41 protein-coding genes and 1 tRNA gene are annotated in these 42,089 nt (G+C 65.4%); 17 read left to right on the forward strand and 25 right to left on the reverse strand.

All coding sequences use genetic code 11. The annotated features are described in order from the left end of the window. Positions 1–212 (reverse strand): microaggregate-binding protein 1 (gene mbp1, locus AC5Y5O_RS28745; protein WP_500028389.1); only part of this gene is annotated, 212 nt, incomplete at its 3' end. Between the two features lie 443 nt (positions 213–655). On the opposite strand from mbp1, the gene AC5Y5O_RS28750 reads away from it, so the two are divergent. Together AC5Y5O_RS28750 and AC5Y5O_RS28755 are read left to right on the forward strand one after the other, a co-directional pair. After that, positions 656–2,449 carry a thiamine pyrophosphate-requiring protein gene (locus tag AC5Y5O_RS28750; protein ID WP_500028390.1) on the forward strand — a complete coding sequence of 598 codons (1,794 nt, stop codon included), beginning with the start codon at positions 656–658 and terminating at the stop codon, positions 2,447–2,449. Between the two features lie 10 nt (positions 2,450–2,459). Then, positions 2,460–2,882: an anti-sigma factor antagonist gene (locus AC5Y5O_RS28755; protein ID WP_500028392.1), complete on the forward strand. Its 423-nt coding sequence runs from the start codon at positions 2,460–2,462 to the stop codon at positions 2,880–2,882. A gap of 181 nt (positions 2,883–3,063) precedes the next feature. On the opposite strand, the gene AC5Y5O_RS28760 is transcribed toward AC5Y5O_RS28755, so the two are convergent. Next, the gene (locus AC5Y5O_RS28760; protein WP_500028394.1) at positions 3,064–3,624 is read right to left on the reverse strand and encodes a hemerythrin domain-containing protein; all 561 of its coding nucleotides are present in this window, start codon (positions 3,622–3,624) and stop codon (positions 3,064–3,066) included. 200 nt (positions 3,625–3,824) lie between these two features. On the opposite strand from AC5Y5O_RS28760, the gene AC5Y5O_RS28765 reads away from it, so the two are divergent. Beyond that, complete coding sequence (locus tag AC5Y5O_RS28765) at positions 3,825–4,895, forward strand: sensor domain-containing protein (protein ID WP_500028450.1); 1,071 nt, start codon at positions 3,825–3,827, stop codon at positions 4,893–4,895. 37 nt (positions 4,896–4,932) lie between these two features. Further along, positions 4,933–5,904 carry an aldo/keto reductase gene (locus AC5Y5O_RS28770; RefSeq protein WP_500028396.1) on the forward strand — a complete coding sequence of 324 codons (972 nt, stop codon included), beginning with the start codon at positions 4,933–4,935 and terminating at the stop codon, positions 5,902–5,904. Between the two features lies 1 nt (position 5,905). On the opposite strand, the gene AC5Y5O_RS28775 is transcribed toward AC5Y5O_RS28770, so the two are convergent. The 4 genes from AC5Y5O_RS28775 to AC5Y5O_RS28790 form a co-directional block, all read right to left on the reverse strand. Continuing rightward, complete coding sequence (locus AC5Y5O_RS28775) at positions 5,906–6,673, reverse strand: SDR family oxidoreductase (RefSeq protein WP_500028452.1); 768 nt, start codon at positions 6,671–6,673, stop codon at positions 5,906–5,908. Positions 6,674–6,885: 212 nt separating this feature from the next. Continuing rightward, positions 6,886–8,637, reverse strand: a complete 1,752-nt coding sequence (locus AC5Y5O_RS28780) for a sensor domain-containing diguanylate cyclase (RefSeq protein WP_243393793.1) — start codon at positions 8,635–8,637, stop codon at positions 6,886–6,888. A 132-nt stretch (positions 8,638–8,769) separates the two neighbouring features. Beyond that, the gene (gene glgX / locus AC5Y5O_RS28785; RefSeq protein ID WP_096285479.1) at positions 8,770–10,923 is read right to left on the reverse strand and encodes a glycogen debranching protein GlgX; all 2,154 of its coding nucleotides are present in this window, start codon (positions 10,921–10,923) and stop codon (positions 8,770–8,772) included. A gap of 90 nt (positions 10,924–11,013) precedes the next feature. Further along, positions 11,014–12,195 carry a zinc-dependent alcohol dehydrogenase gene (locus tag AC5Y5O_RS28790; RefSeq protein WP_096285477.1) on the reverse strand — a complete coding sequence of 394 codons (1,182 nt, stop codon included), beginning with the start codon at positions 12,193–12,195 and terminating at the stop codon, positions 11,014–11,016. A gap of 77 nt (positions 12,196–12,272) precedes the next feature. Here AC5Y5O_RS28790 and AC5Y5O_RS28795 point away from each other — a divergent pair, with 77 nt between their 5' ends. Then, the gene (locus AC5Y5O_RS28795) at positions 12,273–13,430 is read left to right on the forward strand and encodes an NAD(P)/FAD-dependent oxidoreductase (RefSeq protein ID WP_500028401.1); all 1,158 of its coding nucleotides are present in this window, start codon (positions 12,273–12,275) and stop codon (positions 13,428–13,430) included. On the opposite strand, the gene AC5Y5O_RS28800 is transcribed toward AC5Y5O_RS28795, so the two are convergent. Beyond that, complete coding sequence (locus AC5Y5O_RS28800; protein WP_500028403.1) at positions 13,427–14,134, reverse strand: GAF and ANTAR domain-containing protein; 708 nt, start codon at positions 14,132–14,134, stop codon at positions 13,427–13,429. The two genes, AC5Y5O_RS28795 and AC5Y5O_RS28800, sit on opposite strands and share 4 nt — an antisense overlap. Before the next feature lie 298 nt (positions 14,135–14,432). Between AC5Y5O_RS28800 and AC5Y5O_RS28805 the strand changes: the two genes are divergently transcribed. Next, the gene (locus tag AC5Y5O_RS28805) at positions 14,433–14,741 is read left to right on the forward strand and encodes a hypothetical protein (RefSeq protein WP_096290917.1); all 309 of its coding nucleotides are present in this window, start codon (positions 14,433–14,435) and stop codon (positions 14,739–14,741) included. A gap of 138 nt (positions 14,742–14,879) precedes the next feature. On the opposite strand, the gene AC5Y5O_RS28810 is transcribed toward AC5Y5O_RS28805, so the two are convergent. After that, complete coding sequence (locus AC5Y5O_RS28810) at positions 14,880–15,239, reverse strand: MerR family transcriptional regulator (protein WP_500028405.1); 360 nt, start codon at positions 15,237–15,239, stop codon at positions 14,880–14,882. Positions 15,240–15,381: 142 nt separating this feature from the next. Between AC5Y5O_RS28810 and AC5Y5O_RS28815 the strand changes: the two genes are divergently transcribed. Both AC5Y5O_RS28815 and AC5Y5O_RS28820 read left to right on the forward strand, forming a co-directional pair. After that, positions 15,382–15,819 (forward strand): Hsp20/alpha crystallin family protein, encoded by a 438-nt coding sequence (locus AC5Y5O_RS28815; protein ID WP_096285466.1) that lies wholly within the window; start codon positions 15,382–15,384, stop codon positions 15,817–15,819. 245 nt (positions 15,820–16,064) lie between these two features. Then, the gene (locus tag AC5Y5O_RS28820; RefSeq protein WP_500028407.1) at positions 16,065–16,742 is read left to right on the forward strand and encodes a PAS and ANTAR domain-containing protein; all 678 of its coding nucleotides are present in this window, start codon (positions 16,065–16,067) and stop codon (positions 16,740–16,742) included. A gap of 37 nt (positions 16,743–16,779) precedes the next feature. On the opposite strand, the gene AC5Y5O_RS28825 is transcribed toward AC5Y5O_RS28820, so the two are convergent. The 7 genes from AC5Y5O_RS28825 to AC5Y5O_RS28855 all read right to left on the reverse strand — a co-directional run bounded on the left by AC5Y5O_RS28825 (position 16,780) and on the right by AC5Y5O_RS28855 (position 21,491). Beyond that, complete coding sequence (locus AC5Y5O_RS28825) at positions 16,780–17,007, reverse strand: deoxyribodipyrimidine photolyase (protein ID WP_096290915.1); 228 nt, start codon at positions 17,005–17,007, stop codon at positions 16,780–16,782. A gap of 134 nt (positions 17,008–17,141) precedes the next feature. Next, positions 17,142–17,570: a pyridoxamine 5'-phosphate oxidase family protein gene (locus tag AC5Y5O_RS28830; RefSeq protein WP_500028408.1), complete on the reverse strand. Its 429-nt coding sequence runs from the start codon at positions 17,568–17,570 to the stop codon at positions 17,142–17,144. 48 nt (positions 17,571–17,618) lie between these two features. Next, positions 17,619–17,759, reverse strand: coding sequence for an MFS transporter small subunit (locus AC5Y5O_RS28835; RefSeq protein ID WP_500028409.1), 141 nt, complete (start codon positions 17,757–17,759; stop codon positions 17,619–17,621). Continuing rightward, positions 17,756–19,138, reverse strand: a complete 1,383-nt coding sequence (locus tag AC5Y5O_RS28840; RefSeq protein ID WP_500028410.1) for an OFA family MFS transporter — start codon at positions 19,136–19,138, stop codon at positions 17,756–17,758. The genes AC5Y5O_RS28835 and AC5Y5O_RS28840 overlap by 4 nt, the downstream gene beginning before the upstream one ends. Before the next feature lie 219 nt (positions 19,139–19,357). Next, positions 19,358–20,014, reverse strand: a complete 657-nt coding sequence (locus AC5Y5O_RS28845) for a class I SAM-dependent methyltransferase (RefSeq protein WP_500028412.1) — start codon at positions 20,012–20,014, stop codon at positions 19,358–19,360. A gap of 81 nt (positions 20,015–20,095) precedes the next feature. After that, a complete protein-coding gene (locus tag AC5Y5O_RS28850) occupies positions 20,096–21,142 on the reverse strand; it encodes an alpha/beta fold hydrolase (protein WP_500028416.1) in 1,047 nt (348 codons plus the stop codon). A gap of 115 nt (positions 21,143–21,257) precedes the next feature. Beyond that, complete coding sequence (locus tag AC5Y5O_RS28855) at positions 21,258–21,491, reverse strand: hypothetical protein (protein ID WP_500028419.1); 234 nt, start codon at positions 21,489–21,491, stop codon at positions 21,258–21,260. Between the two features lie 128 nt (positions 21,492–21,619). On the opposite strand from AC5Y5O_RS28855, the gene AC5Y5O_RS28860 reads away from it, so the two are divergent. The 3 genes from AC5Y5O_RS28860 to AC5Y5O_RS28870 all read left to right on the forward strand — a co-directional run bounded on the left by AC5Y5O_RS28860 (position 21,620) and on the right by AC5Y5O_RS28870 (position 24,471). Continuing rightward, positions 21,620–22,108, forward strand: a complete 489-nt coding sequence (locus tag AC5Y5O_RS28860) for a glutathione peroxidase (RefSeq protein WP_500028423.1) — start codon at positions 21,620–21,622, stop codon at positions 22,106–22,108. A 205-nt stretch (positions 22,109–22,313) separates the two neighbouring features. Then, complete coding sequence (locus AC5Y5O_RS28865; protein WP_500028425.1) at positions 22,314–23,246, forward strand: LLM class F420-dependent oxidoreductase; 933 nt, start codon at positions 22,314–22,316, stop codon at positions 23,244–23,246. A 292-nt stretch (positions 23,247–23,538) separates the two neighbouring features. After that, positions 23,539–24,471, forward strand: a complete 933-nt coding sequence (locus tag AC5Y5O_RS28870) for a LysR family transcriptional regulator (RefSeq protein ID WP_500028427.1) — start codon at positions 23,539–23,541, stop codon at positions 24,469–24,471. A gap of 48 nt (positions 24,472–24,519) precedes the next feature. On the opposite strand, the gene espB is transcribed toward AC5Y5O_RS28870, so the two are convergent. The 4 genes from espB to AC5Y5O_RS28890 all read right to left on the reverse strand — a co-directional run bounded on the left by espB (position 24,520) and on the right by AC5Y5O_RS28890 (position 27,673). Next, positions 24,520–26,022, reverse strand: coding sequence for an EspB family ESX-1 secretion system-associated protein (gene espB / locus AC5Y5O_RS28875; RefSeq protein ID WP_500028430.1), 1,503 nt, complete (start codon positions 26,020–26,022; stop codon positions 24,520–24,522). Between the two features lie 285 nt (positions 26,023–26,307). After that, positions 26,308–26,381: transfer RNA gene (locus AC5Y5O_RS28880), tRNA-Met, on the reverse strand. A 75-nt stretch (positions 26,382–26,456) separates the two neighbouring features. Further along, the gene (locus AC5Y5O_RS28885; protein WP_096285436.1) at positions 26,457–26,984 is read right to left on the reverse strand and encodes a cupin domain-containing protein; all 528 of its coding nucleotides are present in this window, start codon (positions 26,982–26,984) and stop codon (positions 26,457–26,459) included. 38 nt (positions 26,985–27,022) lie between these two features. Further along, on the reverse strand, positions 27,023–27,673 hold the full coding sequence (locus tag AC5Y5O_RS28890; protein WP_096285435.1) for an HD domain-containing protein: 651 nt from the start codon (positions 27,671–27,673) through the stop codon (positions 27,023–27,025). 125 nt (positions 27,674–27,798) lie between these two features. Between AC5Y5O_RS28890 and AC5Y5O_RS28895 the strand changes: the two genes are divergently transcribed. Further along, a complete protein-coding gene (locus tag AC5Y5O_RS28895) occupies positions 27,799–28,743 on the forward strand; it encodes a GlxA family transcriptional regulator (RefSeq protein ID WP_500028460.1) in 945 nt (314 codons plus the stop codon). A 6-nt stretch (positions 28,744–28,749) separates the two neighbouring features. On the opposite strand, the gene AC5Y5O_RS28900 is transcribed toward AC5Y5O_RS28895, so the two are convergent. Both AC5Y5O_RS28900 and AC5Y5O_RS28905 read right to left on the reverse strand, forming a co-directional pair. Further along, the gene (locus tag AC5Y5O_RS28900; RefSeq protein WP_096285433.1) at positions 28,750–31,731 is read right to left on the reverse strand and encodes a UPF0182 family protein; all 2,982 of its coding nucleotides are present in this window, start codon (positions 31,729–31,731) and stop codon (positions 28,750–28,752) included. A gap of 58 nt (positions 31,732–31,789) precedes the next feature. Continuing rightward, positions 31,790–32,812, reverse strand: a complete 1,023-nt coding sequence (locus AC5Y5O_RS28905; protein ID WP_096285427.1) for a YlbL family protein — start codon at positions 32,810–32,812, stop codon at positions 31,790–31,792. Between the two features lie 78 nt (positions 32,813–32,890). Here AC5Y5O_RS28905 and AC5Y5O_RS28910 point away from each other — a divergent pair, with 78 nt between their 5' ends. Next, a complete protein-coding gene (locus AC5Y5O_RS28910; protein ID WP_500028436.1) occupies positions 32,891–34,276 on the forward strand; it encodes a zinc-dependent metalloprotease in 1,386 nt (461 codons plus the stop codon). A 12-nt stretch (positions 34,277–34,288) separates the two neighbouring features. Here AC5Y5O_RS28910 and pstS read toward each other — a convergent pair whose 3' ends face one another. Further along, positions 34,289–35,392, reverse strand: a complete 1,104-nt coding sequence (pstS, locus tag AC5Y5O_RS28915; protein WP_500028439.1) for a phosphate ABC transporter substrate-binding protein PstS — start codon at positions 35,390–35,392, stop codon at positions 34,289–34,291. Positions 35,393–35,644: 252 nt separating this feature from the next. Between pstS and AC5Y5O_RS28920 the strand changes: the two genes are divergently transcribed. The 4 genes from AC5Y5O_RS28920 to AC5Y5O_RS28935 all read left to right on the forward strand — a co-directional run bounded on the left by AC5Y5O_RS28920 (position 35,645) and on the right by AC5Y5O_RS28935 (position 39,173). Continuing rightward, the gene (locus tag AC5Y5O_RS28920; protein ID WP_500028441.1) at positions 35,645–36,397 is read left to right on the forward strand and encodes a C39 family peptidase; all 753 of its coding nucleotides are present in this window, start codon (positions 35,645–35,647) and stop codon (positions 36,395–36,397) included. Positions 36,398–36,571: 174 nt separating this feature from the next. Further along, entirely contained in the window at positions 36,572–36,787 is a 216-nt protein-coding gene (locus AC5Y5O_RS28925; protein WP_133160823.1) for a hypothetical protein, read from the forward strand. Between the two features lie 86 nt (positions 36,788–36,873). Then, positions 36,874–37,725 carry a cyclodehydratase gene (locus AC5Y5O_RS28930; RefSeq protein WP_096285415.1) on the forward strand — a complete coding sequence of 284 codons (852 nt, stop codon included), beginning with the start codon at positions 36,874–36,876 and terminating at the stop codon, positions 37,723–37,725. Between the two features lie 104 nt (positions 37,726–37,829). Then, positions 37,830–39,173: a macrolide-binding ATPase MABP-1 gene (locus tag AC5Y5O_RS28935; RefSeq protein WP_096285414.1), complete on the forward strand. Its 1,344-nt coding sequence runs from the start codon at positions 37,830–37,832 to the stop codon at positions 39,171–39,173. Here the strand turns inward: AC5Y5O_RS28935 and AC5Y5O_RS28940 are convergent. The 3 genes from AC5Y5O_RS28940 to AC5Y5O_RS28950 form a co-directional block, all read right to left on the reverse strand. Beyond that, positions 39,170–39,439 (reverse strand): WhiB family transcriptional regulator, encoded by a 270-nt coding sequence (locus AC5Y5O_RS28940; RefSeq protein ID WP_096285413.1) that lies wholly within the window; start codon positions 39,437–39,439, stop codon positions 39,170–39,172. The genes AC5Y5O_RS28935 and AC5Y5O_RS28940 overlap by 4 nt on opposite strands. A 141-nt stretch (positions 39,440–39,580) precedes the next feature. Next, positions 39,581–39,730 carry a hypothetical protein gene (locus AC5Y5O_RS28945; protein WP_165796287.1) on the reverse strand — a complete coding sequence of 50 codons (150 nt, stop codon included), beginning with the start codon at positions 39,728–39,730 and terminating at the stop codon, positions 39,581–39,583. 131 nt (positions 39,731–39,861) lie between these two features. Next, a complete protein-coding gene (locus AC5Y5O_RS28950) occupies positions 39,862–41,973 on the reverse strand; it encodes an ATP-dependent DNA helicase UvrD2 (RefSeq protein WP_500028448.1) in 2,112 nt (703 codons plus the stop codon). Positions 41,974–42,089 lie beyond the last annotated feature (116 nt).

Below are 42,089 nucleotides of genomic sequence, written 5' to 3' on the forward strand. Positions count from 1 at the left end.
TCGGCGGCCTTGGCGCCGCCACGTGCGGCATCGGCTTCGGCTTCCTTCTTTGCCGCGTCGCGCTGAGCATCGGCCTTGTCCTGCTGGGCCTTGCCCTCTTCTACGACGTCGTCGCGACCCACCAGGGTCCCGCCGACCTCTTTGGCCTTGCCCTTGATGCCCTCGACGGCTCCCTTGATGCCTTCTTCTGGACCACTGTTCTGATCGCCCATAGCTCGATCCTCCCTGGTGTTGGTGAGCTTGCGCTCGCTTCATCGCGAACCGATTGACCAACTCGTCTGGACTGGCGCAAGCGGCGTGACCACACAAGCCATCTGCCATTTCGATCAATTCGTCCGCACGTTACGACTTCCCACCACGTCGCCCGCCAAACGGCCGCCGCGCAATCCGATCAGTCTCGCCTGGTCAACGGGCCGATGGGAGCCGGCCCAATTCGTCAGTTTGGACAGATGCTTCCCGGGTACCGCCGCGGGTGGCGGCCGCCAAGGATGTGAGCCGACCGGATAGCTAGCCCTCCTCGGAGGAATACCTTCGACCATCCCGGGTATCACGCAACGGGTGGTATGCGATTTCGACGCTCACTCGCCATTGCGGTACCGGCCTAAGGCGTCCAGACGACTCAATGTCGAGCCGCAGTGGCTGAGGAGGAAATCTAATGTCCAAGATGCAAGTTGGTGACTACCTGCTCGAGCGGCTGCGCGCGTGGGATGTGGAACATGTCTTCGGATATCCGGGGGACGGGATCAACGGAATCCTCGCCGCATGGGGGCGTGCCGAAAACCAGCCGAAGTTCATTCAGGCGCGCCACGAGGAGATGAGCGCCTTCGAGGCGGTCGGCTACGCGAAGTTCACCGGACGGGTCGGAGTGTGTATCGGTACATCGGGGCCCGGCGCGATCCATCTTCTCAATGGCCTCTATGACGCGAAGCTCGACCACGTACCGGTAGTGGCCATCGTCGGACAGACCAACCGCAGCGCCATGGGCGGCTCCTACCAGCAAGAGGTCGACCTACTCAGCCTGTTCAAAGATGTCGCCAGCGATTACGTCCAAATGATCACCGTGCCAGAACAATTGCCCAATGTGCTCGATCGCGCCATCCGGATCGCCATGACCGAACGCGCCCCGACCGCGGTGATCATCCCGGCCGACGTACAGGAGCTGCCGTACTCGGCACCCACCCACGCCTTCAAAATGGTGCCGTCGAGCTTGGGTATCGAGTGGCCGGCGACCTCCCCCGACGATGCCGCGATCGCGCGGGCGGCCGCAATCCTCAACGAGGGCAACAGAGTTGCCATGCTGGTCGGCACCGGCGCGCGTGGGGCACGTGACGAGCTGACCGAAGTCGCCGACCTGTTGGGGGCCGGCGCGGCCAAAGCTTTGTTGGGCAAGGACGTGCTTCCTGACGAATTGCCCTGGGTAACTGGGTCTATCGGCTTGCTTGGCACGCGGCCGAGCTACGAGCTGATGCGCGACTGCGACACCCTACTGACCGTGGGGTCCAGCTTCCCTTACAGCCAGTTCCTGCCGGAATTCGGTCAATGCCGCGCCGTGCAGATCGACGTCGACGGCAAGTTGATCGGAATGCGTTACCCCTATGAGGTCAATGTGGTCGCCGACGCCAAGGTCGCCCTGCAGGCGCTGATCCCACGCTTGATCCGTAAAGAGGACAGGTCGTGGCGGGCGAACATCGAGAAGAACGTGGCGCGATGGTGGGAAACCATGCACAAAGAGGCAATGGTCAGCGCCGATCCGATCAACCCCTTGCGACTGTTCGCCGAACTCTCCCCGCAGCTGCCCGACGACGCCATAGTGACCGCGGACTCCGGATCGGCCGCCAACTGGTACGCGCGAAATCTCAAGTTCCACGGCAATATTCGTGGGTCACTGTCGGGCACCCTCGCCACCATGGGCCCAGCCGTTCCGTACGCGATCGGTGCGAAATTCGCTCATCCTCAGCGACCTGTGATCGCGTTCGCCGGAGACGGTGCGATGCAGATGAACGGCATGGCCGAACTGATCACGATCAAGCGTTACTGGCAGGAGTGGGATGATCCTCGCCTGATCGTGGCGATCCTGCACAATAACGATCTCAACCAGGTGACGTGGGAAATGCGGGCCATGGGCGGAGCGCCGAAATTCGTGGAATCCCAGGCACTTCCCGATGTCGACTATGCCGCGTTCGCCGCCGGCTTGGGTCTGCGCGCAGTGGCCGTCAAGGACCCCGAGGAGCTCGCCGACGCTTGGCGTGACGCATTGGCCGCTGACCGTCCCACTGTGCTCGACGTCCACACCGACCCAGACATGCCGCCGATACCGCCGCATGCGACGTGGGAACAGTTCAAGGCGACCGCCGCCGCGGTGCTGGCCGGCGACGAAAACAGGCGGGGATTCATCACGGAGGGCCTGATAACCAAGGCCCAGGAATTCCTGCCGCACAAGAACAGCTAAACCGCCGGCCATGAATGCAGAGATCGCCGGACCGTTCACCACCCCGTTGGTACTGAGCACCCAGCTGAGGTCCGAACTCGGCGACACGCGCAGCAGACTGCGGGCGGTGGCCCAACGCAGTCGTTCCGCGGTGATCATCCACGCGGGCGGCGAGGTCGACGCGTTCAACGAGGAAACGTGGCGGCGACTGATCGGAGAGACCGCCAACGCGGCGCCCTCGCCCGGCTCGTTCGTCATAGACCTCAACGGGTTGGGGTTCATGAGCTGCTGCGCATTCCGTGCGCTGGCTGATGAGGCGCGACGATGCAACGATCGCCGCATCGCTTTGCGCCTCGTCAGCGGGGAGCCGCGGTTGAAACGCTTCGTCGACGTGTGCGGGTTCGACGGCCTGCTTCCGATCCATCCGACGGCGAGTGCCGCGTTAGCTTACTGACGGCATACCTGCTGCTTCCCGGGCGCTGCGCAGGTCATAGACGAATGCGGTAGGCCTCCGCAAACGTTCGAAGCGCACGGCCTGGTGGATCAGCTCGTCGGGAGTCGATCCTTCGCATGACAGGAAGTAGCCCAGGGACGTCATGCCCCTGGGCGTACCCTGCCTACTGAGCCGAAACGGGTCAGCCCTTACCGATGATGGCGTCGCGAGCCCGATCCAGCATGGCCGCGAACGGGCCGGCGACCAGATTGGCCACTTGCGACTCGACCCCCGCGTGCGGCCGGGTGGGCGCGATCGCCTCGGCAAGCTTGGCGGCGCGGCCCATGGTTTCAAGCTCGTGACTGCTCAATTCCTGGCCCAGCCGGGCGAACTCGTCCTTCTCCTCGTGTTCGGCATGCTCGAGTACGGCGTCGCGCAGCCCAGTCAGCAGCTGGGTGAATTCCTCACTGTCGACATCGAGCTTCTCCAACTGCTGCAGGACGATCTTGGCTTCGTGCTCTTCCTCCAGCCGCTGCCCCACCACCGCTTCGCCATTGGCAATCTTTCGCTTGGCGCGCGGATGAACGATTTCTTCCTCGACGGTTTCATGCACAGCGAGCAGTCGCCGCAGCTCGACGAAATTCTGCTCACGTGTCTCGCCCTTCGCCGCAAGCGTTTTGGCGAAGAGAGACTTGATCTGCTCGTGCTGACTGGAAAGAAAGTCGACCACGTCAGTGGGCGTCATGATGGCACTGTCAGCCATAGCGATATCCTCCCGAATTAGTCCGGTTGTCACGCGCGGGCTGTTTCGCGCGCTCCAGTCGGCTACCCACCGACCCAATCACCAAACGTGCTGACCGGTCAGGCCAGGTTGCCAACGCTTTCACGCGCAGTTTCAATAAGCGCACCGGTTGGTGTGGCGCCGCAGCTGACGACAGAACTACCGATGGCCTAGGTCCCGGTATTACAGTCTGGGCAGGATCCCAGACCAAGGAGGCCGCGACGAACCCTCAGGATCCGTTCGGACACAATCCCTTTAGCCCGGAGTCCCTCACCTACGATCCGCTGGGCCGCGTTCCGTACGGCCCGCCGCCGGTCGGACCGCCGATCTTCTCGCCGCCACCTTCGCCGCCGCAGCGCCCGCCCGTCAACACCTTCGCGACGTTATCGCTGGTGTTCGCATTTGTGTTCGCCCCCCTCGGAGCGCTTCTCGGGCATCTCGGCCTCGCGCAGATCCGCCGCACCGGTGAGCTCGGACGTGACCGGGCACTCTTTGGGTTGTCCCTGTCATATGCGTTCATCACGCTGACCGTCGTCGCGTTGATCGGGTGGGTCACGTTGTCCACGCTGTCCGGCTCGCGCCCCCAACAAACCGCGGCGCCGGCAATCCCGGCCACCCCCGGCACCACCGCCGAGCCACCGCCGGCACCCAAGGTGGCGCCGGATGACGTCATCAGGCTGCTGCCCAAGCTGGATGCCCTGAAAAGCCTGACCAACGACCAGAACCTGGAGGCCGGCCAAACCTGGGATCGGCCGAGTAAAAGCGATACAGATGCGACGATCGATCGTCCGCAGTGCTGGGGCGCCGTGATGCCCGGCGCCCCGGAGGCCTACGACCTCAAGGCCATGCTGCGATATCGCGCGGAGGCGTTCGCCGATACGCAAACCCTGTTGAAGTCGATCCAGGTGATCCAGGCGGTCATGGCGTTTCGCGATTCGCCGACCGCGCAAACACAGGGCACGAAGCTGGTCGACGGCTGGCGCGATTGCGGCGGAGCACCGGTGACGCTGACCGCCCGCGGCGGCCCGACGTACACGTTGTCGCTGAGCCCGCCCGCCGATGCCGGCAACGGCATCACCACGATGGATCTGGCACCCAAGGGCCTGAAGGTGCGATTCGTCCGGGCGGCGGCGGCCAAAGCCAACGTCGTGGTCGACCTGTATGTCGTCAGCCTCGGCACCACCGATGCCAGCGGCCCTCGCCAAACGGCCGTGAGCATCGTCAACTACGTCCTCAACAAGATCCCCGACTGACCATCACATGTGCTCGCCGGCCCAGTACGGTGAGCACATGAAGTATCTCGACGTCGACGGAGTAGGCCGGGTCAGCCGGATCGGGCTGGGTACCTGGCAATTCGGCTCGCGCGAGTGGGGTTACGGGGACGAGTACGCCGCCGGCGCCGCCCGCGACATCGTGCAGCGCTCGCTGGCGATGGGGGTGACGCTGTTCGATACCGCCGAGGTCTACGGCCTGGGCAAGAGCGAGCGGATTCTCGGCGAGGCGCTCGGCGACAAACGTGCCGAGGTCGCGGTGGCCAGCAAGATCATGCCGGTCGCACCCTTCCCGGCTGTGATCAAGCAGCGCGAGCGGGCCAGCGCGCGGCGGCTGCAACTGGACCGCATCCCGCTTTACCAGATCCACCAGTCCAACCCTGTGGTCCCCGACTCGGTGATCATGCCCGGCATGCGCGACCTCATCGACAGCGGTGACATCGGCGCGGCCGGCGTCTCGAACTATTCGCTGGAGCGCTGGCAAAAAGCCGACGCCGCGCTGGGCCGCCCGGTCATCAGCAATCAAGTCCACTTCTCGCTCGCCTTCCCCAAGGCGCTCAAGAAGCTGGTGCCGTTCGCCGAACGAGAGAACCGCGTCGTGATCGCTTACAGCCCACTGGAACAAGGGCTGCTGGGCGGCAAGTACAGCGTCGACAATCGTCCCGGCGGCGTCCGTGCGATCAATTCGCTATTCGGTACCGAAAACCTGCGGCGCCTCGAGCCATTGCTGCAGTTGTTGCGCGACGTCGCGAAGGAAGTCGACGCCAAGCCGGCCCAGGTCGCGCTGGCCTGGCTGATCAGCTATCCGGGCGTGGTCGCCATTCCGGGCGCATCCAGCGTCGAACAGCTCGAGTTCAACGTGGCCGCGGGCGACATCGAGCTGCCCGTCGCGTCTCGCGACGCACTCACCGAGGCGGCCCTGGCGTTCCAGCCGGTGTCGCCGGTTCGCTTCGTCACCGACCTGGTGCGGGAAAAACTCACCGGTCGCTGAGCTAGGACTGATTGGCCTCGGCGAAAGCGGCGGGGCTCGACGGCGCGCCACGGGCGACGACCAGCGGCATCGACGTCGACGCATTGGTGCGAAGGATCGTGTGGACCACGTCGATCAGGTCCTCGACGGGCATCAACTTGCCCGGCATGCAGCCGCGCGAAACCCAGAGCGGGTAGGCCTGCATGGTCAGGTCCATATCCCAGCCGGCGTTCATCCCGGTCGCCGCCTCACCCTCGCCGCCGGCGCACTCCCCCACGATCAGGTTGGTGAAGCCGACGTCGGGGTGTTCGGATCGCCACGCCTCGACGAGTCGTTCCAGCGCCGCCTTGCTGACGCCGTAGGCGCCGAGCCCAGGCCACGGCGGACCGTACGGGCCCGCGTCGGAGGACAGGTACACCACCTTGCCCGCCGAATCGGTCAGGTGGGTCATCGCCGCCGCGGTCACCAGCGACGCCCCGACCACGTTGGTGTCGAAAATCCGGCGCCATGTCTCGGCGTCGGTGTCGACCATGCGGACCAGTGGGCTGATGGCCGGGGTGTACACGATGTTGTCGATGCCGCCGAAAGTGTCGGCTACCGCACCGATGGCCGACCGGCACGAGGCCTGGTCGGTGATGTCGCACTCGACGGCGATCGCCCCCGGCCCGGCCTCCTTCGCAGCGGTCTCGAGGCGCTCACGCCGGCGGGCCAGCAACGCGACCCGATCGCCGCGTTGGGCAAGCCCGATTCCGATACAGCGCCCCAGGCCACTCGACGCGCCGACCACCACTGTCCGTGACATATTTGCCCTCTCCTGTAACGAGCCCGCTGCAGGCACAGCGTATCCACCACGGGTGGAACACGTAACCGCCGGGTAGAATTCGAGCCTCAGGCTTGCGGTATCCGCAAGAGAGTCATCAGGGCGCGTCATGCTTCCGCGGCGGACAGGGCCTGCGGCACACGCCCATGAGGTCGAAGGCCACCTTGCGCGACCAATGCTGCTTAACTCTGCTGGACGGTGTTCCTGGCCCCCAGCTTGGCCTTGTACATGGCCCCGTCCGCACGGGAGGTGACCGCGTCGACGGACTCGCCGGGAAATGCAATCGTGGCGCCGATACTGAGGGTCGCGCGGAACGTCTTGCCGGACGCGTGGATGGGTTCGGCGGCACCACAACGAATTTTCTCGGCGATCCGGGTGAGCTCGTCGGCGCTGCGCACACCGGGCAGCAGGACGAGAATCTCGTCACCTCCCGTCCGGCCGACGGTGTCGCCCCGGCGGACGCTCTTCTGGATCCGTGTTGCCAAAGTGGCGAGCACGAGGTCGCCAACGCCGTGTCCCCAGGTGTCGTTTATTTCTTTGAAATGGTCGACGTCGCAGTAAAGAACCCCCACGCTGATTCCTTCGGGCTGTGTCTGCTCCAGTGCCGCGGCGAGTCGGCCCATGGCTTCGGCCCGGTTCGCCAGGCCGGTGAGCGGGTCGAACCGGGCCAGCCGTTCCAGCCGCTGCTCGGCCTCGACCTGCTCGTCGATGATGCGCATCGCGGCGATCAGACCGTCGGTGTTGCCCTCGGCGTCGACGTACGGTTTTCCGTGGCCTTCGACCCAGTGGTACACGCCGTCGGTGGAGTGCACGCGGAAGCGTTGCAGGACCGCTTCACCGGCCGCGACCCTGCTCAGCGCGGCACTGACGGCCTCGACGTCCTGAGGATGGATGTAGCGGTCCAGATCCGGGCCGGTCCAGGCTTGCGGCGGCAGGCCCAGCGCGGCCTCGACGGACGGCGAGACCCACGCAAGCTCGCTGCCGCGCAGGTGTACGACGATGTCCACCGCATTGTCCGCGAGGATGCGATAGCGCATCTCGGCCTCGGCGCGTTCCTTACTCTCCTGCTCCTTCTCTATCAGCAGTTTCTGCTCGCGCTGGATGAAGAAGAACGTAATCGCCCCGACGGTGGCGGTGCCCAGCAAAATCGAGAAGGTCCAGACCGTCTGCTCACCGAATCCGAGCCACAGAAAGATCGGCCGCGCCACCGCGACCACGACCGGAAAACCGCCGAGGATCGTCGCCAGCCGCAGCAGTGACGCCTTGTCGGGCCGGGCGAGCAGCCAAGCGAGCGGAAACCGGTCAGGGCGCGCCAGCACGATCGCGGCGACGAGCAGCAACAGCCCGAGCGCCGTCATCAGCGCCTGGCCGGTCGTCGGCGAGGTCCCCACCAGCGCCAGGGCGTCGAACAGGTAGGCCCCGACCGTGACGAACGGGATGGCCCCGCCGGCGGCGATGAACGCGGGCCAGACCACCGGAGCCCTGCCCTCCACCCGCATCAGCCCGGCCGCGGTCGCCAGGAGCACGGACGACGTCGCAGTCTGTACGCTTGGCCGGCCCGGCCAGGTCCATCCTGACGCGCGCACCGCGTCGCCGAACCACACCTCGTCCAGGCCGGCGGACCCGTGAGTCCCGTACTCGACCAGCGTGGTCAGGGCTAAAACCCCCACTACCAGGGCCAGGACACGGCCGGCAAACACCCGGCCCCGCGATGGGTCACCCGACTGCGCCCAAATCGCCGTTCCCAGCGCCACCAGCCAGACGCCGGTCCACGGCATCATCTGCGGCCAGTTCGGGTGGATGCGGGTCAACCGGTCGACACCGGCCGCCCAGCCGGCCCATGACAGAACCGCGATGACGAACACCATCGACAACGCGACTCGACGGCACCAGGCCACGTCGTTCAGGCATGCGTCGGGGTCTGATCTCTGCACGAGCTGCCCCTTCCCATGCGGCGGCGCAACCGCCATTTTGCACGGGAAGGCATACGCGTGTCTGGGGCTTAAGGTCACAGATCATCGGCCGAAAGTCACCGATAACGCGCCCTGGTCCGACGGCGGCCGCATTCAGCCGCCGTCGGACAACACCTGCAGCACTACCGCGCTGTGGGCATCCACGGTCAGCTTGCCGCCCCCGGGCACCTCGTCGGCAGGAGTGGTCTCCTCAGGTCCGGTGAACACCACCACCTGCCAAGAGGCGCCGAATTCCTTCGGCGGGAGGGTGAACTCGAGCGGCTCGTAGTGGGCGTTGAAACACAGCAGGAACGAGTCGTCGATCACCCGCTGACCGCGCGTATCGCGGTCGGGAATGCCGTGCCCGTTGAGAAACACCGCGACGGATTTCGCGAAGCTCGCACCCCAGTCCTCGTCGGTCATTTCGTCGCCGTCGGGGGCGAACCAGGCAATGTCGGGCAGCCCGTCCTGGCCGCGGCGGCCGACCGGCTTGCCCGAGAAGAATCGCCGCCGGCGGAACACCGGATGTTGGGCCCGCAGCGCCGAAACGGTGCGGGTGAACTCCAGCAGGCCGGTGTCGGCATTGTCCCAGTCGACCCAGGTGAGCTCGCTGTCTTGGCAGTAGCCGTTGTTGTTGCCGTTTTGCGTGCGGCCCAGCTCGTCGCCGTGGCAGATCATCGGGACGCCCTGCGACAGCAGCAGCGTGGTGAGGAAGTTGCGCTGCTGACGAGCGCGCAATTCGTTGACGGCGGCGTCGTCGGTCGGCCCTTCGGCACCGCAGTTCCACGAACGGTTATGGCTCTCGCCGTCGTTGTTGTCTTCGCCGTTGGCCTCGTTGTGCTTCTCGTTGTAGGAGACCAGGTCGCGCAGGGTGAACCCGTCGTGGGCGATGACGAAGTTGATCGACGCCACCGGCCGGCGCCCGGTGTGCTCGTAAAGGTCCGCCGATCCGGACAGCCGATAGGCGAACTCGTCGAGTGTGGCCGGCTCGCCGCGCCAGAAGTCGCGGACGGTGTCGCGGTATTTTCCGTTCCATTCCGTCCACTGCGGCGGGAAGCCACCCACCTGGTAGCCGCCGGGTCCGACGTCCCACGGTTCGGCGATCAGCTTGACCTGGCTGACGGTCGGATCCTGTTGCACGAGTTCGAAAAACGTCGCAAGTTTGTCCACGTCGTAGAACTCGCGGGCCAAGGTCGAGGCCAGGTCGAACCGGAAGCCGTCGACGTGCATCTCGGTCACCCAGTACCGCAGCGAGTCCATGATCAGTTGCAGTGAGTGCGGATGCCCGACGTTGAGGCTGTTTCCCGTGCCGGTGTAGTCCATGTAGTACTGCTTGTCGTCGTCGACCAGCCGGTAGTACGCCTGGTTGTCGATGCCGCGCATCGACAACGTCGGCCCCAGGTGGTTGCCCTCGGCCGTGTGGTTGTAGACGACGTCGAGGATCACCTCGATACCGGCCTCGTGCAGGGCGCGCACCATCGCCTTGAACTCCTGCACCTGACCACCCGGTGACACCGAGCTGGTGTATTTGAAATCGGGCGCAAAAAAGCCAATTGTGTTGTAGCCCCAGTAATTCGACAGTCCGCGGTCGACCAACGTGGAGTCGTTGGCGAAGTGGTGCACCGGCATCAGCTCGATAGCGGTGACACCCAGACCTTTGAGATGGTCGATGATCACCGGGTGCGCGATGGCGCCGTACGTTCCGCGGATCTGGTCGGGAATGTCCGGATGAGTCTGCGTCAGGCCCTTGACGTGTGCCTCGTAGATGACGGTGTCGGCGTATTCGTGAGACGGCGGACGGTCGTTGCCCCAGTCGAAGTACGGGTTGATCACCACGGACTTCGGCATGCTCGTCGCGGAGTCGTCGTCATTGCGGCTGTCAGGATCGCCGAAGTTGTAGCTGAACAGCGACTGGTTCCAGTCGAACGTTCCGTCGATGGCCTTCGCGTACGGGTCCAGCAGCAGCTTGTTGGGGTTGCAGCGCAAACCTTCGGTGGGCTCGTAAGGGCCATAGACGCGGTAGCCGTAGCGCTGACCGGGCTCGATGGCCGGGATGTAGCCGTGCCAGACGTAGTAGTCGACCTCGGGCAGCGTTACTCGCGTCTCCGTGCCGTCGGCGTCGAACAAGCACAACTCCACGCGCTCAGCCACTTCACTGAATAGCGCGAAATTGGTGCCGGCGCCGTCGTACGTGGCGCCCAGCGGGTACGCCTTGCCCGGCCACAATTCACCGGTGGGCGTGGGAACAGGCGCGTCGGCTCTAGTCATGGCGCACTTGATACCCGAGACATGCCGCGATCAAACAACTGTGCGAAACGCCATAGTGCACTTGTTATTTCGCGACTCGGGCAGTACAGCTCATGGCTTGAGCATAACCTTTACCGCTCCGTCCTGCTTTTTCTGGAAGATCTCGTAGCCGTGCGGGGCCTGGTCGAGCGGCAGGACGTGAGTGGCGAAGTCGTCGACGCCGAGCGGGTCGTCGTCGGTCAGCAGCGGCATGATGTCGTCGACCCACCTCTTCACGTTGGCCTGCCCCATGCGCAGGGTCAACTGCTTGTCGAAAAGCGTGAGCATCGGGAGCGGGTCGGCCATTCCGCCGTAGACGCCGATCAGCGAGATCGTCCCACCGCGGCGAACGATGTCGATGGCCGAATACAGCGCATTGAGCCGGTCCACACCGGCGGTCTGCATCAAGCGCTTGGCGATCGCATCCGGCAGCACGGTGGTCGCCTGTTGGGCGAACTTGGCCGTGGGTGAGCCGTGCGCCTCCATGCCCACCGCGTCGATCACCGAATCGGCTCCACGCCCGTCGGTCAGGTCGCGGATCGCGTCACCCAGCGAAACGTCGAGGTGCCCGATGTCGATGGTGTGAATGCCCCGCTTCGCGGCGCGAGCCAGGCGTTCGGCCACCAGGTCCACCGCGATAACGCGGTATCCGAGATGATCGGCGATGCGGGCGGCCATGTCACCGATCGGCCCCAGCCCGAGCACCGCCACCGTGCCACCGTCCGGGATGTTGGCGTAGTCGACCGCCTGCCATGCGGTCGGCAACACATCCGAGAGATATACGAACCGCGAATCCGGCGGCCCGACAGGCACTTTGATGTGGGTGAACTGGGCCTGCGGAACGCGCAGCAGCTCGGCCTGCCCGCCCGGTACTGAGCCGTAGAGCTCGGAGTAGCCGAAAAGCGCTGCGCCCATGCCCTGTTCGCGCACCTGGGTGGTTTCACACTGGGTGAAGAGTTCGTGGTGGCACATGTGACAGCTGCCGCAGGAGATCTGGAACGGGATCACCACCCGATCACCGACCTGCAGGTCGCCGGTTTCCGGACCAATCTCGCGGACGATCCCCATCGGCTCGTGGCCGAGGATGTCACCCGGGTTCATGAACGCCCCGAGAATTTCGTACAGGTGCAGATCCGACCCGCAGATGTTGGTCGAAGTCACCTCGATGATGGCGTCGGTGGACTGTTCGATTTTCGGGTCGGGCACCGACTCGACGCGCACGTCGCGCTTGCCCTGCCAGGTCACGGCTTTCATACACGGCGGGCTACCCGCGTCGGGGTCGTCAAAACAAGGCACCGGTTTAGCCTCCGCTGTGCGGGTATCACGCCGTAATGGTCGACTCCGGATTGATCGTCGTGGGCAGCGGGCCGGCAGGGGTAGCGGCGGCGGAGTCGTTTCGTGAGCACAACGCGGACTTGCCGGTGCACATCCTCACCGCAGACGTCGACGTGCCCTACGCGCGCCCACCGCTGAGCAAGGAGTACCTGCGCGGTCAGACCGAGGACGTAGCACTGCACGATGCGCAGTGGTTCGCCGAGCGGAGCATCGAGCTCACCACGGACGCCCGAGTCGATCGCCTGGACCTCGCTGCGCGCACGCTCTACGTCGGCGACCAGCGGCACACGTACGGCAGCTTGATCTTGGCGTGCGGTGCGGCGCCGCAGGCCCCACCCGTGCCCGGCGGTCAGCGGGCCCTGCTATTGCGCTCCCTGGCCGACGCGACCGCGCTGCGCCACGCCGCGGACAACGCCGACTCCGCCGTGGTGATCGGCTCCGGCTTCATCGGCTGCGAGGCCGCAGCTTCCCTGGCATTGCGCAATGTCTCAGTGACTCTGGTTGCCCCAGAAGCACTTCCGCAGGAGAAGCGGTTAGGCAGCCAGGCCGCCGAACGGCTGCGCGATCTGGTGACAGGTGCCGGGGCTCGCCATATCGGTGGGGTCGCTGTCGAAGAAATCACCAATGCGGGTGTCCGGCTCGACGATGGCGTCACCATCGACTGCGATCTGGTGCTCGCGGCGACGGGCGTCGCGCCGCAGAGCCGCATCGCCGCCGAGGCGGGACTGCAGATGCGTGACTCGCGGATCGTCGTCGGCTCCGACATGGGCACCACGGCACCCGACGTCTACGCTGCCGGCGACGTCGCCTTGGCGCACCATGAGGTCGCGGGACGTCACCTGGTCGTCGAACACTGGCAAGACGCGAGTGACCAAGGCGCGATCGCGGGAGCGTGCGCAGCAAGCTGGCCTACCAAATGGGTTGGCGTGCCGGGGTTTTGGACGTCAGTGGGCGACGCGACCCTGAAGTATCACGCCTGGGGTGACGGCTACGAACGCAGCCAGTTACGCGAGCACCGCGACGGGTTCACCGTGTGGTACGAGTCGGGCGATACGGTGGTCGGGGTGCTGACCCATAACGCCGACGACGACTATGACCTCGGCGAACGGCTCATCGCCGAGCGCCGGACCGTACCCTTCCCGATCGAGCACTAAGGCCGATGCCGGCCCTTGAGCGGATGTTCGCTCTCGATCAACGCCTCGGCCAGATCAATCAGCTTGCGATTGGATTGCTGCGATAGCCGGGTCAGGAGTTCGAATGCCTCGACGGCATCGATGTTGAATCGCTCCATTATCACGCCTTTGGCCTGACCGATGAGGTCCCGCGATGCCAGAGCGCTGCGAAATTGGTCTTTGCGCCGCATCATCGACCACGCCAGCGCGACATGGGTGGCGAAGACGCCGCCGAGCTCAACCGATTCGTCGGGAAATGCATGTGGTTGCTCGGCATAGAAATTCAGCGCCGCCGTCGTGCTGCCGTCGACGAACAGCTCGTAGGACAATACGGAGCGGATCGGCGTGTTCTCCAGGGCGAATTGTTGATAACGGGGCCAACGTTCGTCTGCGCCGAGATCCGCGACGTACATCATGTGGTGCTCCCAAGCGGCCGCGACGCACGGCCCTTCCCGGTAGCGCTGCTGCGCGGCGTCGAGTTCCGTCGCGTAGCGATGCGTGGCAACCACATTGGTGATCGCTTTGCCCGCGTCGACCAGGGTGATTCCTGCGTATTGGCAACGGGCGATATGCGCCGTGCCGCGTTCGATGAGCTCTTGGAGCCCGGTCTCGGTTGCGGTGCTCTGGCGCTCGATGCTGGCAACCAGCTCTGCCAATTCCGCGACGATGGTGTTGTTGCCGTCCATGCCATACCCCCTCAAGGGAGCCGGGCCTCCCCCGCACCGCGGGGGGGGGCGATCAGCCTATTGAGCGTGACCGTGGTGCTTGGCGCAATCATAAGCCGCGCCTAGTTCTGTTTCACCCGCGGGAGCCATGACCCAAAACCTTATTGACGCTGGCGAATCGGAATCATCGGTCACGAAGCCAAATAACGAAGGTAGGGCCCGTTAACGAAAGCTCCTGATCACCCGGACCGGGCGACACCGGCGTTTAATCCCCTGTGCCGTCGGGCAATCGGCCAGTGTGGATAGCAACAACGACGACATGCTGGACCAGTCCGAAAGCCTCGATTCCGACGAGGTGCGCAACGACGACGGTGACGAAGTCGTAGACCCGCCGAACCGGTGGATCGATGCCGACGATCACGAGTCACTCGACGAGAAACTCGCGGCGGAAACTCCCGACGATTCGGGGGTCGGCCAGTCATCCAGGTATTCAGACGAATCCGACGAGGTGGAGTTGGTGAGCGACGACGAGCTAGACCGCATCGACCCGCAGGCTCACGGTCGCGAACGCGGCCAGATCGACGGCACGCCGGAGGACGGCGACTCATTCTTCAACGTTGAAAAATGACTGCGAACTCTGTTGCGCTGCCTAGCTTTCCGCTGCCTGTTGCGCCTTGGCGTAGGCGTGCTGCGGCACTCAGGATTGTCGGCGCGGTCGGCGCCGACCCCACCGCGCAACGATTCCGCGTGGTCGCATAGTTCTAGTTCATTTCTTCCCTTTGGATTTCCCGACTTTCGCAGCTGAGCGTAAGGTGCGGTTGCTCGAGCGCAGATCGGAGTTCGCCGCGGATAGTTCCGCGTTGTCGTCTTCGAGGCTGAGGATGCGCGCGATGCCGGCCAGGTTGACGCCGGCATCGACCAGCGCGCTGATGCGCCGCAGTCGCGCCAAATCGTCGGCGCTGTAGCGCCGGGTTCCGCCATCGCTGCGAGAAGGCATCAGAAGGCCGTGGCGCTCGTAGAGACGTAGCGACTGCACGGCAACGCCGGACAGCTCAGCGGCGACCGAGATGCCGTACACGCCATGGTCAGGCGACGGCGCGCTGGTCTCGTCCGGGATGTCGGTCATCGAGCACCTCCTCGCTTGCTCGCACAGAAAACCTGTTTATCACACTTGCACTGAACTTTCGACGGTGATATACAAAACCTATGCCAGATGGCACAGGTAAATTCAACACCATGGCAACAGATTGGAGTGTGAGATGGCTGCAATGCTGATGCGTACCGACCCCTTCCGGGACCTGGACCGGTTCGCCCAACAAGTACTGGGCACGGCCGCCCGCCCCGCGGTGATGCCAATGGACGCTTGGCGCGAGGGCGAGGAATTCGTCGTCGAGTTCGACTTGCCGGGAATCGACGCCGATTCGCTGGACATCGACATCGAGCGGAATGTGGTGACCGTGCGGGCCGAGCGTCCGGCTCTCGATCCCAACCGGGAGATGCTCGCCACCGAGCGGCCCCGCGGCGTGTTCAGCAGACAGCTGGTGCTCGGCGACAACCTCGACACCGACAAGATCGAGGCGTCCTACACCGAAGGCGTCCTGCGCCTACGCATCCCGGTGGCCGAAAGAGCCAAACCCCGCAAGATCAACATCGGCCGCGGCGAGGGACGCCAGGCCATCGACCAACGGGAGGTCATCAACGCCTAATCGGCTGGTTGGGGCGGGGCGGCGGCCGACTTCGGGGACCGGCGCCGCACCCGCCTCCGGCCCAGCAGCGCCGACCCTTATGTCATGATTTGACTCGCCCTCGGCGTTGAACAACCAGCGCCCTACATATCGACGCCGTGGCCTCGCGAGTTCTCGCATCTTCCTTGCCTCTGTGGGCTGGACCGTGCACGTGTGGCGGCGGTCGGTCGTGTCGGTGATCTGAACCCGAGGAGACGAAGTCCGCGATGAATTGGGACCTCAACGGCCAATCGGCCGACGTCGAACAAGCCCTGGCCGGCGGTGCGCCGCATCGAGCGGGCTGGTTCCGGTTCTACTTCTCCGACCAGCGCTGGGAGTGGTCAGAACAGGTACAGCGGTTGCACGGGTACGAGGCCGGCACCGTGACCCCGACCACCGAGCTGGTGCTGTCCCACAAACACCCGGACGACCGCGGGCAGGTCGCGGCAACCATCGATCAGATCCTCAACACCCATCAGGCGTTCAGCACGCGCCACCGGATTATCGACACCGGCGGACAGGTCCATCAGGTCGTGGTCGTCGGTGACCAACTGCGCGATGGCCAGGGTGAAGTCATCGGAACCCATGGGTTTTACGTCGACGTTTCTGCACCGCCCGACCAGGAACGTGAAGACCTCGTCACCGCGAAGCTGGCCGAGATCGCCGAACAGCGTGCCGGCATCGAGCAGGCCAAAGGAATGTTGATGCTGGTCTACGGCATCGCCGATGGTCCGGCCTTCGAGTTGCTCAAGTGGCTGTCCCAGGAGGCCAACATCAAGCTGCGGTTGCTCGCCGAACAGATCTGCGAAGACTTCCGCACCCTCGGTCCCCGCGTCAGCGCCCAGTCGGACTTCGACCACTTACTACTGACCGCGCATGAGCGCGTCGACCCGGCAATTCGATAGGGGCGCGCAAAGGGCACCCGGCGATTTGCTGGCCGCGCTATGACTTTTTGCTCGGAATGACGATGACAACGATCAGGGTAAGGATCGAGAAGAAGAGCCCGAGAAGTCCCCATCCCAACGGATTGCGACCCTTCATGGCGGCGATGAGGCCGCACACTATCGCGGCGATCACGCTGCCAATCGCGACGAATATACCCTTGATCCCGCGCAGAATGAACCCCGCCGCAAGCGGATCCGAACTAGCCAGAATAACCGAGTGCAACATGTCGAGGTCCTTTCCTCGTGAGAAGTCGTTAGGGAATACCCTCACAAGGATCGCCTAAACAGCAATTACGCGCCCGAGCAGCCCGTCGCTGGCGAAACGCAATCCATTAACTGTTTGCCACGGAAGGCATGCGCTTAGAACGCATCGGAGAAATCAGCGGTGATCCAGCGATCCGGGCGCACGGTGAATAATACGCTTTCGTCATTCTCCATGCTGCTGACGAACGCGCGCCCGCCTTCCTCGCCGAGGTAGCGGATCGCGATCTCCTCGCGCACGGCCAACGGGGCCGGCTTGGTGGTGTCGACCACGGTGCCCTCGACGACCACATATTGATACGGCAGTTCCTCGCGCTGCACGACAAGTGTCACCACTCCGGCCCGCTCGATGAGCTTGGCCTTACGAGACGACGCTCCGGTGTTGATTCGGATGTTTCCGCCCGGGGCGTAGTCGTACCAAATCGGAACGCTGGCCGGCGGACGGCCGTCGTCGGCGGCTACGGACAACACGCCAACATGCTTGGCTTCGAGGAATTCCTGACGTTCGCTTTCGGTGAATGAGCCCATGGCGGGTGAACGCGCAACCCGAGCGAGGCTATTCCCTCCGACGTCGAGTCAGTTCGCAAACAGAGCCGGGATCTTCGCCACCAGCTCGTAGACGCCGTAGGCGAATGGCACTCCGACCCACAACCAGCTGGCAAGACCCAGCAGCGTGCCGCGCGGTGAGGCCCCGGCGACCCATCGGCCGGTGGTCATTGGGTAGCCTCCCCGGAAATCACACTCTCGGGTTTTCGCGTATCGACCGCCGACACGATGAAACTCGGGGGGCGCGGCGTACGAATCAGCTCGTTGCACACCAGGCCGATCAGCAACAGGATCACCATGATCGTGAACGACCAGCGGTATCGCTGCGGACCCACCACATGGGCGGCGATGCGATTGTCGGCAATCGCGTTGACAATCACCGGCCCGAGCACGCCCGCGGTCGACCACGCGGTAAGCAGCCGGCCGTGGATCGCCCCGACTTCTAGATAGCCGAACAGGTCGCGTAGATAGGCCGGCACCGTCGCGAACCCCGCGCCGTAGAAAGACAGCAGCAGGATGCAGATCACCAGGAACAGCGGCTTGCTCGCGTTCTGCGCGACGATCAAGACGGCGTAGAGGATCGCCCCGACACCGAGATAGAGCCGGTACATGTTCTTGCGGCCCACCGTGTCCGAAGCCGTGGACCAGAGTATGCGTCCGGCCGAGTTGGCCAGCGACAGCATTGCGACGAAGCCCGCCGCCGCCGCGGTCAAGGCCGTGGGCGAGGCCGCATGCGGAAAGTAGTCTCGGTAGATCGGCGTTGCCCGTTCCAGGATGCCAATGCCCGCAGTGACATTGAAGCACAACACAATCCACAACAACCAGAACTGGGGCGTCTTGATCGCCTCATTGGCGGTGCGGTCGGGCCCCGCCGCATGCGGGATCTTCGACGCTGCCACCCTGACGATCGGCGGTTCCCATTGGTGCGGTGGCACGCGAACCAGGAGGACTCCCACCGACATGAAGACCGCATACACCAGGCCCATGACCAAGAACGTCGCCGCCAGCCCATGGCGGTCGGTACCGAACCACTTCATCAACTGCGACGACCACGGCGAGGCGATCAGCGCACCGCCGCCGAACCCCATGATGGCGAATCCGGTCGCCATGCCCGGCCGGTCGGGAAACCACTTCATCAATGTGGAAACCGGTGCGATGTAACCGATCCCGAGTCCAATTCCGCCGATGACTCCGTAGCCCAGGATGACCAGCCACATCTGGCCGATATCGGCCGCCACCGCCGAAACGAGCAAACCGCCGCAAAAGCAGACGGTCGCCACGAACATCGCCCAACGGGGGCCTCGCCGTTCGACCGCGGTGCCGAAGACGGCTGCCGACACGCCTAGCATGACGATGCCCAGCGTGAACGGCATGGCACTCAAAAGGCCAGATGCCCTCAGCGATTCGTGCAGTGGGAGCTTGAACACGCTCCAGGAGTAAACGCTGCCGATCGCTAAATGTATCGAGAGCGCGGCGGGCGCCACGAGCCACCTACTCCATCCTGGACTGGCAACGATCCGATCGCGCGACAGCACTCCAGCAGACTCCATCGTCCTCTTTTCACACCGGGCTCCGCGCGCGCATCGCAACGTCCGGCGATGTCCTGTCGGTTGCCAATTGCTAAGCAAGACAGAAATATCCGGAAGCATCTTGATGAAGCGTCGCGGAGGTCCTGCCGATCAATTTTCGGCAAGTCCACCCGATGCTAGCGACCGAGGTCACAGTTGGACGTCGTGGAATTGTGATGAAAACGGGGGTAGTCACACAGACTAGCGAGTTGCCCGCCCCGTCAAGAGCGGATGCACAATCCGCGGCATTCCGCGCCATACGAAACTTTCCGCCGTGACAGCAAATCCACACGCACGCATCAGCTCCCCGGTCGGGCGATTGCAGCAGCAGCCACCGGCGAAAGCACGCCACGGGCGGAACAGGTAGTCCTGCCACGCCGCAAGCAACCGAGAATTCGCCCGCACATGTTCGACGAACAGCAACTGCCCACCCGGGCGCAACACGCGGGCGATCTCGCGCAAGGCACGCTCGGGATTCTCGACGGTGCACAGGACAAGCGTCGAGACAACGGTATCCACCGACTCATCGGTCAGCGGCAAGCACTCCGCGGGTGCATTGACGATTCGCGCCGGACGGGCATGCCGATGCAAGCGGCGCGCGAGCTTTCGGCGCATGGCCGGCTCGGGCTCCATGAGCACCAGATCATCGATGTCGTCGGGATAGTGCGCGATGTTCAGTCCCGTTCCCGCGCCGATCTCGACGACGCGCCCCCGCGCGGCACTCACCAGCGTGCGCCGCCGGCGGCGCATGCCCGCCAGCTCGCCGACCCACACGAACGGGTCGTACACCAGCGCCATGATCCGCAGCCAGGCCGCGGACGGCGGGCGCATTTCCAGTTCGGTAACGGTCTGTGTCATGGCGCATAACGTAGAAGCCGCCACGGGGTGCGCGCATCGCCCAAGACGGCCATCTTGCAGCGATGGCCCGTTTCGGCTAGGTCAGAGAAGTCCGAGACGCGCCGCCTCGGCAACGGCGGCCGCGCGTGAGGTGCGCCCTAGCTTGCGGCGGATGTTCGCGACGTGGCGGTGCACCGTGTGCGGGCTCAGCACGAGCTGCTCGGCGATCTCGCGATCGTTCAGACCGTGCGCGAGGCAGCCGAGAACCTCGCGTTCGCGGGCGGAGAGCAGGCCGGGCTCCGCCTCGCGGGTGTGCCCCTGGGACAGAGGGTCCAGCGGCCCCAGCGCCGCCCGGCATGCGCGCGCGACGGAATCCACGTCACCGTGCCAGGGGAAGTGCGCGCTGCCGGGCAGCGAGGTCAAGGCGGCGCCCGGAATCGCGGCCGCGACCTCGCGACCGAGCCGGTGCGGCACCGCCCGATCGTCGCGTCGATGTACCACCAGCGTTTCGGCGCTGACCCTGGGCAGGTACGCCCGTACGTCGAGGCGATAGACGAGGCGCAACAACGAGGCGGCGGCCTCGGCGGTCGCGGCCTCGCGCTGCAACTGCGCAAAACGTTCGTGCTCTGCTGAGTCGGCAGCGCCGAGGAACATGTTGCTGAGCAGAAGGGAGCCGAGTCCCCAATGCGCGCGAACCGCCGCGACGATCGCGTCGCCCACTTCGGGTGCGGTAATAGCCGAGCCGTCGGCGTAGGACCCGTACAACACCAACCGCCCGACCTGTTCGGGATACGTTGCGGCATAAGCGATTGCGGTGCAGCTCCCGCAGGATCCGCCCAGCAGCGATACGCGTTCGTAGCCCAGCTCGTCGAGGAGCGCGCGCAGCATGGCCACTTCCCCGTCCAGGGTCAGGTCCGAATCTTCGACCGTGCGGTCCGACATGCCGACGCCGAGCCGGTCGTAGCGGATCAGGGTGTAGCCGTCGGCGACGGCCTCCCAGAATTGCCGGAAGCCGGCGCCCTCCCAGTCGAGTTCGAGATGGCTTACCCACCACGCCGGAGCCACCAGCGGCGGACCGTCCCCGCGTACGTCGAACGCCACGCGGCGGTCGCCGACGCGCAGGAACCGGATCTCGGACTTTGCCAGCATCGCAATGAGCGTACGACGATGCGGCCAGCGAAATGACCGTTATCGACGGGCTAGAGCAATCCGAGCAATTGCAGGTCGAAACGTATTTTGACGATGATCGGCGACGTGTCGTCGTCTAGTCCTGCGACTTGTCCTCGTCGTCGGACTCGTCGGCGTCGTCGGCATCGTCAGAGTCCTCGGACTCGTCGAGCTTGTCGGCGAACTTGGTCAGGAGCGCGCCCAGCTTCTTGGCCTCCTGCGCCGACAACGAATCTTCGAAGACCTGGTTTTCCTTGTCGGAGATGCGCTCAAGGCAAACCGCGTTGCTCTTGATACTGACGTCCCACCGGCTTCCCTCTTGATCAGCCATTCGATCCCGCCTTCCCAGCTAGCAACCTGTTGTTGAAACGTCCCGCGCGTTACCGCAGCGGTTACCCACTTCTGATGCTGGCGAACAGCCGTAGCCCTGGATCGGTTCGGTGCGTTAGCGTCATCGGCGTGACTCTCAAAGACATCGCCCTGACCACCCTCGACGGCCAACCGACCACGCTGGCCGAATTGTCCGACGGCGCAACGCTGGTCGTGAACGTGGCCTCGAAATGCGGGCTGACGCCGCAGTACACGGCCCTCGAGAAGTTGGCCAAGGACTACGGCGACCGCGGCCTGACGGTGGTCGGCGTCCCGTGCAATCAGTTCATGGGCCAGGAGCCGGGCACGGCCGATGAGATTCAGGACTTCTGCTCGACGACCTACGGAGTGACGTTTCCGCTGCTGGCGAAGACCGACGTCAACGGCGACGACCGCCACCCGTTGTATGCCGAACTGACCAAGGCCGCCGATGCCGACGGCCAGGCGGGAGACATCCAGTGGAACTTCGAGAAGTTCCTGCTCTCCCCCGACGGTGCGGTGACCAACCGCTTCCGGCCTCGCACCGAGCCCGACGCCCCCGAGGTCGTCACCGCCATCGAGGCCGTGCTGCCGCGGTAGACGACGGTTCGGCTTTAGCGCGTTTTGCTCACGCACGGGGAGTTCGTGGTCGTTGCCAACAGCCCCAGCATCAGGTTGGCCGCAGCCGCGCGACGGGGTCGAGCGCGCCGCCCGTGGTGCGAGTTCGGCTAGCGTGGGCATAGTCGCCAGCGCACCTGACGCTGTCACGGCATGACCACGACGCAGACAGGATACGAAGAAAGCCATGGATTTTCGGGTATTCGTCGAGCCACAACAGGGTGCCTCCTACGCAGATCAACTCGCTGTCGCTCAGACCGCCGAACAGCTCGGCTTCGCCGCGTTTTTCCGATCCGACCACTTCCTGGCGATGAGCGGCGACGGCTTGCCCGGCCCGACTGATTCGTGGGTGACGTTAGGGGCGATCGCGCGCGAGACCTCACGCATACGGCTGGGGACGCTGGTGACTTCCGCGACCTTCCGTTACCCGGGACCGCTAGCGATCGCGGTGGCCCAGGTGGATGAAATGAGCCGCGGGCGAGTCGAATTGGGCCTCGGTAGCGGTTGGTTCGAAAAAGAACACGCCGCTTACGGGCTGCCGTTTCCCCCGGTGCACGAACGCTTCGACCGGCTCACCGAACAGCTGGCCATCGTCACCGGATTGTGGACGACGCCCTCCGGCGCGACATTCGACTACCCGGGCGAGCACTATCAAGTCAGCGACTCGCCGGCACTTCCTAAACCGCTGCAGCGTCCGCATCCGCCGATCATCATCGGGGGCGCCGGAGCCAAACGCACCCCGGCACTGGCGGCCTCTTATGCCGCCGAATTCAACGTCCCCTTTGCCCCGATCGACGTCGTCAGAACTCAATTCCGACGGGTGGGCGCCGCGATGGAGGCGGCCAACCGCCCGGCCGACTCGATCGTCTACTCGTGCGCGTTCGTGCTGTGCGCCGGACGCGATGACTCGGAGGTGGCCAGGCGCGCGGCGGCGATCGGCCGCGACGTGGCGGAACTGCGCTCTAACAGCCCGCTCGTGGGTACCCCCGCCGAAATCGTCGACAAGTTGAGCGCGTGGACAGACCTGGGTGTGCAACGGATCTACGCCCAAGTCCTGGACTTGTCTGATCTGGCCCATCTGGAGCTGTTGGCGGCCGAGGTGATGTCACGACTGCGGTAGTGCCTAGAGCTGGACAGCGCGCTGACCAAGTCCCCCGATGCCGACGGCCAGGCCCGAGACATCCAGTGGAATGTCCACTGCCGCAACGATGCACCGTTACCTCAATGCTCCTGACGGACGCGATCCTGCTGCCCGAGAGGCGAACGCAGCATTAGTGTGAACCACCCCCTGGACGTAAACCGCCTGGCGCCTGTCGGCGGCCCGTGGTGAACCTGTTGCGGATGACCGTGGTCGGGTGAGCGCCCGGGGCCGAACCGCCCGAAGGCCGGCGCACGCACTTTAAGATCGGTTCGTGGAGCTCCGCCAGCTCGAGGCCTTCGTGGCAGTGGCAATTGAGCTGCATTTCGGACGTGCCGCGAAAAAACTGCACATGGGCCAACCCACGCTGAGCGAGCTGGTGCAGCGGTTGGAGCGCGAGCTGGGTGCACCGTTGCTGACGCGCACCACCCGCCGGGTCGCCTTGACCAACGCGGGAACCGAGTTGCTCGGTCGTGCCAAAGTCATTCTCGACGAGGTCGCGTCGGCTACCGCCGCGGTGCGTCGACTGGCCCAGGGTGACGCCGGCACCGTGCGCCTGGGTATCACCCCGACCGTCGCGCCGGTGCTCGCGCCTCACCTCGCTGTCGCCCTACAAGCCGCGGCGCCCGAAGTCGAACTCGTTGTCCGGCGAATGTGGTTGACCGATCTCGATCGCGCGGTCGCGGACGGCACGGTCGACGTGGCGATAACCTGCGGCCTGGTGCCAGATCCCCCCGGAGTCGTTGGCGAAGTGTTCTGCGGCGAACCCTTGCTGGTGGAATTGCGAACCGACCACCGTCTTGCAACGCGCGATTCGGTTGCGCTGGCCGACTTGGCGGGCGAGACGCTCGGTATTCACAGCGAGGCCTTATTCCCGGCGTGGGCGCTGGCCCAACGCCAAGCCCTTGCGGCCGCCGGAGCGTCGCCGCCCACCGTCGAGCTCGCAGATTTCGATTTGTCCGCAGCTCGGTGGACGTCGCAGACCGGCGTCGACTGGATCCTCAAGACGCGATCTATCGCGGGGGCCGAGGTGAACTCACTAATTCGACCCGTGGTTCCCCGCCAATTCGTGCCGTACACGTTGCAATGGAATCCCGATCGAGCCCCGACCGCCGCGGTGAGCCGCTTCGTGCACTTGGCACTCACCGCACAAGTGCCCTCGTGCTGGGTCACCCAGCCCGACCACTTGCGCCATCACCCCGGCTGAGCGGCTGACGGGGGCGGTGAAAACCCGGCTCCCACACAACTTGCGCGATCACGCATCGAGGCGTGCGTAGGCGAGGGGTTTCACTATTTCCTTTTCGGGTGATGTCTTGATGCGTCGACCGATGACTCCCTCGGTCCAGGCCCGCCGCTCCGTGTAGAGCGCCCCCTCCGCTTGCACGCGTTTGCTCTTTTCGGTGCCTGTCCGTTGCGCGCCGGCCGGAGCCATCGGCCCCGCGCCCATGCCGCCCGAGCCCATCGCGGCGCCGGCGCCCGGGAACCCACGGCCCACACCCGGACCCGCAGCGCCGTTCGCCGCCGGGGCCGGCGACGGTTCCTGAGTGGATGGGGGCATCAGCGGCACGGTCGGCACGCCACCGCCGATGCCGCCGCGCCCGAATGACGCTGGTTTGAGCGCTGAACCGGTCGATCGGCCCGAGCCCGTTGCTGGGACCGGCGGCCCTGCGGCGGCATCGCTCAGCATCGACCCCGCGGGCTTGGGCGGCATCCCGACCGATGGCAGAGGGGGCATGCCACCCAGGCCGCCGAAGCCGTCGCCCAGGGGCAACTCATCAGGCAGGTCCTGGGTGCCCAGGTCACCAAAAGTGTCGACTCCCATGTCGAAGTCGGAAACGGACCCGGTTGGAAACATGTCGGGGTTCACCGGCGCCAGCGGCAACGAGGCGTTAGCAGCATAAAGCTTCAATGCCCCCTCGGACTGCTTCTGCATTCGTGTATACCAAGCGATTGCGTAATGCAGACCGTCCCGGTCAGCATCCATATAGTACTTGTACCAATAATCGCAATTTGATATGTCAATAGGCCCGGGATGCTCTTCGGGATTCAGATAATTTCCGTCCGAATCCTCGTCCGCCGAACCGCTTGCGGCCCTGAGCTTTTTCTGGGCATCAACGACCCCGCTGGCCTGCTTACTGAGCGTGGTGCACGATTGCACCATCGAATATATCCAAGCTCGGTGCTGCTCGAAATTCTGCTCCACGGCGGTTCTTGCGTCACCTTCCCAGGAAACAAACGGGCGAAAACGTAAGGCTTCCTGCTGGAGTGTTCGCTGAAACGTGTCCCAGTCGTCGCTAAATGCCGCGAACGCCACGCCCTGATCGCCGTCTTCGATGTCCATCGTCGCCTGCCTGACCTCGTAGTAAGGATAGTCAAAGGGAGCAGAGAAGGGCAGTGGCGGCGGCGGCGAAAAGCCAGGATCTTCGTCCGGGCCGGCGTCGGTCAATAGCTGGAAATTCCCGCCTCCGGCCCCTTCGTCGTTGATGGAATCCGCGGCGACTTCGTCGGCTTCTTGGTAGGCTTTCGCCGCCTTCCTCAGGGATTTCGCCAGCGCTTTCCATTCCCGTTCGCAACCCTTTAAATACAACCGCACCGCGTCAGCGGAAAGTGCGAGCTGCGCGGCGGCGTCTTTGGCGAAAGAAATGGCACACGGCTCTGGCGGATTGGTGGGCGGGATCGCCGGAAGCGGTCGCTCGAGTTCTTCGGCGCGGGCGATCAGCTCCACGTATTCCACGTTCACCGTCTGCGGCTGCGTCATGTCGATCCTCTCCTATCAGTTGTTCCGGACTTAGACTGCCCGGCACCGGCGAATGGAAAAAGGGCCAGTATCGAATCACACCGATCGCCCGAGCCGATCAATCTCGGCTCCACCCCGCAGTTCACGTCGAGAACTATCCCGGGACATCCGGACTCCACCTCTGGGAAAGAGGCGGACTGATTCAGGTGGTAAGGCACTCACCGGAGCCCCAAAGGCCCCAAACGGAAAAGCCGCAGACCTCAAGGAGGTCCGCGGCTATTCCGATGTCTTGCGACACCACATTTGTAGCGGGGACAGGATTCGAACCTGCGACCTCTGGGTTATGAGCCCAGCGAGCTACCGAGCTGCTCCACCCCGCGTCGGTAAATGCAAGGTTACCGAACCGGTGTCGAGCCGACCAAATCGCGGGCTCAGCGGGGGTATCGGTGCTGACCTCAATGGGAAGGCGGGTTCAGCCCGTACCGCCGCGCGAGGTCGTCCATCCAGGCCGGCGAGCCGTAGATCAGCCCATACTTGTCGGCGAGTTCGCCGAACGCGGGCAGTTCGTGCAGCGGCTTGCCGGCCGGGTCGTCGGCGTGCTCGACGAGCAATTCGCCGAGTTCGCGGAAGTAATTCTCGAACCCGCCCGGAGTGATGATCTCGATGATGCGGCCCGGCTCGCTGCCGGCGTTCCACATCGCGTGCATCTGCCCGCGCGGCTTGGTGATGTAACCACCGGGTCCGAGCACCACCTCGCTGTCGTCGGAGCGGAAGCCGATCTCGCCCGCCAGCACGATCGAGTGCTCGTCCTCACGGGTGTGCCGATGCGCCGCGGTGAGCAAGCCGACGGCGAACGGGTGCTCGACGATGGACACCTCACCCCCGTTGGTCTTGCCGGACAGCTTGAACACCGCCCCGAAACCCGGCAGCGTCACGACGTCGCCCTCCCCCGGCCGCACCACCGTCACCCCGATTTGGTTCATGTGCCTACCCTCCTCGGAAAGCCCTTGCGCTGCAACGCTTATTCAGGCCACGTGTTGTTGAGGATGGTCTCGACGAAGTTCTCGCGGACGAACGTCGGGTCGAAGTGCGCGAGCACGTCGTCGTTGACCGTGCCGAAGGTGCTGTGTGGGCGGTGCTTCATTCCGTCGTTGAACGCGGCCAGGATGCGCTGCTTGAAATTCGGGCGCGGGTGCGCCGCGGTGACCGCCTCCAGGGCCTGCGGCGAAAGCTCGTCGCGGTCGATGCCCAGTACGTCGGTTTCAACGCCCGCGGTCACCAGGGCGACTTCGGGTGCCAGGAACTCGGGGATGCCGGGAGTCGTGTGCAACGCGATGCTCAGCCACACCTTGTCGGCGTCGGCTTGGTCGACATCATGCTCGAGCAGGAAGGTACGTGCCGCGTTGGCTCCGTCGACCTCGAAACGCAGCTGCGAGGTCCGGTAACGCTCGGTGAGGCCGAGATCGTGGAACATCGCCCCGGCGTAGAGCAACTCCAGGTTCGGTTGCAGTCCGCGACGGCGTCCCTGCAAAGCACCGAACAGGAACACCCGGCGGGAGTGGTCGAAGAGCAGGTCGTCTTCTGCCCCGCGGATGTGGGCGGTGATCGCCCGCACCAATGCGGTGTCGGGTATCGCGATGTCGGCAATGGTGTCCACCATCTGAATATCCATGATTTGCCTCCTCGTTGGTGTTGCCAGTCAGTTTGCGGGCATACGGGCAAACCGACCGTCGTCGTTCCTGCCGTCTTCTCCACAGAAAACGACACAATGGATCGGTGGCCGAAGCGCGTTCGCGAGTGGTGGTAATCGTCGTCTTCGACGGAGTAACGCTGTTGGACGTCGCGGGGGCGGGCGAAGTGTTCGTCGAGGCCAACCGGTTCGGCGCCGACTATCAACTCAAGATCGCGTCCGTGGACGGCAACGACGTGACCAGCTCGATCGGGACACGATTGGGCGTCACCGACAGCCTTTCGGCCATCGATTCCGCCGATACCGTCATGGTCGCCGGCAGCGACAGTCTGCCAACGCAAGCGATCGATCCCGCGCTCGTGGAGGCGGTCCGATCGGTGGGGCCGCGAACCCGGCGGCTGGCGTCCATCTGCACGGGCTCGTTCGTCCTCGCGCGGGCCGGCTTACTCAACGGCCGGCGCGCCACCACCCATTGGCACGAGACCCGGCGATTGGCCCGGGCCTTCGGAGATGTCACCGTCGAGCCGGACGCGATCTTCGTGCGCGACGGCGACGTCTACACCTCCGCGGGCGTGTCCTCGGGCATCGACCTGGCACTGGCGTTGGTCGAAATGGATTACGGGACAGAGCTGGTCCGTGACGTGGCCCGGTGGTTGGTCGTCTACCTCAAACGCGCGGGCGGCCAATCGCAGTTCTCGGTGCTGGTCGAGGCCGACCCGCCGGCGGGATCGCCGCTGCGCACGGTCACCGATGCGATCGCGGCCAATCCCGCTCTCGACCACAGCGTGTCCAAGCTCGCCGCCAAGGCGTCGCTGAGCACCCGGCAGCTGACCCGGCTGTTCCAGTCGGAGCTGGGGATGACACCGGCGCGCTATGTCGAGTTGGTTCGAATCGACTTCGCGCGTGCCGGGCTCGAAGCCGGCCGGACCGTCACGGAGACAGCGCATCTCGCGGGTTTCGGCAGCATCGAAACGCTGCGCCGCGTGTTCGTCAACCACCTGGGCATCAGCCCGAAGGCCTACCGGGACCGGTTCCGCACCGCCTGCGCGTGAAAGCGGCTACTTCGTGTTGTTGTACTTGGTGATCGCGTCGTCGAGCCGCTGCAGCGCGGCTCCGTATCCGGCGAAATCACCCTTCTTCTGCGCGTCGCGCGCGGCGTTGATCGCGGTCTGAATCTCCTGCAGGACAGCGGCTTTCGCGGGCGACAGCGTCGTCACCCCATCCGGCGCCGGCGGCACCGCCGTGGGCGGGTTGTTCGGGCCGGGCGCCTGGGCCGGGGTCGGTGGACTCGCGGGCGGAGTCGCCGGGGCACCCGCATCGGTGGGAACGATCCCCGTCGCGGCCGCACCCGCGCCTGGCCCGAACAACCCGGTGAGCGCGTCACCGACGGTGGGCCCGTAGCCGATCTTGTCGTTGTACATCATCGCAACCCGGATCAACCGCGGGTACGACGAGGCAGCGTCGCTGGCTCCCGGAGAGGCGTAGACGGGTTCGACGTACAGCAGTCCACCCTGCGCGACCGGCAGAGTCAGCAGGTTGCCCCACCGTATTCGGTTCTGGTTGTCTCGCCCGATCACTCCCAGGTCTTGAGACACGGCCGGGTCGGTGGTGATTGCGTTGTTGGCCAGCTTCGGACCGTTGACCTGACCGGGGATGGTCAGCACCGTGATCTTGCCGTACGTCGCGGGATCGGAGCTGGCGCTGATGTAAGCGGCCAGGTAGTCGCGCTTGAATCTGTTCATCGCGCTCGTCAACTGATATGACGACGAATTGTCGTTCTTCGCAATGTTTTTCGCGACGATGTAATACGGCGGCTGATAGCTGCTGGCCGTCGGATTCGGATCCAGCGGCACGTCCCAGAAATCCGAGGTGGAGAAGAACGTCACGGGGTCGTTGACGTGATACTTCGCCAGCAGCATCCGCTGCACTTTGAACAGGTCCTCGGGATAACGCAGATGCTCGGCCAGTTCGGGGCTGATGTCGCTCTTGGGTTTGACCGTGCCCGGGAACACCTGCATCCAGGCCTTGAGCACCGGATCCTGCTCGTCCTGCTGGTAGAGCGTCACGGTCCCGTCGTAGGCGTCGACCGTGGCCTTCACCGAGTTACGGATGTAGGAGACCTGCTTGTCGGGCCCGAGCTTGTTGAACGCGACCTCGGTGGAGTCGGCCGTCGCGGACTCCAACGACGTCAGTTCGGAGTACGGGTAGTTGTCCAACGTGGTGTAGCCGTCGATGATCCACACCAGACGCTTGTTGACGATCGCCGGGTAGACCGCGCTGTCGGTGGTCAGCCACGGCGCCACCGCCTCCACCCGCGCGGCCGGATCACGGTTGAACAGGATCTTGCTGTTGGAACCGATCACGCTGGAAAACAAGAAGTTTCGCTCGGCGAACTTGGCGGCGAACACGCTTCGGGATAGCCAGTCACCGATCGGGACGCCCCCGAGTCCGGTGTAGGTGTAGTTCTTGGTTTCGGTGTTGGTCTCGTAGTCGTATTCGCGGTCGGCGCCGTTGCGGCCGACGATCGCGTAGTCGGCCGAGGTGTTGGAGATGACCGGCCCGAAGTAGATGCGGGGCTGGTCGAGCGGGGCCGGCCCGTCCGACACCACGCTGCCGTTGGCGCCGACGACGTTGGCGAGAAACTCTGGGTAGCCACCGTTTTGGGTGGGATCGTTGGCGATGCCGCGCACTGTGTTGGCCGGAGAGGCGATGAAACCGTTGCCGTGGGTGTAGACGGTGTGCCGGTTGATCCAGTCGCGCTGGTTGTCGATCAGCCTGTCCGGGTTGAGTTCTCGGGCCGCGACTACGTAATCACGCAACGCGCCGTTGCGGTCCAGGTAGCGGTCGATCGACAGCTGGTCGGGGAAGAAGTAGAAGTTCTTGCCCTGCTGGAACTGGGTGAACGCCGGGCTGATGATCGTCGGGTCAAGCAACCGGATATTCGAGGTCGTCGCCCGGTCGGCCGCCACCTGCTGGGCGGTGGCCTGGCTGTCGCCGCTGTAATTGCGATAGGTCACCTGGTCGGACGTCAGGCCGTACGCTTGCCGTGTCGCGGTGATGCTGCGGCCGATGTATTCGCTTTCTTTTTGCGCGGCATTGGGTCTCACGCTGATCTGCTCGACGACCAACGGCCAGCCGGCGCCCACGATCAACGACGACAGCAGCAGTAGGACCAAGCCGATCGCCGGGATCCGCAAGTCCTTCAGCACGATCGCGGAAAAGACTGCGGCCGCACAGATCAGCGCGATCGCCATCAGGATCAGCTTGGCCGGCAGCACCGCGTTGATGTCGGTATACCCGGCACCGGTGAACGGCTTGCCGCCGCGCGTGTGCGACAACAGCTCGTAACGATCCAGCCAGTAGGCAATGGCTTTAAGCAGGACCAGCGTGCCGATCAGACTGACCAGCTGCACCCGGGCCGAACGACTCAGTGCACCGGTGCGCCCGGAGAGCCGAATGCCGCCGAAGATGTAGTGCGCCAGCAGATTCGCCACGAAGGCCAGGAATACCGACACGAACAGGTAGCTGAGAACCAGCCGGTAGAACGGCAACTCGAACGCGTAGAAGCCGAGATCCTTGCCGAACTGCGGATCCCTGATCCCGAAGCTTTGGCCGTGCAAGAACAGCTGGATCCGCACCCAGTAGCTTTGCGCGACGATGCCGGCCAGCAGCCCGATTGCCGCGGGGATGCCGATGGCCACCAGCCGCAACCGGGACATGACGACGGTGCGATAGCGCGCCACCGGGTCGTTGTCGTTGCTCGGGACGAAGACCGGACGGGTGCGGTAGGCCAGCGCGAGCCCGGCGAACACGATCCCGCCGACCAGCAGGCCCGCGACCAGGAACACCACGATGCGGGTCATCAGCACGGTGGTGAACACCGAGCGATAGCCGAGCTCACCGAACCACAACCAGTCGACGTAGGCGTCGACGAGGCGCGGGCCGGCGAGCAGCAGCGCAATCACCCCGAGCGCGACCAAAATCAGAATCCGGCTGCGCCGAGTCAGCTTCGGCATCCTTGCGGTGGGCCGCATCCCCACTAGCTACGCTCCCTGATCAATGTGAGCTGGACGTCACAACTGTACGCAGAATTGCGGGCTAGCAACTGGGCGCCTGACCTCCTTGTTGGATCGCGTGCAGCGCATCCACGGCTTGCCCGAGCGTCTCGACCTTGATCAGCCGTAAACCGTGCGGATTGTCCGAGGTCGCCTCGTAGCAATTCTTTGCCGGCACCAGGAACACCGTGGCGCCCGCCTCCTGGGCGGCCACCATCTTGTGCGTGATGCCGCCGATCTGGCCGACTTTGCCGTCGGAGGTGATCGTGCCGGTCCCCGCGATGAACGTCGAACCGGCCAGGTCACCGGTGGTGAGCTTGTCGACGACGGCCAGGCTGAACATCAGACCGGCGGACGGTCCGCCCACATTGGCAAGGTTGAAATCCACCGAGAACGGTGCCCACGGCGCGTCGAGCACCGCGACACCCATGAAGCCGTAGTCGCGGTCCTTATTTGTACCGAGGGTGATTTGCGCGACGCCGGCCGGTTCATTCTTGCGGCGGTAGTCGATCGTCACCGTCTGGCCGGGCTTGGTGGTCTTCAGCAGTCCGGTGAACTGCTCGACATTGACCACCGGGGTGCCGTTGACCGCATCGATAGCGTCACCGGCCTTCAGCTTGCCCACCGACGGGCCGGGATCGGTGACCGTCGCGACGGTGACTGCGGGGGCGAATTTCAGATAGCCCAGGGCGGCATAGGCGGCGCTGTCCTCGGAATCTTTGAAGTCGGCGGTGTTGGCCTTGTCGACGTCTTCGCGGGACTTGCCGGGCGGATAGATCAGGTCGCGCGGTACCAACTGCTCCTGCCCAGAGAACCACAGCGTGAGCGCCTCGCCGAGGGTCAGCTCGTCGCGCTGGGACACCGTCGTCATATTGAGGTGACCGGTCGTCGGATGAGTCTGCGTACCTTCGATCGCGACCACCTGCTTGCCGTCGACCTCACCGAGCGTGTCGAAAGTCGGGCCGGGGCCCAGCGAGACGAACGGCACCGTCACTACCGCGAGCAACACGCCGAAGACCAAGATCGGCACCAGCGCGACCATCAAGGTCAGAATCCGCCTGTTCACGCCGCTTACCCTAACCGGACACCGGGGCGACTCGTTCAGCTACAAGCGTGACGCCGGATGGCAACTTCTGTTCCAGCGGTGAGTACCGTTGAGGTCATGGCTGACCTGCCTTTCGGCTTCTCCCACGGAGAAGACCCCGAGCGCGACAAGCACGGGAAGAAGAATCCCGAGTCCGGCTCGGGCCCGTCAGACCCGCTCGGCGCGTTCGGCATGGGCGGGGACTTCAACATGGGTGACCTGGGGCAAATCTTCACGCAGCTGGGTCAGATGTTCAGCAGCGCGGGCACCGGGCCGGCCGGCGGCGCCCCGTCGGGACCCGTCAACTACGACCTGGCCCGGCAAGTCGCGGCCAGCTCGATTGGATTCGTCGCACCGATCCCGGCCACGACGAACTCGGCGATCGTCGATGCGGTACACCTCGCCGACACCTGGCTCGACGGCGTCACCGCGCTGCCCGCCGGCACCACCAAGTCCGTCGGCTGGAGTCCGAGCGATTGGGTGGACAACACCCTGGAAACCTGGAAACGGCTGTGCGACCCGATGGCCCAACAGATTTCGACGGTGTGGGCGTCGTCGCTGCCCGAGGAGGCCAAGAGCATGGCCGGCCCGCTGATGGCGATGATGTCGCAAATGGGTGGGATGGCGTTCGGGTCGCAGCTGGGCCAGGCCCTGGGCCGGTTGTCCCGCGAGGTGCTGACGTCGACCGACATCGGCCTGCCGCTGGGGCCGAAGGGCGTGGCGGCGATCATGCCCGACGCCGTAGAAGCCTTCGCCGCCGGACTCGAGCAGCCCCGCAGCGAGATCATGACGTTCCTGGCCGCCCGGGAAGCGGCCCACCACCGGTTGTTCAGCCACGTTCCGTGGTTGTCCAGCCAGCTGCTGGGCGCCATCGAGGCCTACGCGATGGGCATGAAGATCGACATGAGCGGCATCGAGGAGTTGGCACGCGACTTCAACCCCGCCTCGCTTACGGATCCGGCCGCGATCGAAAACCTGCTCGGCCAAGGCGTTTTCGAGCCGAAGGCCACGCCGGCGCAGACCCAGGCGCTGGAACGGCTGGAGACCCTGCTCGCGCTGATCGAGGGCTGGGTGGAGGTCGTGGTGACCGCGGCCCTGGGCGACCGGATTCCGGGTGCGGCCGCGTTGAGCGAGACGCTGCGCCGACGCCGGGCCAGCGGCGGTCCGGCCGAGCAGACATTTGCCACGCTGGTCGGCCTGGAGTTGCGCCCGCGCAAGCTGCGGGAAGCCGCGGCGCTGTGGCAGCGGCTGACCGAAGCCGCCGGTATGGATGTCCGCGACGGAGTCTGGCAACATCCCGATCTGTTGCCGGGCGCCGAGGACCTCGACGAACCCGCCGGCTTCATCGATCGCGTGATCGGCGGCGACACCAGCGGAATCGATGAGGCCATCGCACGGCTGGAGCAAGACGACTCCGGCGCCGGCGGCGGGCCGGTCAGCGACTAGGCCGGCGTTTGCCTAGCTGGTGATCTTGGCGATCTGGGCGTCGGACAGCGCCCTGACCGCGTCCGGCAGCGGCCGAAGGTAAATATGAACGGCGTCAAGAAATTTGGGGCCGCTGCCGTCGGTCACCACCCAGTGCAGGAAGGCCTGCAACGTCTGCGCAACGGCAGGGTCCTTCTGCTTGCTGTAGACGATCGCGTATTCGTAGTTGACGATCGGGTACCCTTCCGCGGCGGGCCCGTTGACCAACGAGACCGCCTGATTGGCCGGCGTCTGCGAGGCGGATCCGGCGGCCTCGGCCTCGACGCTCTCGGCATCAGGAAGCACGTAATGGCCTGAGGCATTGGCCAACTCGGCCTCGGCGAGCCCCTTCTGTGCGGCCTCGGCCTGGTAGCGGGTGCCCAGGTAGGCGATGCATCCCGGATTCTGGGCGCAACTGGTTACCACGGCCGCCATTCCGTTGAGACCCGAACCGCCTGGCACAGCGGGGAAGTCGACGGAGGTGGCGAAGCCGGGCGACTTGCCCCACCCGTCAGGGTCCTGCTTGGACAGGTACTGGGTGAACAGGTAGGTGTCGTTACTCCCGGGGTCCGTGCGGTGCAACGGAATCACCGGGATGGCCGGCAGGACCACGCCGGGATTGAGGTCGGCGATCTGCGGGTCGTTCCAGGTCTTGACGGTGCCCTTGTACATGGCCGCGAGTACTTTGCCATCCAGCCGGACATGCGTGAGGAGGCCGGGCAGGTTGTAGTTGACGTGCAGCGAAGAAACGGCCAGCGCGATATTCAGCAGGCCCGGGTGTGCGGACAAGTCCCCCTCGGTCAGGTAGAGACCGGATGCACCGATGGTGACCGCGCCGTCCGCGGCCTGCGCGATCCCGTTGCCCGACACGTCGCCGGCGACGGTGATCGTGACGTTGGGGTATTTCGAGTGATACGACGCGGCCCACGCGTCCATCAGCGGGTAGAGGTTGTTGGAACCGGTCTCGGTCAGCGTCACGTTCGACGTCGCCGGCGCCGTCGCCAAGTGGGCGACCGGGCTCGTGGAGTGCGAACCGCAAGCCGCCCCGACCAGCATCACCGACGCCGCCAGTGACAGCCCACACAGACGAATTTTCATCGACCGACCTCACCTTTTGCTCCGGTTTGGCGCTGTGGGCCACGGCGGCGCTGCAAATGCCCGCGATCACTATTGCAGTTCCGCACTTGGACCGCAGGAGCAACTGAGTGGAGGGTTTCGGCCGACAGCCGAGCGGGGCGTCCACGCACCCGGAAACCGGCTTATCGTCATTGCATCCAATTGGGTCGCAGGTGTTTGCTGGAGGTGCTACTTTGTCGTTGATCGACTCTCCCGACTGGCCTTGGCGGCAGCATGTTTAGCACCCGTATGGCAGCCGCGCTGCGCACCGCGTTTGTTTGCGCTGGCATTGGCCTGTCCAACGTTTTGGTGGTATCGGCGTGCGGGGCGGCGCCGTCATCGACGGGTGCCGCGACGACCTCACCCGCGGCCGCGACCGGCAGCATGGCGGCGCCGGCGAAGCCGACCGTCAGCGGTGTGTACGGCGACCCCGAGGCGGCCGCCAAGTACTGGGTGCAGCAGTCGACGGAAGACACGTGCGGGCTGGCTTCGGTGGCCGACGTGGTCGGTGAGGTCACCGGCACTCCCGCGACCGAGCAAGAGATCATCAAGCTGGCGCAGAAGACGCCCTCGGTGATCCGCGACGGACCGATTTACCTGCCCACCGGCGACCCGGGCCATGAGACCGAGAAGGGTGGCATCGATGCGGCCGACACCGTCGTCCTGCTCGACCACTACGGCATCAAGTCACGGATGACCTGGGACAAATACCCCGACGAGGTAACTCTGTCCGCGCTCGAGCAGGACCTCGGCGCCCGCCGCAAGGTCATCGCCTGGGTCAACGGCGGAACCATCCTGGACAGCAACGACCAGCGCAAAACGGCCGATCACCTGCTCGTCGTCACCGGGGTGGACACCAACAACGACACCGTTCACCTCAACGACCCGTACGCCGACCACGGCGACACGAAGGTCAGCATCACGACATTCATGGCTGCGTGGAAGACCGGGCAACAGACGATGATCGTGACCGCGCCGCCCGGCTGAACGTCGCCCGCTCTGGGTGTATGCGCTGAACCCATAATTTGCGCGCTGTTCACGGCTTCGTTGACAAAGTCCACGGGCAGCGTGGGTAAGCGTGCGGAGGGCCGACCGCATCGGCTCAATCCACTCGGCCAGTACCGCGACACTGGCCACGGACGACAGATCGAGGTGCAGGAAATGCGCAAACGACCAATCATCGCTGTGGGATCGGCGCTGTTGGCCCTGGCGTTCGGTGCGGGAATCGCGCACGCTGATCCGGACCCGAACGACGACCCCGGCGAACAGCGCAACTGGCCCTGTGGATACACGTTCGGGCCGGTCAATACGCACGCACAATTCGGAGAGATCATGGCATGGCGTTATTCACACCCATGCCCGCCGCCGGGCGAGTAAGCAGACGAGGCGACCACCGCAGAGGTCCTGAAGGTCCTGTGGAGAGCTGATCGGGCGTGCGCGCCCGGCGTGGCACAGTCTGGTTCATGCCCGGCACCGCTACCTATGCGCTGGACCCGGCGATGCCCGTGTTGCTGCGCCCCGATGGTGCGGTGCAGGTGGGTTGGGATCCGCGGCGCGCGGTGCTGATCCGTCCCCCGCGCGGCCTGGCCGCCGCGGCAGTGGCGACGCTCTTGCACACGATGCGATCGCCCCTGCCGATCGCCGAGTTGCAGCGGCACGCCCTCGAGCACGGGCTGACGGACCCTGACCTGACACATCTCGTCACGCAGCTGGTGAACGCCGGGGTGGTGACCCGCAGCCGCCGGCAATCCGGCGGCCGGGCCGCGTCGATCCGGGTGCACGGCCGCGGGCCCCTGTCGGACCTGCTGATGGAGTCGCTGCGCTGCTCGGGGGCGCGGATTGCGCACAGCAGTCAACCCCACGCCGCGGTGTCGCGCGCCGCCGTGGATCTGGTGGTGCTGGCCGACTACCTGGTCGCCGACCCGCGCATGGTCCGCGATCTGCACAGCCAACGCGTCGCGCACCTGGCGGTACGGGTCCGCGACGGCACCGGGCTGGTCGGGCCGCTGGTCATTCCGGGCGTGACCAGCTGCCTGAGTTGCGCCGATCTGCACCGCAGCGACCGGGATGCCGCGTGGCCGGCGGTCGCGGCTCAGCTACGCGAGACCGTCGGTGTGGCCGATCGGCCCACCCTCCTGGCGACCGCCGCGCTGGCGCTGAGCCAGGTGCACCGCGTGATCGCGGCGGTGCGCGGCCGCGATGCCGGGCCCGATCCCGGTCCACCGCAAGCGTTGAACGCCACCCTGGAATTCGATCTGCACGCCGGCGCCATCGTCGCGCGGCAATGGACCAAGCATCCGTTGTGTTCGTGCTGATCGGGCCGTCGTCCGAGTGGCCGGGCACGTGCGGCCCGACGTGACCGCCGGTCGAGCTGACACCCCACTGTTGCCAAGATCAAGCCCGGGGCGGCCGCGTCGTCATGGATGATGGATATGTGTCTGAGATTAAACGGGGTCGGGCGGCGCGCAACGCGAAGCTGGCCAGTATTCCGGTCGGCTTTGCTGCGAGGTCCGCGCTGGGCTTAGGTAAGCGGCTGACCGGCAAGTCGAAAGACGAAGTCCAGGCCGAACTGCTGGAGAAGGCGGCCAACCAGCTTTTCCAGGTGCTGGGCGAACTCAAGGGCGGGGCGATGAAGGTCGGCCAGGCCCTGTCCGTTATGGAAGCCGCCATTCCCGAGGAGTTCGGTGAGCCCTACCGGGAGGCGCTGACCAAGTTGCAGAAAGACGCTCCGCCGTTGCCCGCCGAGAAGGTGCACCGGGTACTTGACGCGCAGTTGGGCACCAAGTGGCGGGACCGGTTCAATTCGTTCGACGACACCCCGGTGGCTTCGGCCAGCATCGGCCAGGTGCACAAGGCGCTGTGGTCCGACGGCCGCGAGGTGGCCGTCAAGATCCAGTACCCGGGCGCCGACGAGGCCCTGCGGGCCGACCTCAAGACGATGCAGCGGATGGTCGGGGTGGCCAAACAGCTTGCGCCCGGCGCCGACGTCCAAGGCGTGGTTGACGAGCTGATCGAACGCACCGAGATGGAACTCGACTACCGGCTGGAGGCCGACAACCAGCGCGCGTTCGCCAAGGCGTATCACGATCATCCGCACTTCGCGGTGCCGCGCGTGGTGGCCAGCGCACCCAAGGTCGTGGTCCAGGAGTGGATCCAGGGTGTGCCGATGGCCGAGATCATCCGCCACGGCACCGTCGAGCAGCGCGATCTGATCGGCACCCGGCTCCTCGAACTCACCTTCGACGCCCCGCGCCGGTTGCAGATGCTGCACGGCGACGCGCACCCGGGAAACTTCATGCTGTTGGCCGACGGCCGGATGGCCGTCATCGACTTCGGCGCCGTCGCGCCGATGCCCGGTGGCTTTCCAATCGAACTCGGGATGACCATCCGGTTGGCCCGCGACAAGAACTACGACCTGCTGTTGCCGACGATGGAAAAGGCCGGCTTCATCCAGAAAGGCCAGCAGGTGTCGGTGCGCGACATCGACGACATGCTGCGCCAGTACGTCGAACCGGTCGAGGTGGAGGTTTTCCACTACACCCGCAAGTGGCTGCAGAAGATGTCGGCCGTCGAGATCGACCGATCGGTGTCGCAGATCCGGACGGCCCGGCAGATGGATCTACCGCCCAAACTGGTGATCCCGATGCGGGTGATCATGTCGGTGGCCGCGATCCTGTGCCAGCTGGACGCTCACGTGCCGATCAAGGCACTGACCGAGGAACTGGTCCCCGGTTTCGCCGACCCCGACGTGGCGGCCGTCTAGGCAGCGACCGCGTCCTTGCGCGGGCGTCCGCGCGGACGTTTGTAGCTCACGACCGAGCCCCGATCGAATATCTCGCCGCCCCACACGCCCCACGGTTCGGCACGGTCCAGCGCCGCGGCCAGGCACTGTCGCCGGACCGGGCAGTCCGTGCAGAGCGTCTTGGCGCGCTCCAGGTCGGCCGGGGCGTCGGCAAACCATAGATCGGGATCGCCGGCGTGACATGGCAACGCCGGCGCGGGCTGTCTGGGGACTGTCTGTGCCGACATGTCCTGCTCACCTGCTTCCTGGTCGGGTGTCCTTCTTCGGTGATCCGGACCAGGTTGCGGGCTTTGAAAGATTTCAGCCCCGAAAACTATGGCCACGGATCCTTGTGACTTCGGGTCCGTGGCCATTTGAAAACCGGGTGGTTACGTACTTCCCCGATCCACGAACGCGTCAGTCGCGGCGGCGGCGCGATGCTTAGCACCGGCCGCCTTTACGGCGGCGTGGGCGGCATGGAGGGTCCACGCGGACAGCACCGCGCCGGCCACGCCTACCTCAAACGTGTCGTTGATCATCGTGGCCACCTCCTCTCGCCTGGGCGCATGCCGGCGTCGCGCCGGCAGCAGATTGCGTTTCCGAGAGTAGATGTTAGCCCACGGCGCTGACAACCGATTTTCTGACCTGCGCGTTTGGCGTCGGGAGACGATCAGGCGCGGCCGCGCACCAACTCCAGCACGTCGGCTCCGTACTGCTCGAGTTTGCGCGCGCCGATACCCGGGATCGCGATCAGCGCCGCTTCGTCGCCGGGCAACAGTTCGGCGATCGCGATCAGCGTGTTGTCGGTGAAGACGACATACGCGGGCACCTTCTGCTCCTTGGCGACGTCCAATCGCCACTGTCTGAGCCGCAGCAACAATGCCTCGTCGATGTCGGCCGAGCATGTCTCGCAGCGGCGCAGCATGACGGCCGCCGGGGTGGTCAGGTTGTTGTTGCAGATCCGGCATCGCGATGCGCCTTGCTTGCGCCGGGATTTGCCCGGCGCCGGGTCGACGCGCGCCTGCGGTGCAATGCCGTTGAGAAACCGCGACGGCTTGCGGGTCTGCCGGCCGCCCGGGCTGCGCGACAGCGCCCAGGACAGCGCCAAATGCACTCGGGCCCTGGTGATTCCGACATACAGCAGGCGACGCTCTTCCTCGACCGGTTCGCTCTCGGCGCCATGGGCCAACGCGTGCGAGATGGGCAGCGTGCCGTCGGCCAACCCGACCAGGAACACCGCATCCCATTCCAGCCCCTTGGCGGCGTGCAACGACGCGAGCGTCACGCCCTGCACCACCGGCGGATGGCGCGCGTCGGCCCGGACCCGCAGCTCGGTCACCAAGGCCGGCAGCTCCAGCTGCGGGCGCTGCGCCACCTCGTCGTCCACCAGCTCGGCCAGCGCGGACAGCGCCTCCCAGCGCTCCCGGGCGCGGGTGCCGTCGGGTTCGGCGGCGGTCAGCCCCAGCGGCTCCAGCACCGCGCGGACCACGTCGGGCAGTGGCTTGTCCAGGGGCCCCTCGGCGCGGCGCTCGGCTGCCCGGCGCAGGGCCACCATCGCCTGCCTGATCTCCTGGCGGTTGAAGAAGCCCTCGCCGCCGCGAACCTGGTAGGCGATGCCCGCCTCGGTCAACGCTTCCTCGTAGATCTCCGACTGTGCATTGACGCGATAGAGCACCGCGATTTCCGATGGCGCGGTGCCGGATTCGATCAGCCCGCCTATCGCCTTCGCGACCGCGGCCGCCTCGACGGTTTCGTCGGGATGCTCGCTGAACGTCGGGGCCGGGCCCGGCGGCCGCTGACCCGACAGCTGCAGCTTGCTGCCGGCCACCCGACCGCGGGCCGCCGCGATCACCTGGTTGGCCAGCGAGACCACCTGCGGGGTGGAACGGTAATCACGCTCCAGGCGCACCACCGTGGCGTCCGGGAACTGCCGCGAGAAGTCGAGCAGGAAACGGGGCGAGGCGCCGGTGAACGAGTAGATGGTCTGATTGGCGTCGCCGACGACCGTGAGGTCGTCTCGATCGCCCAGCCACGCCGACAGCACCCGCTGTTGCAGCGGGGTGACGTCCTGATACTCATCGACCACGAAACAGCGGTAACGATCGCGGAACTCCTCGGCGACCGCGGCGTCGTTCTCGATCGCGGCCGCGGTGTGCAGCAACAGGTCGTCGAAGTCGAGCATCGTCACCGATTCGTCGCGGACCTTGAGCGCCTCATAGGCGGTGTAGACGTCGGCGACCTTCTTGGCGTCCAGCGGGATGTCGCGGCCGGCGGCGGCGACCTCGCTCGGATACGCCTCGGGGCTGATCAGCGAGGCCTTGGCCCATTCGATCTCGCCGGCCAGGTCGCGCACGTCGTCGGTGCTGACATTGAGCCGTAGCCGGCTGGCCGCGCGGGCCACGACGGCGAACTTGGTGTCCAGCAGCTGCCAGCCGGTGTCGCCGACCACCCGCGGCCAGAAGTAGCGCAGCTGGCGGTGTGCGGCCGAGTGGAAAGTCAGGGCCTGCACGGCGCCGACGCCCGATCCGGTCTGGGTATTGGCGTCCAGCGTCCGCAATCGCGAGCGCATCTCGCCCGCCGCGCGCTGGGTGAAGGTGACCGCAAGCACCTGCCCGGCGGCGACATGGCCGCTCGCGACGAGCTGGGCGATGCGATGCGTGATGGTGCGGGTCTTGCCTGTTCCGGCACCCGCGAGCACACAAACCGGTCCGCGCGGCGCCAGCACGGCCTCCCGCTGTTCGTCGTCCAGCCCGGCGGTCAGTGGATCGGCGACCATGGGCATGCCGTCCATCTTGGCAGCGGTTGCCGACAAACCGGGTGTTTCGCCACGCCGTAGGCCCGGGCGCCCGCTACACGCAACGCATCGTCGGCGGGCCCAGCCAAACTGCCCACCTCCTC

This window comes from Mycobacterium sp. NGS40, from assembly GCF_059812735.1.

What these genes read in the sequence shown, in the direction of transcription:
- AC5Y5O_RS28750 (WP_500028390.1), top strand. Translation starts at nt 656, where the DNA reads ATGTCCAAGATGCAAGTTGGTGACTACCTGCTCGAGCGGCTGCGCGCG.
- AC5Y5O_RS28755 (WP_500028392.1), top strand. Translation starts at nt 2,460, where the DNA reads ATGAATGCAGAGATCGCCGGACCGTTCACCACCCCGTTGGTACTGAGC.
- AC5Y5O_RS28760 (WP_500028394.1), bottom strand. Translation starts at nt 3,624, where the DNA reads ATGGCTGACAGTGCCATCATGACGCCCACTGACGTGGTCGACTTTCTT.
- AC5Y5O_RS28770 (WP_500028396.1), top strand. Translation starts at nt 4,933, where the DNA reads ATGAAGTATCTCGACGTCGACGGAGTAGGCCGGGTCAGCCGGATCGGG.
- glgX (WP_096285479.1), bottom strand. Translation starts at nt 10,923, where the DNA reads ATGACTAGAGCCGACGCGCCTGTTCCCACGCCCACCGGTGAATTGTGG.
- AC5Y5O_RS28790 (WP_096285477.1), bottom strand. Translation starts at nt 12,195, where the DNA reads ATGAAAGCCGTGACCTGGCAGGGCAAGCGCGACGTGCGCGTCGAGTCG.
- AC5Y5O_RS28795 (WP_500028401.1), top strand. Translation starts at nt 12,273, where the DNA reads ATGGTCGACTCCGGATTGATCGTCGTGGGCAGCGGGCCGGCAGGGGTA.
- AC5Y5O_RS28800 (WP_500028403.1), bottom strand. Translation starts at nt 14,134, where the DNA reads ATGGACGGCAACAACACCATCGTCGCGGAATTGGCAGAGCTGGTTGCC.
- AC5Y5O_RS28805 (WP_096290917.1), top strand. Translation starts at nt 14,433, where the DNA reads ATGCTGGACCAGTCCGAAAGCCTCGATTCCGACGAGGTGCGCAACGAC.
- AC5Y5O_RS28810 (WP_500028405.1), bottom strand. Translation starts at nt 15,239, where the DNA reads ATGACCGACATCCCGGACGAGACCAGCGCGCCGTCGCCTGACCATGGC.
- AC5Y5O_RS28815 (WP_096285466.1), top strand. Translation starts at nt 15,382, where the DNA reads ATGCTGATGCGTACCGACCCCTTCCGGGACCTGGACCGGTTCGCCCAA.
- AC5Y5O_RS28820 (WP_500028407.1), top strand. Translation starts at nt 16,065, where the DNA reads ATGAATTGGGACCTCAACGGCCAATCGGCCGACGTCGAACAAGCCCTG.
- AC5Y5O_RS28825 (WP_096290915.1), bottom strand. Translation starts at nt 17,007, where the DNA reads ATGTTGCACTCGGTTATTCTGGCTAGTTCGGATCCGCTTGCGGCGGGG.
- AC5Y5O_RS28830 (WP_500028408.1), bottom strand. Translation starts at nt 17,570, where the DNA reads ATGGGCTCATTCACCGAAAGCGAACGTCAGGAATTCCTCGAAGCCAAG.
- AC5Y5O_RS28835 (WP_500028409.1), bottom strand. Translation starts at nt 17,759, where the DNA reads ATGACCACCGGCCGATGGGTCGCCGGGGCCTCACCGCGCGGCACGCTG.
- AC5Y5O_RS28840 (WP_500028410.1), bottom strand. Translation starts at nt 19,138, where the DNA reads ATGGAGTCTGCTGGAGTGCTGTCGCGCGATCGGATCGTTGCCAGTCCA.
- AC5Y5O_RS28845 (WP_500028412.1), bottom strand. Translation starts at nt 20,014, where the DNA reads ATGACACAGACCGTTACCGAACTGGAAATGCGCCCGCCGTCCGCGGCC.
- AC5Y5O_RS28850 (WP_500028416.1), bottom strand. Translation starts at nt 21,142, where the DNA reads ATGCTGGCAAAGTCCGAGATCCGGTTCCTGCGCGTCGGCGACCGCCGC.
- AC5Y5O_RS28855 (WP_500028419.1), bottom strand. Translation starts at nt 21,491, where the DNA reads ATGGCTGATCAAGAGGGAAGCCGGTGGGACGTCAGTATCAAGAGCAAC.
- AC5Y5O_RS28865 (WP_500028425.1), top strand. Translation starts at nt 22,314, where the DNA reads ATGGATTTTCGGGTATTCGTCGAGCCACAACAGGGTGCCTCCTACGCA.
- espB (WP_500028430.1), bottom strand. Translation starts at nt 26,022, where the DNA reads ATGACGCAGCCGCAGACGGTGAACGTGGAATACGTGGAGCTGATCGCC.
- AC5Y5O_RS28885 (WP_096285436.1), bottom strand. Translation starts at nt 26,984, where the DNA reads ATGAACCAAATCGGGGTGACGGTGGTGCGGCCGGGGGAGGGCGACGTC.
- AC5Y5O_RS28890 (WP_096285435.1), bottom strand. Translation starts at nt 27,673, where the DNA reads ATGGATATTCAGATGGTGGACACCATTGCCGACATCGCGATACCCGAC.
- pstS (WP_500028439.1), bottom strand. Translation starts at nt 35,392, where the DNA reads ATGAAAATTCGTCTGTGTGGGCTGTCACTGGCGGCGTCGGTGATGCTG.
- AC5Y5O_RS28920 (WP_500028441.1), top strand. Translation starts at nt 35,645, where the DNA reads ATGTTTAGCACCCGTATGGCAGCCGCGCTGCGCACCGCGTTTGTTTGC.
- AC5Y5O_RS28925 (WP_133160823.1), top strand. Translation starts at nt 36,572, where the DNA reads ATGCGCAAACGACCAATCATCGCTGTGGGATCGGCGCTGTTGGCCCTG.
- AC5Y5O_RS28930 (WP_096285415.1), top strand. Translation starts at nt 36,874, where the DNA reads ATGCCCGGCACCGCTACCTATGCGCTGGACCCGGCGATGCCCGTGTTG.
- AC5Y5O_RS28935 (WP_096285414.1), top strand. Translation starts at nt 37,830, where the DNA reads ATGGATGATGGATATGTGTCTGAGATTAAACGGGGTCGGGCGGCGCGC.
- AC5Y5O_RS28940 (WP_096285413.1), bottom strand. Translation starts at nt 39,439, where the DNA reads ATGTCGGCACAGACAGTCCCCAGACAGCCCGCGCCGGCGTTGCCATGT.
- AC5Y5O_RS28945 (WP_165796287.1), bottom strand. Translation starts at nt 39,730, where the DNA reads ATGATCAACGACACGTTTGAGGTAGGCGTGGCCGGCGCGGTGCTGTCC.
- AC5Y5O_RS28950 (WP_500028448.1), bottom strand. Translation starts at nt 41,973, where the DNA reads ATGCCCATGGTCGCCGATCCACTGACCGCCGGGCTGGACGACGAACAG.